This is a genomic window from Rhodococcus sp. MH15, assembly GCF_019266045.1.
Taxonomy (GTDB): Bacteria; Actinomycetota; Actinomycetes; order Mycobacteriales; family Mycobacteriaceae; genus Rhodococcus_F; species Rhodococcus_F qingshengii.
Map to the genome: position 1 here is coordinate 177,845 of NZ_LPNP01000082.1, position 56,800 is coordinate 234,644.

Genomic DNA, 56,800 nt, shown 5'->3' on the forward strand with positions numbered 1-56,800 from the left:
CCAGGAGGACATCGTCGATTCCGTGAGACCGAGGTCATGCAGCTTCTGCGCTCGCTGACCACCGAAGCAGACAACAACTGAGCAACTTCAGCTCACTTCGAAGCACTTTGCGGTACCCGAGAGATCTTGCAGTACCCGACAGATACAGCACTAGCGCACTGAGCCGAAACGCTTGTCCGCACCACTTCTGGTGAAGCGGGGCGGAGACTGAGTAGGCTCGACTTCAGTTCCCTGAGGAGGTGCGCCGTGTTGTATCTGTTGGCGTTGGTGGGTTTGGTGACATTGATCGTTCTGATGTGGAAGGCATTCGGGCCCGATCCGTCGACGCGCACCCCGGTGAGCGGTGTACGCGGGCCGGATGACGATCCCGAATTCCTGTGGAATGTGAACCAGCAAACACGACGCAAGCGCACGGAAGGTCCGGACGTACCGCCGACTGACGCGTCGACGTAGCGTCCGGGCTCGCCCGGCTATCCGATTACCGCCCCGTCAACGCGAACGGGGAGGCCGGAAAGTCCTGCGCAACCACCGCAGCCAACTCCAGCACCGCTTCCCGAGTACCTGGACGCAGCCGGTCCAGATCGATTTCGGCGCCCTCTTCCAAATGCGGATCGAACGGAATCAGTTTCACCGCTCGACAGCGCTGCTCGAAGTGCTCGACGACCCGCGGCAGATCAACCTTGCCCGAGCGAGGCCGTACCGCGTTGATGACAGCTACGGACGTGGCGACCAGCCTGCTGTAACCGTGAGCGTCGAGCCAATCAAGGGTTGCGGAGGCGCTACGTGCACCGTCGACGGAACCGGAACTGACGACGATCAACGAATCTGCACCTTCGAGAATGGCCTGCATCGCCGAGTGCATCAATCCGGTGCCGCAGTCGGTCAGAACTATGCTGTAGAACTTCTCGAGCATGTCGACCGTGCGCGTGTAGTCCCCACCGCTGAAGGCCTCTGAAACTGCTGGATCGCTGTCGGAGGCAAGCACTTCGAGCCGGTGTCGATTTTGCGATGTGTAGCCACGGACGTCGCTGTACTTCTCGATGCTGTTCTCGTCGCGCAGCAGGTTTCGCACTGTTGCCGGAGTTTCGAGCGGGATCTTCTGGCTCAGCGTTCCCCGGTCGGGGTTTGCATCGACAGCGACGACGCGATCGCCGCGGATCGAGCCGAACATCGACCCCAGTGTCGCTGTGGTCGTGGTCTTTCCGACGCCGCCTTTGAGACTGAGCACCGCAACCTTGTAGCAGCCCTGCAGCGGCTGGTTGATCTGGCGCGTCAACTCGACGAGGTGCTGCTCTTTTGCACCGTTTCCGAGGTTCACCGATCGGCCGGACAACGTGTACAGCGCCTTGCGCCAGCCGCCCACCGGGGCAGGCCGGACAGGCCGCTTGACGAGGAGCGCAGCCGAGAGATCTTGCGCAGTCATCGGGAGAGCGGACTCGAAGCGACTGTCCGGAGCCGAGGTGAGTCCGGACTGCGGCATCGGAGCGCGAGTAGGTGGCGCCGTCGGCGGGGCCATCGGCACGGCCTGACCATTCTGGAGGGCGTGGCCGTTCTGCACCGGCGCAGCGCCGGGATGACCGAACTGCCGAATCGCGGGATTGGGCGGATGGACGCCGGGCGAAAAAGGTGCCTGCGGTTGCTGGAGCGGTCTCGCGGATGAATGCGCCGTCGGGCCGGGCTGCAGGTTCTGAACAGGCTGCAGGTTCTGAACAGGCTGCGAATTCTGAACAGGCTGCGGAACGCCAGTTCGTGAATCCGGAAGCGACCCTCCACGATTCGTAGGTTCGTAGGTCTGCATCGGCATCGCAGGCGAGGTCGAGAACTGGCCGTTGATCGGGCCTGGCTGCGCTGCCGGATACTGGATGACCGGAGTCTTGGGACCTGGTACCGGAGCCGCTGGGGTCGTCGTCGGCGGCGGAGCGGCGGGTGCACTGGGCGCCTGGCCGGCGACTTGCTGGAGGGGCCCGGAGTCGACCGGGGCCACGAAGAGACTACGAACGTCGCTGGGAACCGAGTCCGATGACGGCTCGGGCGCGGATGCGCGCGGCTCGCGCCGCGTCGGCTCGGCAGGGCGCACCGGCTCCCACAATCCTGCTCCGGCGTCTTCAATCTTGTCGGCCATCTCGCCGCTCCCCCTCGTCGATCCCACAGCTACCAGACAGCTAGTAATTCGCCAAGCTGCATCGTAACTGTTGCCCGCCCCTGACGTACCTACCGGTAATACCTACAGACCGGTCGGCAGCCACCCACGGTACCTCGAGAGGATCAGGTGAGTCCCGCGTAGGAGTGCAAGCCGGAGACGACCATGTTGATGATGAAGAGATTGAACAGCATCGCAACAAAACCGGCGATGTTGATCCAGGCGGCCTTCGTCTCGCGCCACCCGGACGTTGCCCTCGCATGCAGATAGGCCGCGTAGATCACCCAGGCGATGAAGGACATCGTCTCCTTCGGATCCCAACCCCAGAAGCGTCCCCACGCGGCTTCCGCCCAGATGGCACCGAGGATGACGCCGGCGCCGAACAGCGGAAACGCGATGATCGTGCTCTTGTACGCCAAGCGGTCGAGAGTCTGGGCATCGGGCAGTCGCTCCGCGATCCGGCCACCGATGCTCGTGCCTTCGTCACCGGGCGGGAACTTCAGTCGCAGCAGGAACAGAAGGCTCGCGATACCGCCGATCATGAAGATTCCGGAGCCGACGCTGACGATCGTCACGTGAATCGGAAGCCAGTACGAGCGCAGCGCCGGAACCACGGGAGCCGCGTCGGCGTAGAGGACCGTGCCGGCGAGGAACATCAAGATCAGAACCGGCACCAGCAAGAAGACCCACATCGGACGGTACGCCGGCTTGATCAACAGGACGTGCCCGACCAGCAACGACGCCGCACACGCCATCGCCACGAATTCGTACATGTTGCCGAGCGGGAATCGTTCCGTCGCAAATCCGCGGAGCACGATCGACGCGATGATCAGCACCGTTCCGACGACCAGGACAGCTCGGCCCATTCCGCCGAATCGTTCCGAGAGCGACTTGCTCGGAGTCTCCGCGACCCTGCCAGGCACGGATGCGTCGACACCGCCGGCGGAGACCAGTTCCTTGTCCTGAACCGCCTTTGCTCTGGCCGACGCGTACTGCACGATGAGCAGCACAAACGCCAGCACGAGCACGGTGAAGGCGGACTTGAAGGCCCAGTCGCTGTACTGCGCGAGTGTCTCGTTCGTTGTCATCGGGCGTTCTCCTGCGCGTGCGGTTGGTTCACCGCGGTGGTCGGATTGCTTTTCAGCAAGCGGTCGGCGAGGCGGTCGAACTCGTCGCCCCAGCCTGCGTGGTCGGTGCGGGCAAGCCCACCAAGTTCTACTACAGTACGTCGTTCGTCATCTGGATAGATACGTGCCCAGACGCGGCGACGCTTGATCACGAGCGAGACGAGTAGGCCCGCCATCATGGTCAACGCCGAAACCAACACCCACACCTGAGCGGGATCGTGGGAGACCTGCAGGTTCACGAAGTCGACGGCACCATCGAATCGCACCTGGGTTCCGTCGGCAAGCGTCGCGCTCTCCCCCGGAAACAGATTGACTCGATCCTGCTTGACCAGTCGGCCCTGATTGATCAGTTCGGTGTTGAGTTCGAACAGCGATTGCGGGTTACCGGTATCGAGTCCGGTGTCGCCCTTGTAGATGTCGATGGCGACTGCCGGATCGTTCATCGCCGGGTAACTCGACGACAGCAGGTTGCCGTGGAACAGCGCTGTGGGCGCGAACAATCCTTCGATGGCAATCTGATTCTTCCGACGCTCGTCCGCATCGGGATACATGCCGCCCGGCGGGTCGAAGCGCATCGCGCCACTGCTCAGGAACGTCGTGGCGTCGTCCGGACGCCACTGGAGCGTCTCGGTGCGGGTCTCACCGTTCGGGAACGTGACGGTGAATGTCGGCGCGTATCCGTGTCCCTGCAGGTACACACGATCGCCGGCGATCCGCAGTGGGTGGTTCACCTGGATGGTCGTGTCCCGCCAGGTATCGGACTCGAGGTCGTCGCCTGCCTGGTACGAGATGTCCGAGGTGAACATCTCGGCCTGACCGGTCTCGAGGTAGTCGGCCTGGAAATTCTTCACACGTACACACAGCGGGGTCATGCCGGTGCCGTCGAGGCTCAGACCGGCGACGAAGGAGTCGAACACTGCCGGCGAGGTCGTGCAGAACCCGGGGCCGTCGTTGGCGATGACGATGCGATTGCCCTCGTAGCCGAACAACTTGCCCGCGGCGATCGCGATCAACAATCCGACCAGCGAGAGGTGGAACACGAGGTTGCCGAACTCGCGGAGGTATCCCTTCTCCGCCGAGATGGTGATCTCGCCTTCGCGTCGTGATTTCGAATCGCCGCGACGCGTTTCGACGCGCCACCCGCGCAGTTCTTTCGACACCCGGGCAGCAAGTTCGTCGGGAGTCTCGCCGTCCACGACGCTCTTGGTGTGGTGCGGCAGGCGAGCAAGATTGCGCGGCGCATTCACCGGACGGGTGCGCAGCGCCTTCGCGTGCTCCACGCAACGCGGCAGGATGCAGCCGACCAGCGAGATGAAGAGCAATGCATAGATCGCGGTGAACCAGAAACTGCTGAACACGTCGAACAATTCGAGGCGGTCCATCCACGGACCGAGCGTCGGACGCGCGGCGATGTAGTCGGTGACCTTGCCCTCGTTGAGGGTTCGCTGTGGCAGCAGGGCGCCGGGGATCGCAGCGAGCGCGAGGAGGAACAGCAGTACCAGCGCGGTCCGCATCGAGGTGAGCCCGCGCCAGGTGTTGCGCCCGAGTGCAACGACTCGACCGATCACCGACTGCTTCGGCAGCACGGGTTTCGGGTGGTCGTTATTGTCGTCAGCTGTCATATCGGCAGCGTCACCTCCGAGATAAATGCGTCGCGAACCCAGCCGACGAACTGGTCCCACGCGCCGGTGACGAGGGCGATTCCCACTGCCACCAACATGATTCCGCCGAAAATTTGAATGGTGCGTGCATTACGACGCAACCAGCCGACGCCGGTCAGCGCGCGCGCCGATCCCAGCGCCAAGATGATGAACGGCAGGCCGAGTCCGATGCAGTACGCGACGATCAACGTGACACCACGCGCGGCGGTCATCCCGTCGGTTCCCGCCGCTACGGACATCACGCCTGCCAATGTCGGACCGAGGCACGGCGTCCAGCCCAGAGCGAACACTCCCCCGAGCAGCGGCGCACCCACCAGTGACGACACGCGACGCGGTTCGAAACGAACGTCCTTCTGCAGCGCCGGAATCAGCCCGATGAAGACGAGACCCATTGCGATGGTGACGACACCGCCCACTCGCATCAGGACCTCGCGGTTGACGAGCAGCGTGGAGATCACGCCGAATACCGACGCGGTCGCGAGGACGAACACAACGGTGAAGCCCGCGACGAACAGTCCGGCCGCACCGGCCACCCTCAGTCGACTGCTCCGGGTGATCGTCCGCGTCTTCGCCTCTTCGGCGGTGATCGCGGGAGCGTCGGCACCGACGACGCCGGCCAGGTAGGACAGGTAGCCGGGAACGAGCGGCACGACGCACGGTGAAGCGAACGACACCAGACCGGCGAGCACACAGGCGCCGAGGGCGAGCAGAAGCGGACCGGACGACGCCGCGTTCTGAAACGCTTCGCCCACACCGGCACTCAATGTGTCGCTGCCGGCCAGCAGCGTAGTGGTCGTGGTTGTCATCTTTACTGCGCGTCTTCCTGAGCTACTCGCTGGACGACGGGCAGTAAATCCTCGGCGAGAAGTTCTTGGAGGAACACCGCGGCGACGCGATGCTGGCGGTCCAGGACGATCGTCGTCGGAATGACCGACGTGGGGTAGCCGTCACCGAGGGCGATCAGCGAACGCATCGACGGGTCGTAGATCGACGGGTACGAGACCTTGTTGTCGACCACGAAGTCCTGCGCTTTGTTCTTGGTGTCGTCGCGGACGTTGATGCCGAGGAACTGCACGCCCGAATCCTTGGTCTGCTCGTAGACCTGTTCCAGGTCGTCGGCTTCGGCGCGGCACGGTCCGCACCACTGACCCCAGACGTTGAGAACGACGACCTTGCCCTCGAAGTCCTCGACACCGACCTTCTGACCTTCGTTCATCAGGTCGGGCCCGGAGAGCTTGCCGATGGTGCCTCGGTCGGACGGCGGATCGTAGAAGATCTTGGTTTGTCCGCCCGGTGAGACGAAGTCGAAAGTTCCGCCCTGTGCGACGGCGTCATCGCCGGTCGCGCAGGACGAGAGAAGAAGCATCGCCGACGCAGCGGCTGCGAATGCTGCGGCGATGCGGCGCGAAATCATGCTCCTGTCACTCTCGGGTCGGAGGCGCCGGCAGGTTCGGAGTAGACGATGTCGACCAGGGTGTCGCCTTCGTAGACCAGTGAAGTCAACGAGGCCAGTCCACACTGACGGTGACGGGGATCGTGCCAGAGACGCTCGCCCTGCAGGAATCGACGCAGTGTCCAGACCGGAAGTTGATGGCTGACGACGACGGCTTCGTGTCCGACTGCCGCGACGCGTGCGGCATTGACGGCTGCGAGCATGCGATGCGCGATCTGCAGGTAGGGCTCGCCCCAGGACGGGGTGAACGGGTCACGCAGTTTCCACCAGTGACGCGGACGCGAGAGCGCACCGTCCCCGACGGCAACCTTGAGACCCTCGAACTCGTTGCCTGCCTCGATCAGGTTTTCGTCCGTGACGATGTCGAGCTTGTGTGCCTCGGCGATCGGAGTCGCGGTCTCTTGTGCCCGCTGCAGCGGCGACGCGACCACGTGGGTGATGTCGTGATCGGCGAGCACCGACGCGACCGCACGAGCCTGAGCTTCGCCCGCCACCGACAACCGGAAACCCGGGAGCCGTCCGTAGAGGATCCCGCGCGGGTTGTGTACTTCGCCGTGGCGCAGGACGTGGACGATGGTGCGGGTGGACGTGTGGTCGGGGTGATCGGCGTCGGTCACAGTCGAGGGTCCTCGCTGAAGATGATGGATGTCGGAAGCGTGCGGTGTTCTGGAACTGGAACTGCTCAGGGCTTGACGGCAGCAGCTGCGGCCTTGGCTGCGTGAGGCATGGCGTCGGCGATGATCGAGAAGGCTCGATCGTCGAGGGCTGCGGAGACGAACCACGCTTCGAACGCGCTCGGCGGCGGGTACACGCCGCGGGAGAGCAGTGCGTGGAAGAAGGCGGGGAATCGCCAGGTCTGCGCGGCTTTGGCTTCGTCGTAGTTGGTCACCGTGTTCTCGGTGAAGAACACGCTCACCAAGGTGCCTGCGTACTGCACTCGGTGTTCGACGCCTTCGGCGGTGAGTGCTTGGGTCATGAGGTCGCCGAGGGCGGTCGCGTTCCGGCCGAGCTTGGCGTACACCTCGGCGTCGGCGGCGCGCAGGCTCGCGAGTCCGGCGGCGACGGCTACGGGGTTACCCGAGAGGGTGCCTGCCTGGTAGACGGGACCGTCCGGTGCGAGGTGGCCCATGATGTCGGCGCGGCCGCCGAATGCTGCGGCAGGCAGGCCGCCGCTCATGACCTTGCCGAAGGTGTAGAGGTCGCCTGCGACGTTGTCGATGCCGTACCAACCCGAGGCACTGACGCGGAATCCGGTCATCACCTCGTCCATGATCAGGAGTGCGCCGTGCTCACGGGTGAGACGACGCAGACCCTCGTTGAAACCGGGAAGCGGTGCGACGGCGCCCATGTTTCCGGCGGCAGCTTCGGTGATGACGCACGCGATGGCGCCGGGATTGGCCGCGAAGGCCGCGGCCACCGCGTCGAGATCGTTGTAGCGCACGACGATGGTGTCTTCTGCTTGAGCGCCGGTCACGCCGGGAGAGGTCGGCAGCCCGAACGTCGCGAGGCCGGATCCGGCGTCGGCGAGAAGGGCGTCGACGTGGCCGTGATAGCAACCGGAGAACTTGACGATCTTGGTCCGCCCGGTGAATCCGCGGGCGAGGCGGACTGCGCTCATCGTGGCTTCGGTTCCGGAGTTGACCAGACGAACCTTTTCCACGGGCGCGACGCGGGCGACGATTTCCTCGGCGAGAGCAACTTCGCCTTCGGTCGGCGCACCGAAGGAGAGACCTCCGAGGGCTGCTTCGCGAACTGCTTCGACGACTGCCGGGTGAGCGTGCCCGAGAATCATCGGACCCCAGGACGACACCAGGTCGACGTAGTTGTTTCCGTCGACGTCGGTGAGGGTGTAGCCGGATGCTTCGCGAATGAATCGCGGTGTTCCGCCGACCGAACCGAACGCGCGGACGGGCGAGTTGACGCCACCCGGAATCACGTTGCCGGCACGTTCGAAGAGCCGAGCGGAGTTCGTTGCATGCACGTCGGGATCACCGGAAGACACAGTCACGGCTTCCAGTGTCCCAGTTCTGTCGAATCTGACAACGACAGGGTGTAGGACTTCGGTGCTCGAGGCGAGTTTTCCGGTCGAACCGGGCCCCGCGTGAGACGATTCCGGGCATGAAGCGACTGTTGACGACGCTGATGGTCTCGGCTGCGATTCTTCTCACATCGTGTGGTTCGGACGCTTCGAACGGCGACAAGGCGACAGTTTCGTCGCCGCCGAGCGCCACCGACTCGGCTCGAACCACCGCGGCGACGAGCACCGACCCCGCGTTTCTCGGCGGGTGTTCGGCGGTGTCCGTCTACGTTCAGCAGCGTGTTCAGAGCGGCGACACGTCGACCCAGACGGCGGGCGCCGACTTCCTGAAGATCGTCGAGAACGACCCTTCGTACCAGGCTATGTCCGAGAGCGAGAAGGAACTCTTCCGCCAAGGAATCGAAGCGGGTGCCGCGGGCTCCTGCTGAATGTGAGGTTGGGATCGAACCGGGTTGCCCGCGGTGCGCTACGCGCTATCGTCGGTTCCATGGCCACCACAGCGGACCACCTCAGGACAACACTCGACGGACGCTGGCGGGAGGTGCGTGAGCGCGTTCGCGGCGAATTGAACGACGAACGTTTTGCTCCGCACTACACACCCAACACCGCCATTGCGCGCTCCAAGGCTCTCGAACAGATGCGGGTCCTCGCCGATCTCGGGTACGCCGCAAACGGTTTCGCCGTCTCTCACGGCGGAACGGGCGACGCGGGTGGCGCCGTCACCAGCATCGAGATGCTCGCGATGTCCGACCTCTCACTGATGGTCAAGGCCGGCGTCCAGTGGGGTCTGTTCGGCGGCGCCATCGAAAACCTCGGCACCGAGCGTCACCACCAGGCGTACGTCAAGCCGCTGATCGATCTGGATCTGCTCGGTTGCTTTGCGATGACCGAGACCGGTCACGGCAGCGACGTCCAGGAACTCGAAACCACGGCGACCTACGACGTCGAGACGGGCGAGTTCGTCGTCAACTCCCCCACTCCGTCCTCTCGCAAGGACTACATCGGCGGCGCTGCCCAGCACGCCACCGTCGCAGCGGTGTTCGCACAGCTGATCACCGGAGGCGAAAGTCAGGGCGTCCACTGCTTTGTCGTGCCGATTCGTGACGACGCCGGCAACGACCTCCCCGGCGTCACGACGTCCGACTGCGGGCTCAAGGGTGGACTGCCCGGAGTCGACAACGGCCGCATCGTCTTCGACCAGGTCCGCATCCCGCGTGAGAATCTACTCAACCGTTACGCCGACGTCGCCGAGGACGGCACGTACAGCTCGGCGATCGAGAACCCGAACCGTCGTTTCTTCACGATGGTCGGCACACTGGTTCGTGGACGTGTCACCGTCGGTGGTTCCGCGGCAGCGGCCGCCCGCGTCGGATTGGCCATCGCCGGTCGATACGCCCTGCAGCGCAGGCAGTTCAGTGCTCCGAAGAGTGACGACGAAGTCCTGATCATGGACTACCTCGTCCACCAGAAGCGTCTGCTGCCGTTGATCGCCCGCTCGTACGCTCTGCAGTTCGCACAGAACGAACTCGTAGCCGCGATGCACGACATCCAGAGCAGCGACGACCCGGATCCGCAGGAGCAGCGCGAACTCGAAGGTCGCGCCGCCGGACTCAAGGCCGCCAACACCTGGCATGCCACTCGGGCCATCCAGGAGGCACGCGAAGCCTGCGGCGGCGCAGGCTATCTCGCCGAGAACCGCCTCACCGCACTCAAGGCGGACACCGACGTCTTCACCACGTTCGAGGGTGACAACCACGTTCTGACGCAGTTGGTCGCAAAAGAACTCCTCACCTCCTACGCCGACGAAGTCCGCGGCATGAGCCCGGTCGACTGGATGCGCTTCGCCGCTACGACGGTCTCCGACGTGGTCAAGAAACGCACGGCAGCGCAGCAGATCCTGCAGACGATCGTCGACACTCGCCAGGACAACGAAGAGGACGGCAGCCTCTTCAATCGCGGCACCCAGATGAAGATGTTCGAAGACCGCGAAGAGTACCTACTCGCCACTGCGGCAAGGCGATTGCAGGCAGCGCAGAAGCGCGAGGAGAACCCGTTCGACGCGTTCAACTTCGTGCAGGACCACGTGCTCAAAGCCGCTCAGGCGCACATCGAGCGCGTCATCCTGGAAGCATTCGTCGCCGGCATCGACTCGTGTGAGGACGAGACCGCAAAGGAACTCTTCGGCGAGGTGTGCGATCTCTACGCACTGTCCGTGATCGAAGAGGACAAGGCCTGGTTCATGGAGCACCGGCATCTGTCGGTGGAGCGTTCGAAGGCCGTGACGCGCGGAATCAACGAGCGTTGCCGCACCCTGCGCCCCCACGTCGAGACACTGATCGACGGGTTCGGCATTCCGGACATCCTGCTGGGGTCCGCGATGCTCGACGGACCGGGCACCGACGCGGTACGGCTGAAGTAAAGGGTTCGGGTGGGGTCGGCAATCGCCGGCCCCACCACACTCAGTGCGCTGCTGCCTTTTTCGACTGGCGAGAGGCGAGCAGTCCGGTCAGGCCGAGTGCCGCGACCAGCCAGATCCCCAGAACGAGCAGGTGCGGTCCGGCGCCGTTGCCACTGAAGTAGATGACGGAGCGGATGGGCTCCATGGCTGCCGATCCGAGCCAGAACGAATGGATGTGCTGCCAAAATCCCGGCAGGAACGACACCGGAATGGCACCACCCGAACTCGGGAAGTTGATGAAAACGAGCACCGTCAGCACCGCGAAGATCGCGGCTTGGCCGAGCAGTCGATTGAGCAGAATGCTCACCGCACCGACGGTGAACGTGTAAACCATCGAGATTCCCAGCAGTTGCAGGATCTGGCCGAATGACGCCCCGAAGGCGTGCATGAAGATGCTGGTGATGCCGAAGGCTATGAGCGGGGTGAGTATCGCCGCACCGGCCAGGATCGAATACTGCTCTCGCAACCGCATTCTCGGCGCAACCTGACTGAGCACCGTGATGGTCAGGTAGCCACCGAGGGTGCAGACGATCAGGAAGTAGAAGAGTCCGACAGTCGAGGAGTCGCGCGCCGTGACAGGCGCCGAGTCGATCACCGTGACCTGCTGCCCCGTCTGCTCCGCAACCGAATGCGCCAAGCTGCTCACCACGGAAACCGTCGAGGCGCCCGCGCCGGTGGCGATATGTGCGGTCACGGCGTCACCGATCTCGATGGCGCCGATCGCATCGCGGTTGTCGATCCGAGAGAGTGCGTCGGCGGCGTTGGCTGTGGCAACGATGTCGAACTTGTCACCCGACGAAGCCTGGATTCCGTCGATCAGCGGGGCCGTGACGGACGGCGACCCGACCACCACGATCGGTGCCTGATTCGGCGTCGGCGAATGGAAGGCGCTGACGTAGCACAAGCAGAACATGATGACGAAGAACAACGGAAATGCGAGTCCACTGCCCACCATCTTCCAATTGGTCGGCGGATCGACAACTTCTTCGCTGGGTACTCGGACGTCGGTATCTGTCATATTCCACGCTCTCTTCACTAACCGCATCTAGCTGTCAACACCGTTGACAGACTCAACAGTCAACACCGTTGACACGTTATAGTCAACGCCGTTGACAACGCGGTCGGCGAGCGAGCACAGAGGTCGATGTCGTGACACCCACGAGGCACACGCCAGAGCAGGAGCACCCCTCGACATCCGAGGCGATTCGCGCGGCGGCGTTCCAACTGTTCGGCGAGCACGGGTTCGGCGGCACGTCAGTTCGCGCCATCGCCAAAGTTGCCGGAATCGATCCGGCCCTGGTCATCCGGCATTTCGGGTCCAAAGAAGCACTGTTCCTGGAAACCACGCCGGTTGCGGACTACTTCGAAGGCCAGTTCGACGGCCCACTCGACACCCTCGGTGAGCGAATCGCCGCCTTCGTCCTGGGCAAGGCCGACGCCCGGATGCTGTCGGTGTACACAGCGCTCATGCGAGCATCGGACAGTCCACGCATCCGGGAGCGACTCCGAGACATGACCGGAGTATTCGCCACCAATCTCGCCGCTCGTCTAGACGGCGAAGACGCGTACACCCGCGCACTCCTGGTCTCCGCCCAGGTGTCCGGGCTGTTGAGCGTCCTCAGCGACGAAAGTATCCCCCAGTCCGCAGATCGCGACGAGTTGGCAAAACTCTACGGCCGGGCGATGCAGACGCTGATCGATCAGTACTGAGCGATGACCTCCTCGGCAAACCGCCGAATGGAGTCGAGTCGTCCCTGACGATCACCGGAGTCAACTCCGTAGTAATACCAGGGCAAAACTCTGATTTCCGTGACTCCGAGAGTCTCGAGTTCGCGATATCCGTCCAGATCACGAACATCCGTCGGCGAGACGTTGACGCCGAAAGGAACATCGGCACGACCGTACTCGACCCGCAATTCCGTGAGACGATCGATGGCGCAGGCTAATTCGGCTTTGGTCGTGTTCACCGACATCCAACCGTCGGCCAGCCTGGCTGCACGGCGCAACCCCGGTTCGCTGTGCCCACCGATGTAGATCGGAACCGGAATCTCCGGAGCAGGACTGATCATCAGAGCGTCGAAATCGTAGTGCTTGCCGTGGTATTCGACCCATTCCGGCCCACGTCCCGCACACACCGCCTTGATGATCTCGATGGCTTCGTCGGTACGCGCACCGCGGGTGCGCATCTCGGTACCGGTGAAGGTGAATTCCTCGGGAATCCAGGACAAACCGACGCCGAGAGCGACGCGGTTCCTCGACATCACGGCCATGGTCGCGACCTGCTTGGCCGTCAACAGCGGATCGCGCAGTGGAAGTTTGAACACGTTGGTGTAGAACTGAATTCGCGATGTGACGGCCGCCATCGCCGCCATGGCAATGAACGGATCAGGCATCGGCGTCTCGGGCGCCCACATCCGCTTCCCGTCAGCAGTGTACGGGTACGGCGCCGACACCTGCTCCGGATAGAACACGGAATCCGGCATCGCGATTCCGTCGAACCCCACCTCTTCGGCGACCTGCGCCAACTCGCACAGTTCCAGGGCGTCGATCATCGCACCCGCCAAGGACCACTTCATCGTTCCACCGTTTCGCCGTTGGGCGAGATCCAAGCGCCGCCCAAGAACATGATGTCGGTGATGTTGCGAACGACGCCGTGAACGTTGCCGTCCCATGCGGTCAACACCGACGCCGGCCCCCAGATCACGTAAGGCACAGTCGCGTTGGCGTACTCCTGCACCTTGCTGATCGCCTCACGGACAGCATTGTCCGTTGATGCCGTCTGCACAGCTGTGATCATCGCGTCCATCTCCGGGTCCGCGAAGCCGGACGGGTTGTTCTTCGAATCACTGGCCATACTGTTGTACAAATTGAGGTACGGCGCTTCTTCTCCGACCGGAGCGCCACCTCTGGTCATGTCGAAATCGTGGTCCTTGTATACCCGTCGAACCAGATCGGTCACATCGGTCGCGTAGTCGATGGTGACGTCGAAACCGATCGCGTTCAGCGACGCCTGAACCGTCAGTGCCGTCGCCTGTTGGCTCGGCTCCGAGGTGGTGAGGTAGCGGAGTTTCCCGTCGTACCCGTCGGACTTCGCTTGATCGAGCAGCGCCTTTGCCTTCACCTGATCGAACGGAATGCCTGCTGTGTTGTTGTACCAACGTGACGTCTGCGGGACCAGTTCGGAACTGGCGGTGCCCAATCCGTTGTTCGCCCGGGTATTGACCGCCGCCGGATCCACCCCGTAGGCGATCGCCTGACGGACGCGAACATCAGCCCCGGGCTTGCCCTCACGGTTGTTGATCGTGCCGATCCCGTTCTGTCCGGTCGGACTGAGGTAACCCGAGTATCCGTCGTCGAGAGCTTGTTCGATCACGGCCTCGTCGCGGAGAATGTACGTCATGTCGATCTGGCCGCTCTTCAACGATTCGTACTGAGACTGCGCACCCGACGTGGGAACAAACCGCACTGTGTCCAGTGGAGGTTTACCGCCCTGATAATCCGTGCGTGCGGCGAGTACCAGTTCTTCGTGCGGGGCGAACTTGGCCAAGGTGAACGGACCCGCCCCGATCGGTGTGAACGCTCCCTCCCCGGTTCCTGAAACCGACCCTGCCTCTCCCCCTGAACTTCGCGCAACGATCATTCCGGGCCCGAGCGACAACAGCGCCGGGAATTGACGCCAGGGCCGCTCGAGCACGAATTCGACTGTGGTGGCGTCGGGCGTCTCGATCCGATCCACGATGTTGAGCCAGGTCTGCGATACATCACCCTTGCCTGCCACGAATCGATCGATACTCCACTTCACCGCTTCCGCGTCGAGCGGACTTCCGTCGCTGAAGGTGAGGCCGTCAGCCAAAGTGACGGTGTACGAAGTGAAGTCGCTGTTGTTCGACAGTGTCTTCGCGAGTTGTGGCACGAAGCTCCCGTTTGTGGAGTCGCTGCGTACCAGCGTGTCGTAAATCGCGGCCATTTCGGTTCCGCCGGTCGAACCGGCTGCTTGCGTTCTCGTGGGGTCCAACGAGGAAGGGAACGAATAGGACCCGAAGGTGAGAACACCGCCGTCGATCCGCTCCCCCACATCTGGGGCGCCCACAAAACCAGCTGCGCCACTACTGCTCGATGAAGCCGATCCCGAGTTGTCCCCACTGCTCGACGCGCAGCCGGCCAACATCAATGCACCGGCAAGCCCGAGCGTGACAAAGCGAGGGCCGAACCTAATCTTCCTGGTGTACATACGTTCCCAATCTCCGTCAGCGTGTCAGATCTTGACTACCTTTGACGTCGGGATCGGGTGCGAGTCCGCCTTGATCCAGCGCAGCGCCCATGTCCCCTCGGCATGCGAATCGGTGTCGATCCAGTTGCCATAACCCGGATCCTTCGCCGCCACGACGATTGTCATGGTGCCGTCGTCGTTGAGCTTCGCGGTGTGATTGTTGATGTAGATGTTCGTGCGGTTGTAGTCGAGGGACTCGACCCAGAAGTTCTGCAGCACGAAGTTGAAGTACTCGCAGTTCGGAACCTCGGTCTCGATGACCCACGCCTCGTCCTCGGCGAGCTTCCAGTAACCGTGGAAGTAGAAGATCGTCGGATCGCCGCCGGCATCCTGGAAGTAGTCCTGTCCCCAGTCGAAAATCTCGTTGGTGTGCGGCTGGAATTTGCGCGACCATTCCAGGAAGGTCTCCGCCATCCCCTTCACGATCCCGACGGACTTGGTGAGGCGCTCGCCGATCTCTTCCGGACTCAACGGGACGAACTCCCCGTCCGGGTTCAGGCATTCGATGGTCAGATCACCGATGACCTCGTTGCGCCGATCCTTGTGAGTTTGCCGAACGGAGATGAGGTTGCTGTCGGGCGCCAAAGGCAGCCAAGCGCCCTCATCGGGCTTGACGACGCTCGCGATGAACTCGAAACGGCCGTTCTCGTCGACCTCGAGGTCTTGGATATGCAGATCGCCGGTCTGCAGCATGGTGCCGTCGATGTGGTACCGATTTACGCGCGAGCCGAAGGTGATCAGCGGGACGGTGCCTCGGGTGCCGATGATCCGGTAGTTGTACTTACCGGAAATGTTGGCGCGCATGTAGACGTTGTCCGGGTTGTCGGCACCGATCTTCGTCATCATGTTCGGGTTCGGAGCCGACGAGAACTGCGGCCACCGCGGATCGGTGTACTCGACACAGTTGATCGTGCCGTACCGAAGCAACCGACTCAGGTAGCGGACGCCCTCGGCTTGAGTCAGCGGATCCTGAGGGACGATCTCGTCTTCCAGGACCTTTCCGACCTCGAGCAGATCTGCGCAGAACTTTTCCCAAACAGCATTCATGTGAATCTCCTTGTTTCGGTTGGGGCTTCGCCCTGTGCGCCTTTTTGGTAGTCGGCACTACCAAAAAGGCGCACAGGGCCGGAGGCCTTCAGGGTGTGGTGGCGAACTTCGCTTCGACGTCGGCAGCGCTCACGCCGAAATCCTCGAGCGAATAGCGATGCGACGGACGACGGTGCTCGGCAAGGCTGGCCTGATGCGACGCCTCCACCGCGGCGCGGGCGTCGTCTGTGAAGGGCAGGGCGAACTGTGCATAGATCTTCTCGACGGTGCCGACCGCACCGGCGATGAAGTCCTTGTAGTCGACGTCGATGAACTGATCGGGGTTGTAACGGCTACGGGCATTGTTGAAGTTCGCGTTCCCTCGCGCCCACAGGTCCAGTTGCGTGCGCCCGATGGCGGGACGGTCGAATGCCTTCGACATGTCGTGTCCGCCCTGCTCTACGAGGCTGAAGGTGGACGCCATCGATGTCAACGGGTCTCGGAAGGTCCGAACGAACAGTGCATCCGGATAGACCGACATGATCTCGTCGATCGCGAAGACATGGCTCGGGCTTTTGAGCACCCACCGTCTGTCCTGGTCGTGCAGCCCGATCAACTGCAGGTTCTTCTTGTGCCGCGCATATGTTTCGGTCCAGTCCTGCTCCGCCAGCCACCGGGTGTAACTCGGCACGTACGCCACCGTCTCGAACGCGGTCGAGAGCATCGTCTGCTGCAGCAGCCGCCAGCATTCCTCGACCTCCTCCGCCCCCATGAAATGAACCTTCATCAGGTCTGCCTCGTTACGCTGGCGAGCACGGTAGAAGGCGTCGGAGCGAACGTAATCTTCGTTCTCCGACCACATGTCGCGCTCGGGGCGCGGCTGCGGCGTCTCGGCGAGCCACATCTCGGCGCCCTGATGCGCTGGGTCGGCACCGAGCAAACGGTGCAGCGCGGTGCTGCCGGTGCGGGTCAACCCGACCACGAAGATCGGGCGTTCGATCGGAACATTTACGTGCTCTGGATATTTCGCGAATCCGGCCTCACTGGTCAGGCGACCCGCGAGCGCTCCGACGATCATCTTGCGAGCGATCACCTTGCCGTGAGGAGTGAGGTCGGCCTCGTTCTGGAACGACTCGAGGAGAACTCGAAGTCCTTCGAGATAGCTTTCGCTGCCGAAGTTTTCGTACCCGGCCGCCTCGCGCGCAGCCTGGTGCAGGTCATCGATGGAACCGATGCCGTCGTAATCCTGTGTCATGGCTAGTCCTTGTATGAGTTGATCAGTGGTGCGTGTGACCGCAGTTGACGTCGAGACATTGCCCTGTGATGGCCCTCGCTGAATCGGACAGGAGGAAGACGACAGCGTTTGCGATGTCATCTGGCTCCGGCAATCGGCGCAGATCGGCGCCCGCTGCGATCTCGTCGTAGATCATCTTGGGGTCGACTCCTGCCGCCGCCGCCTTCTTCTCGAACATGTTCTTGACCGAGTCCGCCCAGATATAGCCGGGAGCAACCGAATTGACTCGAACGCCCTTGGGACCGAGATCGATCGACAAACTGCGTGCCATTGCCAGGAGCCCGGATTTCATGATGCGGTAGGCCCCGAACCCGGGAAGCTGGTTGCGCAACACCATGGACGTGACCATCACGACGGACCCGTGCGACTCGATCAATGCCGGAGCAAATTCTCTGGTGACGTTCAACGCCGCGAGCAAGTTGATGTCGATGCCCGACTGGATGGACACCACGTCGGCGTCCAGGAGCGGGACCTGCGCGGGTTGAACAAATGCGTTGTTCACCAAGCAATGCACCGCACCGAACTCAGCGACAGTTGTCTCCGCCAACGAAGCGATCGAATCGACGTCGGTGAGGTTCGTCGGGACGGCCAACGCGATTCCGCCGCGGTCTCGAATCTCCCTTGCCACCGATTCCAAGCGCTCGGGTGTGCGGGCAGCCAGAACAACCTTCGCTCCGGCCGCCGCACTCTGCAGCGCAATCGAACGACCCAGCGCCGGGCCCACTCCCGAGACGACGACAACCTTGCCTGCCAGCAGGCCCTGATGGGTCAGCACAGCGCCTGCGGATCGAGAACAACACTCAGGGAGATGATCTTGCCGTTCTCGTCGAACTCGAACACATCGGTGGCAGCGAAGTCAGGGATACCGGCGCGCTGCACCCGAAGCTGCATGGCTGCGTACTTTCCCGTCACCGAAATCGGACCGAGCAGGCTGACTGTGAAATCGACCTGCGCGTTCGCGGTATCGAATTCGCGAATCTCGTCGATTCCGCGGTAGGTCTGGACCCCCAGCGGTTCGTGTTGAACTGCGTCGGGCGCAAACAGCGCAACCAGTCCGTCGACGTCGTGACTTCCGAGACACTTGACGTAATCTTCTACGGCAGAAACTATTTCAGCCCTGTCAGGCATGGATGCTCCTCGTGTTCAGGCGGATCAAGAAATGGTTCCGCGGGCGCGGAGATGGTCGACGATCGCGATCGCAGCGTCCTCGGTCGTCGTGACACTGGTGTCGATGTGAATGTCAGGGTTCTGCGGCGGTTCGTACGGCGAATCGATTCCGGTGAAGTTCACCAACTCGCCCCGTCGAGCCTTCTTGTACAGACCCTTGGGATCTCGCTCCTCTGCGACGGCAAGAGCGGTGTCGACGAAGATTTCGACGAACTGTTCGTCGCCGATCAATTCACGCGCGGCATGACGCTCGGCCTCGAACGGTGAAATGAAGGACGCGAGCACGATCAGACCGGCGTCCGCCATCAGTCGGGTGACCTCGGTGACGCGACGGATGTTCTCGACGCGGTCGGCTTCGGTGAATCCGAGGTCTCGATTCAGCCCGTGACGCACGTTGTCTCCGTCGAGGAGGTAGGTGTGCGCGCCGAGTGCGTGCAGTTGACGCTCGACATCGTTCGCGATGGTCGACTTTCCCGAACCGGAGAGACCGGTGAACCACAGAACTGCGGGTTGGTGTCCCTTGAGCCTGGTGTGCGCGGCCTCGTCGACGTCGACGGATTGCCAGTGAATGTTGTCCGATCGACGCAGCGAGTGCGTGATCATGCCCGCACCGACAGTGCCGTTGGTAAGGCGGTCGATGAGGATGAAGCTACCGGTGTCACGGTTGCCGACGTACGGGTCGAACGGGACCGGCCGATCGAAACTGAGGTTGCACACACCGATTTCGTTGAGCGCGAGAGTAGTCGTTGCGGTCTTCTCGAGAGTGTTGACGTTGATCTTGTGTTTCGGTTTGGTGATGCGCGCAGTGACTGTCACGGTACCGATCTGGCACAGGAACGGCCGTTCGGGCAGCATGGGAGCCTCACCCATCCAGACGATGCAGGCCTCGAACTGATCGGCTACGGCCGGCGGATTGTCGCCGATGGACAGCACATCACCGCGACTGATGTCGATCTCGTCGGCGAGCGTGATGGTGACCGAGCGACCCGCACCGGCAACGTCGAGGTCGCCACCCATGGTCACGATGCGCTCGACTGTGGACGTCTTTCCACTGGGGAGCACGCGGATGGGATCTCCGGGAGATACGGTGCCGGAAACGATCTGGCCGGAGAATCCGCGGAAGTCGAGGTCCGGCCGGTTGACCCACTGCACCGGCATCCGGAACGGAGCCGCGGCGGCAGCATCGTCGATGTCCACGCTTTCGAGATGCTCGATCAGGCTTGGTCCGGAGTACCACGGGGTATTCGCACTGCGCTCGGTGAGATTGTCACCCATGTATGCCGACATCGGGATGGCGACGAACCCGTCCAGACCGATCTCGTGAGCGAACTCTGCATAGTCCGCGGTAATGGCATCGAAGACCTCTTGCGAGTAGTCGACGAGGTCGAGTTTGTTCACGGCAAGCACCACGTGCTTGATCCCCAGCAGCGACACCAGATACGAGTGCCGGCGGGTCTGGGTCAGTATCCCCTTGCGGGAATCGACAAGGATCACAGCAAGATCGGCGGTCGACGCGCCCGTCACCATGTTTCGGGTGTACTGCTCGTGCCCCGGAGTATCGGCGACGACGAACTTGCGTCGCTCGGTCGTGAAGTAGCGATAGGCGACGTCGATCGTGATGCCCTGCTCACGTTCGGCGGCGAGACCGTCGACCAGGAGCGCGAAATCGAGCCCCTCCCCCTGGGTTCCGCTCTTGCGCGAATCGGCTTCGAGCGCCGTCAACTGGTCGTCGAAGACGAGTTTCGATTCGTAGAGCAGACGGCCGATCAAGGTGCTCTTGCCGTCGTCGACGCTGCCGCACGTGATGAATCGCAGCATGCTCTTGTTTGCATGACGTTCGAGGTACGCCTCGATGTCGTCAGCGATCAGATCCGAGGAAACAGTCATCAGAAGTACCCCTCTTGCTTCTTCTTTTCCATCGACGCGCTGGAGTCGTGGTCGATGACCCGTCCCTGGCGTTCGGAAGTGGTGGTGAGCAACATTTCCGAGATGATCTCGGTCAGGCTCGTTGCGGTCGATTCGACGGCTCCGGTCAGCGGGTAGCAGCCGAGGGTGCGGAAACGAACGCTCTTGAGTTCCGGGGTCTCTCCCGGCAGTAACGGCATCCGGTCGTCGTCGACCATGATCAGCGCACCGTCCCGCTCTACGACGGGCCGCTTGTCGGCGAAATACAGCGGAACGATCGGAATCTCTTCCTGGCGTATGTATTCCCACACATCCAGCTCGGTCCAGTTCGAGAGCGGGAAGACGCGCAGGCTCTCGCCCGGCGCTTTGCGGACGTTGTACATCCGCCACAGTTCCGGTCGCTGCCGCTTGGGATCCCAACGGTGCGCAGCTGATCGGATCGAGAAGATGCGTTCCTTGGCGCGGGATTTTTCTTCGTCACGGCGGGCGCCGCCGAATGCAGCGTCGAACTTGTAGTGATCGAGGGCTTGTTTGAGGCCTTCGGTCTTCCACATGTCGGTATGGACAGCGCTGCCGTGAGTGAACGGGTTGATCCCCTGCTTCACGCAGTCCGGGTTGGTGTGGACGATCAGATCGAGATCGCCTGCAGCGGCGGTACTGTCACGAAGTTTGTACATTTCACGGAACTTCCACGTGGTATCGACGTGCAGAAGCGGAAACGGCAGCTTCGACGGATAGAAGGCCTTGCGCGCCAGATGCAGCATCACGGCGGAGTCCTTGCCCACCGAGTACAACATCACCGGGTTCTCGCTCTGGGCAACAGCTTCACGCATGATGTGAATGCTCTCGGCTTCGAGTCGTTCGAGGTGCGTCAGTGTCGCGGTCATCGGCCCAATTCCTCCAGTGCTTTCGGGGCGAGTTCGGGTCGGCAGATCAGCAGATCCGGCAACCACGGGTTTTCCTGGTTGTAGCGCAGTTCGCTGCCATCGATACGCGAAACATGCAGTCCCGCAGCATGTGCGACAGCAACGGGCGCCGCCGAATCCCACTCGTACTGTCCGCCCGCATGTGCGTAGATGTCTGCCTCACCCGAGACGACCGCCATTGCTTTGGCTCCGGCGGATCCCATTTCGATCAACTCCGCGCCCATCGAGTCGGCCATGCGCATGACCGGTTCCGGACGACGCGTCCGCGATACGACGACTCGAACCGGCGTCGCGGCATCCCGTTCGGTCCGATCATCGCTGCTCGAATAGGTGACGCCAAGGGCAGGCATTGCGACCGCACCGGTTGTGAGGACACCGTTTTCGGTCAGCGCAACATGAACGGCCCAGTCCGATCGTCCGGCCTCGCCGTACTCACGGGTGCCGTCGAGAGGGTCGACGATCCACACCCGATCCGCAGCCAGCCTCGCGAGGTCGTCAGCCCCTTCCTCCGACAGCACTGCATCCGCAGGAAAGCGTCGGGCAAGTTCGGCGACGATGAATTCATGACTGAGCCGATCGGCCGCGTTCTTGAAAGTCGCGACATCACCGTCGTTTTCGCCGAGGGATTTCCGATGGTCGAGCAGAAGTTCTCCAGCCGTAGCGGCGATGTCGATCGCCGCGCGTTCATCGTTAGTGCGTGTCATAGGTACTCCACAACTGTGTAGACCTCCCGATCGATACGGGAAGAAAGGTCAGGCCGACCGCAGAGTGTCCAGCACTTTGCACTGGCCTCGATGTGGTCTGCGCCATACCGTAACACCAGAATGAACGATGTTCATTCTATTTCGAACAATGTTCATTCTATGATCTGAGTCACATCGAATTCTGGGCGGCGTTCGACAACGAACAGTGTTCGATGTGAATTGAGGATGCCGACCACCGCGACTACGGTGATCAAATGAGCAGTACCAGCAGCAAGTCGATCTACGGCGACGCCGAAGTGCGTCGACGCCGAACTCTCGACGCGGCGATCTCGCTTCTGGACGAAGGAGGCTACTCCGCGCTCACGATCCGCGCTGTCGCCAAACGAGCCGGCACCAGTACTGGCCTGATCTACCAGTACTTCGTCGACAAGCAGGACATCTTCGCCGCCCTCCTCAGCGAAAGTCAGCTGGAAATGGCGGACTTCGTGAACTCGCTCCCCCGCGAGCAGGGACTGAGCGCCTTACTCGAGTCCATGATTTCCGAGTTTGCTCGGCACTGGGCACGGGTGGGTCGACTCACCACCACTTGGCGCGACATCGAAGGCATGGCCGGGTCCGACCGAGAAAGCATGCGGGAACTTCACGCATCCGTAGCGGTCTACAACTCGGCATTGATTCGAGCGCTCACCGAATCTGCTGCAGCCGAAGGGAGCCGGTTGATCGACGACCCCGCGTTGATCCATCTCGTGCTCTCCGGACTCAAAGGCCTGTCGGACACCATCGTCATCAACATCGCCAAAGAAGTCACACCCGAGTACTTCGTGAGCTTCTCCGCCCGGGCGCTCGCGCGGTCCATCACGGAGTGACGGACCGACACCTTACGAACGAACGAGGCGAGCGATGGCCGCCTGAGCTTCCTTGATCTTGACGTCCGCTTCCGGACCACCCTGCTTGGCAGCTTCGACGACGCAACCCGCAAGGTGGGCGTCGAGAAGCTTCAGGGACACGGACTGCAACGCGCTCGTCGCGGCGGATACCTGGGTGAGCACGTCGATGCAGTACCGGTCGTCTGCGACCATGCGTGAAATTCCGGCTACCTGACCTTCGATACGACGAAGGCGCTTGAGCAGATCGTCCTGCTCGGGGCTGTAACTACTCATACCGCAACTATACCCCCTACCCGTATGAGGGCTACTGCGATGCGACGAAGCCCACCCGGACGCGGCGCACGACATCGATGGCCATCAGCCCCGCAACCAGAATCGACAACCCGGCGCCCGAGATCCAGAGACCGTCGTAGTGCGTGCTCTCGAACGGTGGAGCGCCCTCCAGTATCGGTCCGAAGTCGGACGTCGTCGTACCCGCTCGCCAGCACACGACCGCCAGAATCGTTGCGGCGACGATACCGAGTACACCGATCCACGTCTTCACGTCGACACGCGGGGATGGCTGTGGCTCAGTCATCGGCAGACCCGTCCGGTTCGACACCAACCACAACGACCTGACTCAACGCCTCGCGCAGTGCCTGATCGTCCTTTGCCCACGCCCGCACCAATCCCCCGGTGGTCAAACGTAAGCCGATACCGTGCCGACGCCTGGGCACTCCGGACAGCTCACCGAGCGCGCGTGCCGTTTCCCACGGTTCCATTTCGTCCTCGTAGGCAGCGTCGTCGGACTCCGGGAACACCTCGGCGATCTCGGTGATCGGCACCTCTTCGGTTCCCTGACGCAACGTGGTCGCGGTCAGAAGTACGCTCGCGTGCCGCCGTGCTGCGATCACCTGCACGTAGACCAATCCGGTGAGGATCACGGCGAACATCGCCAGACCGAACCAATGCACCACCGGGCCCGTGAACAGTTCGATGACCAAGGCGATCAGGCAGAAGATCGGACCGAACGCGATGGCCCACCACCGAGAACCCGGTTCGTAGTACAGAACGTCCGGGCCGATTTCCGGCGCGCGATCAGCCACGGGCAAACCAACTTCGGGTGGTGTCGCGGTAGATCGCGACGCAGGCACAGATCAGCATGACGGGAACAACCAGCGCGAGCACGGTACTGATCCCGGCGACGACCAGCGCGATCTGCAGCACCGCGAACACTCCGGACACGATCACCAGGATCCGTCGGCACAGCGCCCGTCCGGCGCGAGTGGGACCGGCGAGGCCGCCGATCGCGAGGCCGGTCAACAGCAGAACCAGCCCTGACACCCGCACGAAGGTGACGTAGATGTCGATGTTTCCGGCCGAAACGCCTTGATCGGTGAACTGCTCACGCAACGAATACGAAGCGCTGGTGACATTGATCAGGCCGAAGAGTATGAGCAGGAACGCGCTGGCGATCCACAGCCAGAATGCTGCCTCGACAGCCGTCGGGCGCCTGACCTTCGTAGAGATACTCACGGGTTCAAGTGTGCGCTATCCGCTGACGATGCCCGGAATCATGAGCATCAGGAGTGTCACCAGAACAGAGGCTCCGAGGATCGCGAACAAGATCACTTCGGTGCGTGAACCACGTTGGCGCAGTGGCGCGTCGTGGGTGCTTTCCGTACGCAGGGCTTCCTGAGAACTCATCGCGTCCGACCTCTCCCCTACTACTTCAGTGACCCGTTTCACAGTACCCCGAGCTACCTACCGGTTCCCCGCCGGGGGGAAACGAAGAAAGTACGGATTGGACTCTTTTCGGTGCATCATCACGATCGCCCCGACAGCAGCAACTGCCTGCAGGATTTCCGCTCCGCCGAACAGCAGAGTGGCCGCGCCGCCGTCTCCGCCGAGCCCGAAGATCACCGGGATCGCGGAGACCAGCATGAAGACGCCACAGAACGTCAGCAACATTCGAGCCCAGTTCCTGCCGCGACTCATCGCGCGCACGAACAGAAGGAACACGGCGGTGACGATCACGACCAAAACCGCAGAGAATACGATGACCAGTGGGAACATGCCCTCCACGTCGGAACGCGTCAGACCGGCGTCGACAGCTGCCTGATTTCTGAGCATCTCGTCGACGAACATCGACTTCTGCCCGAGCAGCATCCAGATCATCGCGCCGCCCTGGACCAACCCCAGCGCCGTCACAGCCCACCACAACTGAATCGCAGTCACGACGTCCGTCGGCGGCTCGGGTTTCGGCGCAGGTCCCGGGTATCCGTTGTAACCGGGGCCGTATCCCGGGATCTGACCCGTCGGCATCGGTCCGAGTTCGCGGTACGGCTGATTCTCGAACGGCTGGTTCTCGTAGGGAGGTTCCCGGCGGGGCGGTTCCTGGCGCGACGGCGGCCACTGCTCGGTCATGACACCAGCGTATCGGTCGATACCGGCGCAGCCACCATGCGTGACTCCGTCACAGCCATCCGGCAACTTCCGACGCCCAGTACGTGAGGACCACGTCGGCACCGGCGCGGCGAATGCTGATGAGCGATTCGAGAATCGCCGCGTCCCGATCGATCCACCCGTTCTGCGCGGCCGCGGTGATCATCGAGTACTCCCCCGAGATCTGGTACGCAGCGACCGGAACCGGGGACCGGTCGGCGGTCTCACGCAGAATGTCCAGGTAGGACATTGCAGGCTTGACCATCACCATGTCGGCGCCCTCGGCGACGTCGAGGTCTACCTCGCGCATCGACTCGCGGCGATTGGCGCCGTCCTGCTGATACGTACGACGGTCGCCTTGCAGTGAGGATCCGACGGCTTCACGGAACGGCCCGTAGAACGCTGACGCATATTTCGCGGCATAGGCGAGCTGACCGACATCGACATACCCCGAAGCATCGAGTGCACCGCGGATCGCAGCCACCTGACCGTCCATCATGCCGCTGGGACCGAGCAGGTGCGCACCCGATTCAGCTTGTGCGAGAGCCATTTCGACGTATCGGATCAAGGTCGCGTCGTTGTCGACAGCGCCGCCGGCAGTCAACACGCCGCAATGGCCGTGATCGGTGAACTCGTCGAGGCAGGTATCGGCCATGATGACCGTCGAATCGCCGAGTTCGTCTGCCAGAGCGCGCAATCCGACGTTGAGGATTCCGTCGGGATCGGAGGCACCGGACCCCTGGGGATCCTTGTCCTCCGCCTTCGGGACACCGAACAGCATCAGGCCACCGACGCCGGCTTCCACCGCTTCCACCGCTGCGGACCGCAGCGAATCGAGAGTGTGCTGGAAAACGCCTGGCATGGAACTGATCTCACGCGGTGCGTCGATGCCGTCGGCGACGAACATCGGCAAAACGAGGTGCCGGGGTTCGAGCGAGGTCTCTGCCACGAGTCGCCGGAGCGCAGGAGTGCGCCGGAGCCGGCGAGGGCGATGAGTGGGAAACACGAGAAGTAGCCCTCCTTCGTCGGAACCTGTGAGTGGTTGAGGAGTCCACAGACTCCTCAACCGCTCACGGGTGCGCTAGCGCCTTCGAGACTTCTTGCGCGGGGGCGGCAAAGCACCTTCGGCGCGCAGACGAGCAGCATGCTCGGCGAGAGCCTCCACCAGCGGTCCCACCTGCGAGGTCTCGGGCTGCACGTCGACGCGCAGACCGAACTCGATAGCGGTTTCGGCCGTCTTCGGGCCGATGCACGCGACCAACGTGCGGGCGTGCGGCTTGCCGGCGATGCCGACGAGGTTGCGCACGGTCGAGGACGAGGTGAAGCAGACGGCGTCGAATCCACCGGTCTTGATCATCTCGCGGGTCTCGGCCGGCGGCGGCGCTGCCCGGACGGTGCGGTAGGCGGTGACGTCGTCGATCTCCCAACCGCGTTCGCGCAGGCCCTCTGCGAGGGTTTCGGTCGCAATGTCCGCCCGCGGCAACAGAACCCGGTTGACCGGATCGAAAACGTCGTCGTACGGGGCGAATTCGGCCAACAGGCCTTCGCTGGACTGCTCACCGGTCGGGATCAGCTCGGGGTTGATGCCGAACGAGCGCACCTTGGCTGCGGTTGCTTCACCGATGCAGGCGATCTTCACACCGGAGAAGGCGCGAGCGTCGAGGCCGAACTCTTCGAACTTCTCCCACACTGCGCGAACAGCATTGGTGGAAGTGAAGACGACCCACTGGTAGCGACCGTCGACGAGTCCCTTGACCGAACGCTCCATCTGAGCCGGGCTGCGAGGCGGCTCGACGGCGATGGTCGGAACCTCGATCGGGATCGCTCCGTGAGTGACCAGACGGTCGCTCATCTCGCCGGCCTGATCCTTGGTGCGCGGCACGAGGACGGTCCAGCCGTACAGAGCGCGCGATTCCCACCACGACATCTTGTTGCGCTGCGCGACAACCTTGCCGACGGTGACGATGAGCGAGCCCACCAGTTCGGATCCGGCTTCGTTGAGCGTCGCGAGAGTTGCCTCGACGGTTCGCTGCTGACGAGTGGTACCGCGGACGGTGATCGCAGCAGGCGTCTGCGGGGCCAAGCCGTTCTCGACCAGCGCGCTGGCGGTCTCGGCGAGATGTCCGGACGTCGCGTGCAGGACAAGCGGTCCCGGTGCAGCGGCCAGAGCAGCCCAGTCGACTTCACCGCGAACGTCGGCCTCGGTGTGACCCGAGCCGAGCGCCATGCCGGCGTAGCTCGGCACAGCCGAACCGGAAGGCAGACCCGGGAGAACCTCGAACTGAACCTGCGTACGGGCGACTGCGGTGACCTCTGCGATCACGGAATCCGTGGTCAGCGGGTCGCCGGAGACCAGACGCACGACGTCGTGGCCGTTCTTGGCCTCGTGCACCAATGTCTTTGCAACCTCGGCAGGCTCGCCGAGTGCCGGACGCACGTCCGCGATCAGCTCGCCGGTCTCCTCGTCGCGGCCCATGTCGATGCCGACGAGTGCGACGACGCCCTTGTCGACATCCGGATCGGTGAATGCCATTGCGGCGCCGGTGAGGACGTCACGTGCGCGAACGGTGAGCAGGGCGGGGTCGCCCGGTCCCGATCCCACGAACAGGATCCGTCCGGGAGTGTTCTTTCGGACTCGGGTCATCGGTGATTCTCCAGTGCGCTGTATCGAAATGGGAACTTGGTGCAAGTGCAAAGTGGGGCGTCAAACATCGGCTGCCTCGCCTGTAGTCACGTTCATCAACTCTCGGGCGCCGAGTTCGAGTAACTCGCGCGCTACCGCTCGGCCGAGTTCCTCGGCCTTGTCCGGCGCACCCACTGCGCCGGTACGGATGACGTCCGAACCGTCGATGGCGGCTGCGCAGCCGCGTACCGACAGTTCGTCGAAGATTCTGCCGTCGTCGTCGAGGGATTCGACGATCTCCGCGATCGCTCCCACCGGAGCGGTGCAGCCGGCTTCCAACTCGGCGAGCAGGGCGCGCTCGGCAGTAACTGCCGCCCGGGTACCCGCGTCGTCGTGCTCGGCTAGGATCGCCGCCAATTCCACATTGGCAGAAAGGCATTCGACGGCCAGAGCACCCTGCGCCGGAGCGGGGAGCATCTGCACGGGCTCGATGTTCTCGGTGATGAGATCGAGCAGACCGATACGAGACAGGCCGGCGCGAGCGAGGATCACGGCGTCGAGTTCACCGGATTCGACCTTGCCGAGACGGCGCTGCAGGTTGCCCCGCAACGGCACGATGTCGAGGCCGAGACCGAGTGCCTTCAGCTGCGAAACACGGCGCGGCGCCGAGGTTCCCACCTTGGAACCGGCCGGAAGCTCCCCGAGGACCAGACCGTCACGGGCGACCAGCGCGTCACGCGGATCTTCGCGTGGCGGAATCGCCGCGATGACGAAACGCGGGTCCTGCGCGGTCGGTAAGTCCTTGTAGGAATGCACCGCAACGTCGACGCGGTTGTCCAGCAAAGCTTCTCGAAGCTCTGCCGTGAACACTCCGACGCCGATCTTCTGGACGGGATCGGTGGACTGGTCGCCCTTGGTCTTGATGATGACCAACTCGGCGGGATGTCCGGCCGCAATGAGGGCATCGCGCACGGTACCGGCTTGCGTGGTCGCGAGAAGACTTCCGCGAGTGCCGATCCGCAGCGGGCTCCCCGATCGAGGGGTGGTGACGCTCATGCCTGCAGGTCCCTTCCAGTGCGGTCGCCGTCCACCAGATCGGTGGGTGTGGCCACGGCCGCGGGAGATCCGGGGCTGAGTTCGAAGAGTTCGCGCAGCGCTGCTGCGTAGGAGTCGCCGCCGGGGGCCGACGCCAGTTGCTTGACGCGCACGGTCGGGGCGTGGAGCAGCTTGTCCACGACGCGTCGCACGGTGCGCGCAACCTCGTCGCGCTGCGGATCGTCCAGGCCGGGCAGACGCGAATCGAGTCGCATCAGTTCGGCTTCGACGACGTCGGCGGCGCGCTGACGCAAAGCCGTCACGGTCGGAGTGACCTCCGCGAGGCGCTGTCCGGCAAGGTAGGTCGCAAGCTCGCCGGCGACGATGGTGCGTGCGGCATCTGCGTCAGAGGCGGCGGCGCCTGCCGCTGGATCACGCTGCAGCGTCTCCATGTCGAGAACGGTCACACCCGGCAGGCCGGCGACGGCGGGATCGATGTCGCGCGGCAGCCCGAGGTCGCAGATGACGAGGTGCTTGGTGTTGTCGCGATCGGGCTCGGCGAGTGCGCGGTGCACATCCGCCAGGGTGACCACTGCCCCGACCGCGCCGGTACAGGTGACCATGACATCTGCCTGCGCCATCGCGGCCGAAAGCTGATCGAAGGCAACACCGTCGGCGTCGACGCCGTTGGAGCGTGCCGTCTCTGCCAGGTGCTCGGCGCGTTCCTGTGTCCGGTTGACGACGACGATGCGTGCGATTCCGGCGCGGGTGAGATGCGCAACCGACAGACCGCCCATCGAGCCTGCACCGACAACCACGGCAGTGCGGCCGACCAGGCCGCCCTCACCGATGATGCCCGCTGCACGATCGAGAGCCACCGACACGACTGATGCTCCGGCGGAGTCGATTCCGGTTTCGGAATGCACTCGCTTGCCGACGCGCAGTGCCTGCTGAGCCAGTTCGTGGACGACGCGTCCGGCGGCCTGCTGCGCATCCGAAGATGCGTAGGCCGAACGGATCTGGCCGAGGATCTGCTGTTCGCCGATCACCATGGAATCGAGGCCGCTGGCCACCGCGAAGAGGTGCTCGACGGCTGCTTCGCTGTAGCGGACGTACGCGTGAGCGTGCAGCGCTGTCAGGTCGAGACCCGAATGGTCGGCCAGGATTTCACCGACCTCGGTGAGTGCACCGTGGAACGCGTCCACCACCGCGTAGACCTCCACCCGGTTACAGGTGGAGACGATCATCGCTTCGGAGATGTGCGAAGACGCCAGAAGCTTGTCGATCAGCTTCGGACGATCGGTGTCGGTGACAGCTACTCGCTCGAGCACCGGGACGGGCGCGGTTCGATGCGAGACCCCGACAAGCAGAACACTCACGGCGCGATCACTGATCCGTTTCTTGTCGAACCTGCTCCGACCGGAGCGGGTGAACTGGTGGATGGGACTGACGAAGCGGATGCGGCGTGAGCCACTCGTACTCGCGGCGCGCTGGATGCCTGATCGGCATTGCGCGCACTGTTGAAGGAGAGAACCTGCATCTCGACGGCTAGATCTACACGTCGCAGTTCCACGTGATCGGGAACGTCGAGGGCGATCGGCGAAAAACTCATGATGCAGCGCAGCCCGGCGCTGACGAACTGGTCGCACACGCCCTGAGCTGCCTCGTCCGGTGTGGAGATGACGCCGATGGTCGCATTCAGTTCACGGCAGGCGACGGTCAGTTCCTCGGTGCTGCGCACGACGAGATCCCCGACTCTGCTTCCGATTCGATCTGCATCACTGTCGAAGAGTCCGACCATCTCGAAACCGCGGCGGCTGAATCCGCCGTAGCCGACCAGCGCCTTGCCGAGGTTTCCGACTCCGACGAGAACGACCTTGTGCCCACGATCGAGTCCGAGTGCACGCTCGATGCGGATGCGGAGCCTGTTGACGTCGTACCCGACGCCACGGACACCGTTGGGTCCGAGGAACGACAGATCCTTACGCAACTTCGCTGATCCGACACCTGACGCCTGCGCGAGTTCCTCGCTCGAGACGATGGAGGTACCCCGGTCGGACATCACTCCGAGGACCCGCAGGTATGCGGCCAAGCGCGTCACCGTAGCCTGGGGGATGACGCGATCCTGAGCGATCGGGTCGGTAACCGAGGCGCTGGAAGCGTCGGTGACGGAAGAGCCCGCAGCGCCGGTGACGCGCTGAGCCACAGGCTCATGCGTCTGGTGCGGTTCGGTCACGTCGCTGGCTCCTCGTCCGGTCGACACGACTGTCGACCTCCACGATGCTCCGGGGGAATGTTCACACCACGGTAACCGCTTGTGAACCCATGCACAAAGTTGCTCGAGACGGGTTCGATGTGCCGTTCACCTGCAAAGCGGCTCCGCGGACAACTTTGAGGGTTGCCTTACTTGCGTAAATCGTCACGAAGGCGCTCCTCGTCGACTTCCCAGTAACCGTGCTCGCGTCCGTCGAGAAGAATGACGGGCAATCTGTCTCCGTACTCCGCTCTCAGCTCTGGATCCGTCGCGGCAGCTTCGTCCACGTCGATGCACGTCAATTCCAGCTCGAACTCGGAACAGACCCGTCGCAGGACCTCCGCCGCGCCGACGCAGGACGCGCATCCTGCGCGTGTCAACAGGGTCACTTCATGCGTAGCTGCAGTCATCGACGCATACCTTTCTTCTACGGGGACGCCATCTACTTGATCGGTCGAGTGTGCCTCCGGAGCCCCACTCGGTGCCAAATCGGCGGAGAGGAACGTCACACACCACAGGGAAGGTCACCATCCAACCCATCGGGCCTCATCGCGGAGGATAGGCTGACTCGAAGAGTTCTCTGCTCGAGAATGCAACACGGGAGGTGCGGGTGCCTGCGCGATCACTACCGAACGGCTCCGGATTCGGATCAGGGCTTGCCGGGGTCATTCTCCCCGGACGTCGCCACGTGAAGAATCCGCTGGGCCCGAGTGAGTCGGAAGTTCGAGCCAATCTCGCCGGCGAGGCGAGCGCTGACGCAGCTCTGGCATTGCACGAAGCTGCCAACCCCACAGAACCGGAAACCGGCGAAGAGCCCCCGGCCGTTCCGCGCGACCTCACGGCCGCCGCATTCTTCGACGTCGACAACACCATGGTGCAGGGTGCGTCGATCATCCACTTCGCCCGTGGTCTCGCTGCACGAAAGTATCTCAAGACCTCGGATCTGGTGGATTTCGCGTGGAAGCAGATCAAGTTCCGAGTCACCGGCCGAGAAAGTAGCGACGACGTCGCCGAAGGCCGCGAGAAAGCACTGTCCTTCGTGGCCGGTCGATCCACCGCCGAACTCGCCCGCCTCGGCGAGGAGATCTACGACGAGGTCATCGCCGACAAGATCTGGCCAGGCACGAGGGCGTTGGCCCAGATGCACCTCGACGCCGGACAACAGGTGTGGTTGGTGACGGCAACTCCGGTCGAACTGGCTCAGGTCATCGCCGAGAAACTGGGATTGACCGGCGCCTTGGGCACTGTCGCCGAGAGTGAGGACGGCGTCTTCACCGGCCGACTCGTCGGCGACATCCTGCACGGCATGGGCAAGGCGCACGCCGTACGGACGTTGGCGGTGCGTGAAGGACTCAATCTCAAGCGCTGTTCCGCCTACTCCGACAGCCACAACGACGTTCCGATGCTCTCGTTGGTGGGGACACCGGTGGCGATCAATCCCGACGCAGATCTTCGTGAACTCGCGAAGAACCGCGGGTGGGAAGTTCGCGATTTCCGCACCGGACGAAAGGCCGCCAAGATCGGCGTACCGACGGCGCTGGTGCTCGGAGCGGTCGGCGGGGCGCTCGCGGCAATTCTCGCCAGGCGCAAAGAACAGAACGTCTGAGCGGGTTCGGTCCGGATCGAGCAGCGATCCGGACCGAACTCAGCCGAGAAAGACGTTGCGACGCTTGGCCAACAGTCGATACAGCGTCTGCTGAATGGTTTCCCGGACGTGGTCCGTGACCTCGAACAGGACCATCGGATCGTCGGCGGCACCGCTCTCGAAGGTGTCGGTGACGATGGGCTTTCCGAACTCGATGTACCACTTCGACGGCAACGGAACCAGGCCGAGCGGCCCGAAGTGTGGAAACAGCGGTGTCACCGGGAAATACGGAAGACCGAGAACGCGTGCGAGTGTGGTGAGATCACCGATTTTGGGATAGATCTCCTCCGAACCCACGATCGAGCACGGAATGATCGGAACACCGGTTCGCATTGCGGCCGACACGAAGCCACCGCGCCCGAACCGCTGCAACTTGTACCGCTCACTGAACGGTTTCCCGATGCCCTTGAATCCTTCCGGGAACACGGCCGCGACTTCACCGTCGTTGAGCAGACGCTCGGCGTCGGGGTTGCAGGCCAACGTATGACCGGCTTTGCGCGCCAGTCCACCCACCACTGGCATCTCGAATGCCATGTCCGCAGCCAACATTCGCAGTGGACGATGCGCTGGATGGTGATCGTGCACGGCAACCGACGTCATCAGTCCGTCGATCGGGATCACACCGGCGTGGTTGGCGACCACAAGCGCTCCCCCGGTGAGGGGAATGTTCTCGATCCCACTGACCTCGACGCGAAACCACTTCTCGAACAACGGGCGCAACATCGGCATGACGACGTTGTCCGCGAAATGCGGGTCGAATCCGAACTCGTCGACCTCGTAGTCGCCCGACACCCGACGTCGGAAGAATTCTGCTGCCGAGGCGATCTGGTCGACGATCGCCGACCTGGCCGAATCGACGAACGTGCTCTCACCGCCGTGGTCGGCCGCCGAGGACACTCCGGACGGATGCCGACGTTCACTTTGTTCACGGATGTCACGCTCCGCACCGGTGACGGACTCACGCGAACGGGAAGTTGCCGACTTTCCGGTGTGAGTTGCGCTGGGCCGCAGGGGAATTACCTTCGCCACGTCAGTCACCCCTTCACCGCACTTCGTCCCGACAGCGGCATGTGCATCACGTCTGCACTTGTTGCCGCCGCGGCGGTGTCACCGCCGAGGATGGTGGTCAACGCATTCTCCGCCCGATCGATCCACTCGGACTTGATGATCCGGCGCGTCTGCATCGCACGCATGAAATCGTCGAGTGCTTGCATGGTGGTCCATCGCGGCTCGAACCCCAGCTCGCTGCGCATGCGAGTGGTGTCGAGTCCGCAGCCGAACCGGAAGTACTCGAGTTGCTCGTCGGTGTACAGCCTCATGGACGACCCCACCAACGCGCTCCCGACGCTGCGGAACAGAGCGAGCGGCATGGGAACTTCCACCCTGCCTGCCCGGCGGATCGCCTGCGACATCATGACCACTCCGTCGCCGGCGATGTTGTACGTACCCGAAGCGTGTCCGATGGTCGCCTTCTCCAGCGCCGCGAGGGCATCCTCGACGTGGAGCAATTGCAGGCGCGCGTTGCGCCCGACGATGGTGGGCACGAGTGGGGCGGTGACGTAGTGCCCGACGGTTGCAGTCAGCTGAGGTCCGATCAACGGCGCCAACCGCAGAATCCCGACCGAGATGTCCGGGCGCCGACGCCCCATCCCGCGGAGGTATCCCTCGATCTCGAGGCTGTCGCGGGCATATCCGCCCGGCGGCCGGCGGCGCGCACTCATTTCTTCGGTGAACTGAGCGGGATCCTTGGCACTGCACCCGTAGACGACCGAAGCCGAGCGCAGGACCACCTTGCGAACCGTCGGAGCTTTCTGGCAGACCGCGAACAGTTGCATGGCGCCGATGACGTTCATGTCCTTCATCGCGGCGCGGCTGCCGGCTTTGGGGGCTTTCTGAAGCGTCGACGCGTGCACGACGGTGTCGACCTCGGCGTTTCGGATCACTTTGCCGATCAGCGGATTGCGGATGTCTGCTCGCACGAATTCCGCGCGGCCCATTCTGCGCATCATGTCCTTGCTCGGACTGACGGCGTCGACGGCGATGACACGCTCGATCGACGGATTCTGCGCAAGCCTGGTCACCAGGTAGCCGCCGAGAAATCTGCTCGCCCCGGTCACCAGTACGACGCGAGGCGTCGTGCCCCCTGAAGTGTTGTCACCTTCAACCACCAAGTACCCCCATATCCAGTAGAAACGCGCTCTGCCGAAGCGTCCCTCCCGCGATTTTCCCCCATTTTACGGGCAGAGGGGGTCCCGCGCTGACTACCCAAATTTCGGCCATTCAAGACAAACCGCCCAGCCAATGAGACGTGGCACACATCGCTTCCCCCCGAATATGCTGATGCCCGCCACCCCGGAAGGGGTGGCGGGCATCAACAGGTACTGCTTATTTACCGAGTTTCCTGCGCTGTACTCGGGTACGACGAAGCAACTTGCGGTGCTTCTTCTTCGACATGCGCTTGCGACGCTTCTTGATCACTGAACCCATAGCGGGTGTCCCTCACGTTCTTCTCTAGCGTTCCTGCGCACGCCGGTCACGTACGCCTGCGCCAAGCAATTGGCGCCTGGCCCTCGTTTTAACTAGCTCAGCGCCTTACGACACCAGCTTGCTGGTACGACAGTGACTCATCGTACCGGTGTGGAGTCACTCGGCATAAACCGAGCCTCCGGCACAGCAACCGCTGTGCCCGCGACTCGGCTCACGCCGAGGTCATCCTCTTCGAACCGGCTGGTCAGCCGGCATCGAAGTACGAGGTTTCGAGGTAATCGTGTACTGCCTTCGCATGTACACGGAACGAACGGCCCACTCGTACAGCAGGCAATTCGCCACTGTGTACCAACCGGTACACAGTCATTTTCGACACCCTCATCAAAGTTGCTACCTCAGCAACAGTGAGGAATTGCGTGCCGGCCACTGCCGGCTTTCCGTCGTGGGACGAACCCATGGACGGCTTGTTTGCAGACACCATTAATCCACATACCTCCAGCACGACTCGCGCCGCCGGCTTCCCCTCCGGCGGAACAGACACGTACGTACTAAGTCGAGCTTAGCTGTACTGGTGGGGTTAAAGCGACGGGTGTGGCTAAACGGACGACTAATCCGCAGCTGCACCCATCGCGGCCGAGCGCGACTTGGCGGCATCCAAGGCATCGAAGAACGCCGTCCGCAGGCCGCCCGCTTCGAGCTGACGCAGTGCCGCAGCCGTCGTTCCGCCCGGTGACGTCACCGCGGCGCGAAGATCCGTCGCGCTGTCGCCGGTGCGATCGAGCATCGCTGCGGAACCGACCATCGTCTGCACCACCAATTCGGTAGCGACCGGGCGCGTCAGGCCGAGACCGACTCCCGCGTCGATCATCGCTTCGGCGACCAGAAAGAAGTAGGCCGGGCCGGAACCGGAGACAGCCGTGACCGCGTCGATCTGCGATTCGGGAACCGTGACCACCTTGCCGACGCTGCCGAGGATGCCGCGTACGAGCTCGAGATGCTCGGCCTTGACGTGCCGTCCGGGCGAGAGCACGCTCACGCCCTCCCCGACCAACATGGGGGTGTTCGGCATGACGCGGATGACCGGGAACCCTGCGGGCAGACGCGTTTCGAAGAATCCCGTGGGGATTCCCGCCGCAAGGGAAACGATCAATTGTTCGAGGTCGCCGTCCAGATCGACCTTCGTCAACGCCGTGAGCGCTGACTCGACGTCGTTCGGCTTCACCGCGATGACGATGACGTCCGCACCCTCGGCGGCATCGGCGACCGTGCTGACGCGGATGGAGTATTCGGCGATCAATTCGTCTGCGCGAGGCTGATATTGCTCGGCGACGACCAGATCCTTGATGGCGTGGCCGGCCTGCAACAGCCCGGAGATCAGCGCCTCGCCGATCTTGCCGCCACCGATAATCGCAATTCTTGTCATGGCGAACAGCCTGCCACGACCGCAGCGATCGACCCTAGCGGGGCATCATCGCCAATTGACGACTCTGGACGACGACTGCGCCCGTCGAATCGAGAACAGCATGATCCTCTTCGAACCACGTGCTGCCCAGAACATCCGAGCTCGCCCGCACGCGAAGCCATCCCGGCGTCGGCAGTCGGCGCAGGTACGTCGTCAACTGCACGGTCGGCGCCCACCCGAACAGGCCGCGGTTCATCGTCACCGGCGCGCTGATGTCACCCGCCATGATCGCGAACAGCACAGCGGTGTCGAGGTCGTTTTCGTCCTCGGGTCGAGGACGGACCCACATCCTGACCTCGGCCTCGCCTTGGCTGCCGGTCAGGAAGTGCGCCGAGGTGGTGTCGATTCGCATGTCGCAACCCTGACCGACATGCACGACCTGCGCCATCGGGTGATCGCCGATGACTGCCACCGCACTCTCCGGCGGTTCCGGTGACATGTCGTCGATCGACGAGGCCGTGACGAAGGTGGGGTCGCCGTCATCGGGGAATCCGAGCGTGACCGCCGCGCGAACAGCGCTGCGGCCCGCCTGGCTCAACTCGACGTCGAACAACGCGACCTGGCGCCCCTGCTTTCGGACGATCACCTCCAGTTCGACTTCACCCGGATCTGGGGCCGACAGATAGTTGGCGCTCACCGCGAGTGGCTGCATCTTCAGAAGCGAGTCGTTCTCACCTGCGCCGTCTCGCAGACATCGACGCGCGGCAGCGGCGCACACAGCCATCATGGAGCCGCCGTGCACTTTCGGCCCGATGGTCCAGATCGAATCGATCGTTGCGGTGTATCGCCCGTCGCCGAGCGAGGTGAGGCGATTGAGATCTTGAAAGGGACTGGTGCTCATCGATTTTCCTGTTCGGTGCTTTCTCGGTGTTGCGGGAAATGTCGTGCGGCCAAATCTTGGTGCGCCAGGCGTCGCAAAGCTGTCAGGACGGGTTCGTACATGGCGGTTCCGAGGACCGCATAGCGAATGCCGTCCTCGGTCGAACTGGTAGGCATCAGCTCGATTTCCACTTCGGCAATCCCTCGGATGTGGTCGCCGTAGGCGCGCAGGCGCTCGTCCGAGAGACTCAGTCCTGCATCCTCGAGGCCGATCAGTGCCCGCTCGAGGTGCGCGACCGCCACGTACCTCGGCTCGAAAACCTGACCGAGAAACTCCAGAACCTTGCGAGCTCTGGGGAACTCTGGATCCGGTTCAGGTTCGACGTACGGGGGTAGTTGCGCGATTGCGCGGCCGAAAGTCTCGAATTCGGATCGCTCGTCAGTGTCCACCAGTTCGAGCACCGCGCGAATCCGTGGAATCGCGAGTCCCGCCCCGGCCAGGGCCCTGATCAACGCGAGTCGCCGGACGTGCTGTTCGCCGTACCTCGCTCCCGTTGCGCTGGTCGGCTCACCCGGCATCAGCAGACCTTCACGGAGGTAGTACTTGATAGTGGCCAGTGCAACGCCGGACTGTGCGGCCAGTTCGGAAACCTTCACCGCTCCTCCGTCCAACTCGCTCGACCGTTTACTGGATAGTGATGCTATCCAATGGTGGCCGAGCATCGGTAAGGAGGACACGCCTTGCGCTAGGGTTGAACCTTCTTTAGTCACACCACCAGAAATTTCCGAACGGAGCGAACAGGCGGAATGACGGATTTGCAGTCGGAGGCTCAGCCCGACGAACAGTGGCGCATCGTGGAACCACTGACGCTGACTCCCCTGCTCACCGCCGCACTCGAGGTGTTCCACGAACTCGGTTACCACGGAGCGTCGGTTCGTGACATCGCAAAACGTGCCGGTGTCACCGTGCCGACGCTGTATTACCACCACGGCAACAAACAGGGCATCCTCGTCGCGCTGATGGAACCGGGCATCGAGAACGTCACCGCACGCGCGAGCGCTGCGGTCGACGCTGCCGGACCGTCGCCGACGGCACAGTTCGGCAATCTCGTCGAGGCGTGTGTTCTGCACATGACCAGTCGCTCCGACATAGCCTTCCTCGATTCCGAACTGCGATACCTCGAGGACGCGGAACGAAAGAGCTACGCCGCCAAGCGAAAGAAGCTCGAGAACCTACTCGTCGACGTACTGACGGCAGGCGTCGAGAGCGGTGAGTTCACGGTCCCGGACATCACCGGAACGGGCCGTGCACTACTGGGAATGTGTCAGTCCGTCGTCCTCTGGTATCGACTCGACGGACCGCAGACTCCGCGCGAAGTCAGTGTTCTCTACCGCGAGATAGCCCTGAAAGCCGTCGGCGTCACTTCTTGAGCACTGAACTTCCCGGCATGTCCGATTAGCCCTTAACTGACGAACGTCACACCTGTCGGCTGACACCGAAACCGGGACGCGCCCACGGTCGCGGGTCCACACTTAGAAGCAGAGATGCGCGGGGTGGATCCGCAGACCGAGGGAGTTCTTGACGTATGGCCAACAGCAATCCATTTGTTCCTCCTAGCGCGGTCGACGTCGACCTTTCCGCGGTCGCCTGGGGGGCGAACCGCACGATGTCCGACTTCGAGACTGGAATGTGGCGGATGGAAGAGGCGCAGCCGCAACTGCGCTCACCGATCGTTGCGGTAGAGGTACTCGATCGTGCCCCGGACTGGGATCGACTTCTCGACGCAGTCGAGTGGGCATCGCACGTGGTTCCGCGTATTCGTATGCGAGCAGTGGAACCGGCAATGCAGCTGGGCAATCCGGTGTGGTCCGTCGATCCCGAGTTCGACATCGGCTACCACCTACGACGCGTCCGCCTACCTGCACCGGCGGACTTCGATCACGCACTGCGCATGTGTCGTCACCTTGCGACGGAACCTTTCGACAAGGCTCGACCGCCGTGGAGCGCGCTGCTCATCGAAGGTCTCGACGACGGTCGCGCCGTGTTCGTGGTCAAGACTCACCACTCCATCACCGACGGCATGGGCGGCATCCAGATGATGACGCTCCTGCACAGCAGACGCCCGGACCCCACTCCGAACAAGCCCGACCGCACACCGCCTGCTCCTGAGCATCTGTCATCGGTGGGCGCCTTCGGCGAGGAGGTCGTCAGCGAGATCCGGCGTGCGCCCTCGCGTATCGCCAAGCTGGTCCGCGGTGCCACCAATGTTGCGACCACGGCGATCTCGAGTCCGATCACGACGGCTTCCGAGGTCCTCGGTTACGCCAATTCACTCCGCAAGATCGTCACTCCCCCAGCTCGTTCCGGTTCCCCTCTGCTCCACGATCGTGGTCTCGGACGGTGGTTCGGAACTCTCGAAGTGGGTGTTCCCGAGCTCAAGGCCGGAGCAAAAGCTGCCGGCGGCTCACTCAACGACGCTTACGTCGCCGCATTGCTCGGCGGCTTCCATCGCTACCACGAAGCCTTCGGACAATCCGTCGAGAGCATCCCGATGGGTATGCCGATCAGCATGCGCACGGGCGCGGATGCCAACGGCGGCAACCGGTTTGCAGCCGTTCGCTTCAACGGCCCGGTCGCCGAAACGGATCCGGCCAAACGCATCAGGCAGGTGCGAGAGATCGTTCTGAGTCTGCGTGAGGAACCGGCGTTGGACGCTATCGACGTCGCCGCCCCGATCCTCGCTCGCCTGCCGAACTATCTACTCGCGAACTGGTATCTGTCCCAGTCGACGGGTCTGGACCTGCAGGCCAGCAACGTCGCCGGCGTACCGGTACCGGTCTATCTCGCCGGAGCGAAGATCGAGCGGATGTTCCCGTTCGGCCCGGCGCCCGGTTGCGCGGCAATGGCGACACTGGTCTCCCACGTCGGGGTGTGCTGTATCGGAATCAATCTCGACACCGCTGCGATCACAAAACCCGCGCTGCTGATGCAGTGCTTGCAGGAGAGCCTGGACGAGATCGTCGCTCTCGGAGTCACAACGGAAGGTGCGTGAGTCATGAGCGAGAACACGACCAACCCGCGCGTGTACCTCACCGAAACCATGACAGAGGCCGAAGCCGGCGTGCTGCGAAAGTGGCTTGCCGACAAGGCAACCGAATCCGAAACACGGCCGGTCACCGTCAACATCACCGACAAGACCCTGGCCGAACTGGCGGCGCGGACCGACGACCCGATGCTCGCGCCGCTTCGCGTGGTGTGGATCCCGGACACCCATACCAAGCACAACGTCGCGGTGCGACTACGTGATGCGCTGGCACCACGCGATCCTCTCCACCCCGGACGCGGTGCACAACGCAGAACCCTGCGCACCGACCCCTCTCGGTGCCAGGTCATCGAAGGTGAACCCGCACCACTGAGCGATCTCGAGCGTCGCCTCGAAAAGAGCGGTGGCGGTTCGCTACCGGAGTTCATCCGACGGCAGGCCGCTCTGGCACTCGAACGCGCCGAATTGGGCCTACTGGGTGGCCAGTACAAGGTGTCACGGTTCGTCGTCGACGAGATCACCGACACCCGCCGATTCGCCACCGAGGTCATGGCTTTGGCCGACCGGTTGAACATCGCCGTCGCCGAAGTCGATCGCCGCGCACGTGAAGCTCTCGAAGAAATGGTTGCCACCCAGAGTCGCCAAGCCATCGCGGTGTGGGATCGCCTGGGCCGCTACTTCGCTCGCGCCTACAAGCTGGACGTGGACACGAGCCGCTTCGAGGAACTCCGTGAGCTGAACAAGGAACACTCACTGGTCTTCCTCCCCAGTCACCGTTCGTACCTCGATCCCCTCGTCCTGCGTCCGGCGTTGATCGCGAACGGCTTGCCGCTCAATCACGTCATGGGCGGCCTCAACATCAGTTTCTGGCCCATGGGCTCGATCCTCAAGCGCAGCGGCACCGTCTTCATTCGTCGAAGCATCGGCAACGACGAGGTCTACAAATGGTCGATGCACGAGTACATGCGCTATCTGCTGACCAAGCGCTTCAATCTGGAGTGGTACATCGAAGGTGGACGCGGACGTACCGGGAAACTACGCCCGCCGCGCTTCGGTCTCCTGACCTACCTGACCAAGGCATTTCAGGTCAGCGGAGCGTCCGACGTGTACCTCGTCCCGGTTGCGCTGAGCTACGACCAACTCTACGAGGTCGGGGCCATGGCTGCCGAGGCGCTCGGCGCCGAGAAGACACCGGAAGGCCTGCGCTGGATGGTGGGTTACGTACGCGCCCAGGGAAAACGCAACGGTGTCGCGCACGTGACCATCGGCCGGCCGCTCTCACTCGCGGACGCACTCAGCCAGGAAACCGATCAGCGCCTTGCCATTCAGAAGGCCGGCATCGAGGTGTGTCACCGCATCAACGAGGTCACCCCGGTGACCGTGTCTTCACTGGCGATGTTGGCGTTCCTCGGAATCGAAGACCGGGCGTTGACAGTTCGTGAACTCACCGCGATTCTCACGCCGCTGTTCGGCTACATCACCGCGCGAAATCTTCCGATCGCCGGCGACGTCGAACTGTCCGATCCGCGTGTCATCGAGAAGGCATTGCAGACACACGTCGATTCCGGGGTGCTCGAGCGCTTCGATCGGGGCGGCGAGCAGGTCTTCTACCTCGGCAAGGACCAGCATCTTGTCGCTGCCTTCTACCGCAACAACACGATTCACTTTCTTGTCGTGCGTGCCATCACCGAACTCGTACTTCAGGCAGCCGTCGAAGAGCGGTTCGAGGACCCCATCGGGGACGGGTGGGCAGAGGCCAAGCGCATCCGAGATTTGTTGAAATTCGAGTTCTTCTTCAGTGACCGGGACACGTTCGAGCAGGAGATGCGGACCGAGCTGACGCTGATCGACCCCGAGTGGGAAACCGTCATGGCCGACGACAAACGAACCGAGCACATGATCGAGACGGTTCGCCCGTACCTCGCGCACCGCGTGCTCCAACCGTTCCTCGAGGCGTACCAGGTTGTCGCCGATCAGCTTGTGCTCGCGCCGATTTCGACATCGTTCGACGAAAAGTCGTTCATCAGCAACTGCATCGACGTCGCACATCAGCGTCGACTGCGGCAGCAGATCGCCAGCAACGAATCCGTCTCCGGTGAGTTGTTCGCCACCGCACTGAATTTGGCGCGCAACCGTAACTTGATCGAAGTCGACGACGACGGAGTCCGGGCCCGGCGCCTGGCATTCGCTGCCGAGATCAAGGTTCAGGTCGAGCGCCTGCGTCACCTTCGCGCACTCGCGCATGCACGACTCGATCAGGTGGCGATGCCGGTACCGGACGCCGCTGCGGTAGTGACCATTCCAGAAGCAAACCGAGCGCCCGCCGCGAACGAGGAAGTAGGACTGTGACCGGACTCGAGCGTCTGCACTCCGCCATCGAAGCCGCCCCGCCCGGGCCCGGAACGATCGCCGCCTTCGACCTCGACGGCACCTTGATCAGCGGGTACTCGGCCAGCGTTGTGTACCGAGACCGCCTGCGACGCTTGGATATCAGCGTCGGCGAACTCTTGCGCACCACCGGTGCCGCGATCGACACCCAATTCCGCGGCGCTGACGTCGGAGCACTGATGGACATCGGCGTTCGAGCCTTGGGCGGCCGTACCGTCGAGGAACTGAACGACTGGGGCCGACGGCTGTTCAAGCAGGAGATCGCCGCGATGATCTACCCGGAAGCCCGCGGGCTACTGGCGGCACACCGGCGAGCCGGCCACACGATCGTGATGGCTACGTCGGCGACTCCGTTCCAGGCCAAGTACGTCGCCGAAGATCTCGACATCGAAGACGTGCTGTGCACCGAGCCCGAAGTCGTCGACGGCATGCTCACCGGCGAACTGTCTTCGCCCGCACTGTGGGGGCCGGCCAAGGCCAATGCCCTTGCAGGCTATGCCGAGAAGATGGGCGCCGATCTGAAGAACGCGTTTGCGTACTCCAACGGTGTCGAAGACGTCTTCATGCTCGAGGCCGTCGGGCGACCTGTCGCGTTGAATCCCGATCGTGGTCTGGCCAAGATCGCGTTGCGCAATCACTGGCCTTCGGTCAGCCTGCGTAAACCGCAGCGAGGCGCAACACCGATCTCCACGATCCGAACGGCGACTGCCATGGGCGCGCTTGCTGCCACCGCCGCCCTCGGTGCGTCGGCAGGCATTGTCACCGGGAACCGTCAACTGGGTGCGAACCTGGTCGGCACGTACGGCCCCGACATCTCGCTCTCACTGCTGGGCATCGACGTCGAGATCGACGGCGAGCACAACGTGTGGGATCACCGCCCGGCGGTGTTCATGTTCAACCATCAGAGTTCCCTGGACATGTTGGTCCTGGGCACCGTGATCAAGCGTGACGTGACCGGCGTCGCGAAGAAGGAAGCGGCAAGCGATCCGCGGTTCATGCCCGTCGGTGCACTGCTCGACGTCGCCTACATCGACCGCACCGACACCACGAAGGCGAAGGCTGCACTGCAACCGGCAGTCGACAAGCTGAGGAATGGTGTCTCGATAGTCATAGCTCCGGAGGGCACCCGTTCTCCGACGCCACGTCTGGGCCCTTTCAAGAAGGGTGGATTCCACTTGGCGATCCAAGCCGGTGTGCCGATCGTGCCCGTGGTGATTCACAACGCGGGTGAACGGATGTGGCGCAATTCGCTTGTCGCCCATCCAGGCCCGGTCTATGTCTCGGTGCTCGATCCCATCTCGACCGAAGGCTGGGAGACCAAAGACCTCGACGCACACGTCGAGAAGGTGCGCGCGCAGTTCGAAGCTGCGCTACTTGCCGGCCACCGCTGAGCGTGCCAGGTGCTCGCGTGCAAACGCGAGCGCCTGCGCCAGCATCGACGACCGCTCCCGCCGGGTGCGCGCGTTCTGTGTGTTGATCTCGATGACTGCCTGGCCGCTGAATTCGCTCGCAGCCAATTGCTGACACAACTCCGCGCACGGCTGTGAGCCATGCCCCGGAATCAGGTGCTCGTCCATCGACGCCCCGCGACCGTCGGCCAGGTGCAGGTGCTCGAGCCCCTTGCCCATACGGAAGGCCAACTTCAGGGCATCCATGCCCGCCGTCGCGGTGTGCGACAGGTCGAGTGTGTAGTGAGCATGATCGGAATCGGTCGGGTCGTACGACGGACTGAACGCGGACAACGCTGCCCCTGGACCGCCACGTTTACGCAGACGCTCCGCGGACTTGTCCTTGCCGCCGAAGAAGCTGTCGGCGCGCATGGGGAACATGTTCTCCACCGCCACAACGACGCTGCTCTTCGATTCGAGTTCGACAACCTGTTCCGCGAAGCCTTCGGCGTACTTGCGCTGCCACCGGAACGGCGGGTGGACGACCACCGTCGTCGCTCCCAAGGTTTCGGCGGTGCGCACCGAACGCTCGAGCTTCTCGACCGGATCGGAACCCCACACGCGCTGCGAAATCAGCAGACACGGCGCATGCACCGCCTGCACCGGAATGGCGTACTTGCGAACGAGGGCGGCAACAGCACCGATGTCCTGACTCACGGATTCGGCCCACACCATCAGTTCGACGCCGTCGTATCCGAGATCAGCGGCGTAGCGAAATGCCGCTTCCGTGTTCTCCGGATACACCGAAGCCGTCGACAGGCCGACGGCTATCGGCCGACGAACCATGCGCTGCGATCCCCCGATCATCGTCCGATCAACCCGAGGTCAACAAGAACGCCAGTGGACCGAGCGTCACGATCATGCCGACGACCACCGCGATCACGAAACTCGTGATGTCGTCCGTCTTCCGCAGAACCCGCACGACAGCAACCAGGCCGACGATCACGATCAGCGCGAGCACCAACGCCACCCACGGCAGCATGTCCCACAGCTTCTCGAAGCCCTTGAACATCGCGCCGCCGACGATCAGTGCAACAACCACCTGACCGGCAAGCACTGCCCATTCACGGATCGAGTTACGCTCGCCTGCCTCTTCCGCTGCCGGTTCGGCTTCGACATCGGACTCCGCGGCGGCACTGGACTTTTTTGCACCGTCATCGACAGCCGGCGCCTTGACCAGATCGACAACAGCGGTCGATTCGGCCTCGCCGGCATCCGCGTCTGCGATCTTGTCGATCAGTTCGGTGCTCTCTTCCGGCGCGGCCGGAGCAGGAGCAGTCGGTGCAGGTGCCTTCACGACGGGAGTGGGGACACGCGGCGGCAGGATCGGCGGACGCAACGACGGCGACTGCGTTGCGGCGCGCTCCTGACGCATCAGGTCGCCCGCCAGGGTCTGACCCGACAGCAGGGCTGGTTCCTGCGTTACCTGCGTCGGTGACGAGGAGTTGAGCGGTGCCCGGCTCACCCACTGCCCGGGCGAGGACTTCGAGGTCTGTCCCGGCGAAGGTGTGGAAGTCGGCTTCGGAGTGGTGACCGGCGGCGCAGCAACCGGCTTCGACTCACCCTTGGGTGCCTGCGGCTCGTCATCGTCATCGTCGTCGTCGAACGAGACGGCGAAGGCTGCGGTGCGATCGGCGGGAACCTTCGGTGCCGGTTCGGCTGACTTGGCGGTTTCCGCGACAGCCTCGGCCGGCGCTGAAGGTGCAGAGTTTTCCGGCGCAGCGGCTTCGGGCTGGGCTGCTGGTTCGTCGGACTCGGGCTCGGCGGCCGCGCGCGATCCCGACTGGCGAACGATCGGGATCTCACCCGTCAGTTCGGCGACGGAGATGCCACCGGCTACGCCGCGCCGGCGTCGTCCACCTCGGGATTCGACGCTCTGACCGTTCCGCTTGAGCAGTTCCGCTACGGAAATCTGCTGACTGTCCTCGGTCATCAAGCACTCACCACCAATTCACCGCCCATTTCTGTGTCGAGCTTTCGCAGAATCAGACCCTCACGCAGTGCCCAGGGACAAATTTCCAGTTCGTCCACTCCGAGCGCCCGCATGGTTGCCTCTGCGATGAGCGCGCCGGCCACAATCTGCTGTGACCGATCCGAGCTCACTCCTTCCAATTCTGCACGGTCCGCCGCCGTCATCCTGGATATGAAGGCTATGAGTTGCCTGAGTCCGCTGGAAGTCAGGGTCCGTTTTGCCCGGGGGCCTGCGGCAGAAGGGGCCGCGCCGGTGAGCCGAGCCAACGATCGGAAGGTCTTCGAAGTCCCGACCGTGCGGTCCCAGTCGCCGGCGGCGCGCAGTTCCTTGGCTGGTCCGACCAACTCCGCGTCCAGCCAGTCGCGCAACACAGCGACCCGGCGCTTGCCCGGCGGATCGGCCTGTAGCCAGTCGCGCGTCAACCGTCCGGCACCGAGTTGCAGTGAGAAGGCGACGTCCGGATCCTCGTCACCACCTGCGGTGAGTTCGAGCGAGCCGCCGCCGATGTCCAGGTTCAGGATGCGTCCGGCGCTCCAGCCGTACCAGCGGCGCACGGCCAGAAAGGTCAAGCGGGCTTCGTCGACCCCGGACAGAACCTCGAGGTTGACTCCGGTCTCGGCGCGGACGCGGGCGAGTACGGCTTCGGAATTGTTGGCGTCACGGACCGCGGAAGTGGCAAAAGCCATCATTTCCTCGCACCCGGACGTCTTGGCGATACCGGCGAATTCGGAAACCGTCGAGACCAACCGATCGGCTCCTGACGTGGTGATATCGCCGCGGTCGTCGGTGTTCTCTGCCAGCCTCAACGTGGACTTGGTCGAGCTCATGGGTGTTGGGTGGCCGCCCCGATGGGCGTCCACAACCAATAGATGGACGGTATTGCTTCCGACGTCGAGTACCCCTAGTCGCACATCGCCACGTTACTGGGTCTACGGTCGGCCCTTGTGACAGCAGGTAACCCAGACCGGTCCCACAAGATGACTCCGAGCCCCGAGGTCGATCTCGATTTCCCGCGCGAATGGGTCGAATTTGTCGATCCGGATAACTCCGAACACCTCATTTCCGCTGATATGACGTGGTTGCTCTCGCATTGGACCTGCGTGTTCGGCACGCCGGCGTGTCAGGGCATCATCGGAGACCGCCCGGACGACGGTTGCTGCTCGCACGGCGCTTTCCTCTCCGATCAGGAAGATCAGGACAAGCTCGATGCGTCAGTGAAAATGCTCACAGCCGAAGACTGGCAGTTCATGGAAAAGGGTCTCGGCAAGAAGGGCTACGTCGAAGAAGACGACCTCGAGGACGAGCCCGCGCTGCGCACCCGCCGCTACAAAGGAGCGTGCATCTTCCTCAACCGGCCGGGTTTTGCCGGAGGCGAGGGCTGCGCTCTGCATTCCATGGCGCTCAAGAAGGGCATCGAGCCGCTCGAGGTGAAACCGGACGTGTGCTGGCAGCTACCGATCCGCCGCACCCAGGACTGGGTCGACCGGCCGGACGGCGTCCAGATCCTCAAGACCACGATCACCGAGTACGACCGCCGCGGCTGGGGTGAGGGCGGCGACGACCTCGCCTGGTACTGCTCCGGCTCCCCCGACGCTCATGTCGGGGAGCGGCAGGTCTGGCAGTCCTACGGGCCCGAGTTGACGGAACTTCTCGGAAAGCGCGCGTACGACGAGCTGGCTCGCCTCTGCAGGCGTCGCGCGGGCCTCGGCCTCATCGCAGTCCATCCGGCGACCACGATCGCTCAGAACAAAGCTCAGGGCTGACTCCGCCTGAACAAAAAGAATTCAGCCGCTCACACGATCGTGTGAGCGGCTGAATTCTTCTCGACATTTCTTCTCGACGAGGTTCGATCACGCTTCGAGCTTGTAACCCAATCCACGGACCGTGACCAGATGTTCCGGCTTGGCCGGATCCGATTCGATCTTCGAACGCAACCGCTTCACGTGTACGTCAAGGGTTTTGGTGTCACCGACGTAGTCGGCGCCCCAGACGCGGTCGATCAACTGTCCGCGGGTCAGCACCCGACCGGAGTTGCGGAGCAGGTACTCGAGGAGATCGAACTCCTTGAGCGGCAACGTCACCGGGTTACCCGCGACCTGCACGACGTGGCGCTCGACGTCCATCCGTACCGGTCCGGCCTCGAGCACCCCGTTGTCGGAGGCGAGGTCCGCCTCGTTCTCCACCCCGCGGCGCAGCACCGCACGGATGCGAGCGATCAGCTCACGCGCCGAATACGGTTTGGTCACATAGTCGTCCGCACCGAGTTCCAGTCCGACGACCTTGTCGATCTCACTGTCACGCGCCGTCACCATGATGACGGGGACGCCGGAGCGCGACCGCAGCGCCTTGCAGACGTCCGTGCCACTCATGCCGGGCAGCATGAGGTCGAGCAGGACGATGTCCGCTCCGGAGCGATCGAATTCCGCCAACGCCGACGGTCCGTCGTTGACGATGGTGGTCTCGAAGCCTTCCTTGCGGAGCAGGAACGCCAGCGGGTCCGCCAAGGACTCCTCGTCCTCCACGATCAGCACACTCGTCATCGTTTGGCCTCCATGCCGTTTTCTCTACTGCCTTGTTCTCGTCTGCCGATCCGCGTGGAACCGGCGGTTCCCGCGTTGTCAGAGTCGATGTCGTCGTCCGACTCCACGTGTGCCGGTATCTGCAACGTGAAGGTAGACCCTGTACCCGGTTTGCTCCACAGTTCGATGGAGCCGTTGTGATTGGCCGCGACGTGTTTGACGATCGCCAGCCCCAGACCGGTTCCACCGGTCTGCCGTGACCGCGCCTTGTCCACGCGGAAGAATCTCTCGAACACTCGCTCCTGGTCCGCTTTCGCGATGCCTTCTCCTCGGTCGGTGACTGCGATCGCGACATTGTCGCCGCGTACCGACCGACTGACGGAAACCGGAGAACCCTTGGGCGAGTATGCAATAGCGTTCTCGATGAGGTTGGACAATGCCGTGACGAGGAGAGTCTGATCCCCGAGTACTTCCAGCCCACTCGGATGGTCGGTGGTGACCGTGATCCCGGCGGCCTCGGCCGACAGATTCGACCTCGACAGTGCTTCGGACACCACGGTGTCGACGTCGACCACGTCGAGATCCGGCAGCTTCTCGGCACCTTGCAGACGCGAGAGTGCGATCAACTCGGTGACCATCTTGCCCAGACGAATCGACTCACCGAGCACCCGTTCGCCGAAGTGGCGCACCGATTCCGGGTCGTCAGCGGACTCGAGCAGCGCCTCCGCGAGCAGGCTCATCGCACCGACCGGCGTCTTGAGTTCGTGGCTGACGTTCGCGACGAAATCGCGTCGGGTCGCCTCCATGCGGACCTGCTCGGAATCGTCGTCGGCGAACAGGACCACGAAGTTGCGATCGTCCTTGCTGAGCAACCGGGCCGTGCCACGTACCGCGATCTTGTCGCGGCCCCGCTGAGCGGTCTGCGCCGTCAGATCGACCTCGACGGGTTGACCCGTCCGCAGAACTTCCTGAGCAGCCCGCCAAGCTCGCTCGTCGACCAGACGATTCTTGACGAGACCGAGTTCCTCGGCGCGAGGATTGAAGAGCACGACGTCGTGAAAACCGTCGACGACGGCGATACCGCTTTCCGAAGCCAACACGATGAGGTCGAGAACCTGGGACATCGTGAGCCCGGTCTGTTCGTCCGAGCGCTGACTCTGGCGCGACGACAGCCTGGGTACCAGCACCCCGCCGACGAGGTAGCCGACCAAGCCGGCGACCACGACCAGCAGCACTGCAATCACGACACTCACGGCGCAATCGTACGTTCGCGCGAAGAGTCGGTTACGGCGGGTTCGGACGTTCCCACCCGTGTAATCCGCCAGGTGGACGGCGTTGGTTCGTCGTTCATCTGCTGTTGGCCGAGGCCCCCCGAAATCACTGTTCGGGGGGCCTCGACGCACATCATCGGGTTGCTACTTTCCGCCCTGATTCGCCACCGCGGCGGCGCCGGCAGCTGCGGCCTCCGGATCCAGGTAGGTGCCGCCGGGATTGAGCGGCTTCAGGTTCTCGTCGAGGTCGTAACGCAGCGGGATTCCGGTCGGGATGTTCAGGCCCGCGATGTCCTCGTCCGAGATGCCGTCGAGGTGCTTGACCAACGCACGCAGCGAGTTGCCGTGCGCGGTGACCAGCACGTTCCGACCGGCGAGCAGCTCCTGGGAGATGGTGTCCTCCCAGTACGGGATCAGACGCTTGACGACGTCGAGCAGGCACTCGGTCAAGGGAACCTCGTCGAGGTTCGCGTACCGGGGATCGGTGTCCTGGCTGTACTCGCTGCCGGCTTCGATGGCGGGCGGCGGGGTGTCGTAGCTACGACGCCAGAGCATGAACTGCTCGTTTCCGTACTCTTCCTTGGTCTGCGCCTTGTTCTTGCCCTGCAGAGCGCCGTAGTGACGCTCGTTGAGACGCCAGTCGCGCACTACCGGGATCCAGTGGCGATCGGCGGCGTCGAGCGCGAGGTTGGCTGTGCTGATCGCGCGGCGCAGCAGAGACGTGTAGAGAACGTCGGGCAACAGGTTGTGCTCGGCGAGCAGTTCGCCGGCGCGCTTGCCCTCGGCCATGCCCTTGTCTGTCAGGTGTACGTCCACCCAGCCGGTGAACAGATTGAGTGCATTCCATTCGCTCTCGCCGTGGCGGAGCAGGACCAGGGTTCCGATACTCATGGCGTTCATCCTGGCACGAGTACCGGAACCCTTCTTGATCAACCCTGTCCGGAAATCAGCTCGGGGCAACTTCCGCAGTTCGCAGATCCTTGCGGAGGATCTTTCCGGCCGCGGATTTCGGCACGGTGCTGATGAACGAAACCTGGCGGACCTTCTTGTGCGGCGAGACGCGCTCGGCGACGAAGGTGATCACGTCGGCTTCGGTCAACTCGGCGCCGTCCTGGAGCACCACGAATGCCTTCGGAACCTCTTCGCCCTCGGCGTCGAGCACGCCGATCACTGCGGCGTCGGCGATCTGCGGGTGGGTCAGCAGCAAGGCCTCGAGTTCCGCCGGGGGAACCTGGTAGCCCTTGTACTTGATCAGTTCCTTGAGGCGGTCGACGATCTTGACGACGCCGTCGCCGTCGACGGTCGCGATGTCACCGGTGTGCAGGTAACCGTCGTCGTCGAGGGTGTCCTTGGTGGCCTGGTCGTTGCCGAGGTAGCCGAGCATGATGTTCGGGCCCTTGCACCACAGTTCGCCGGGCTCGCTGACGCCGTCCGAGCCGAGAGGCGGGTACGCGACCTCTTCGCCCGTTCCGGGGTCGACGAGCTTGCATTCCATGTTGGCGATGGTCGGACCGCAGGTGTCGAGCGCGATGTCGTCGCGGTCGAACGGGATCGCGTGCGAGACCGGGCTCATCTCGGACATGCCGTAGCCCTGGCGGACGTGGCAGTTCAACCGGTCGGCGACGGCCTTGCCGAGCGCCGCGTCGAGCGGGGCCGCACCGGAGAAGATGGTGTGCACGCTCGAGAGGTCGTACTGATCGACGAGCGGATGCTTGGCCAGCGCGACGGCAACGGGCGGTGCGACGAAGATGTACGTCGACTTCTGCTCGGCGACGATCCGCAGGAACTCGACGAGATCGAACTTCGGCATCGTGATGAGGCTCGCGCGGCGATAGAGCGCAGCGTTGAGCAGGACCGTCATGCCGTAGATGTGGAAGAACGGCAGGACCGCGAGAATCTTGTCGTCGGTCTCGATGCCCATCCGCGGAATGATCTGGCAGACGTTGGCTACGAGGTTCCGATGGGTGAGCATGACCCCCTTGGGTCGGCCGGTGGTGCCCGAGGAGTACGGCAGCACCGCGAGTTGGGTGGCCGGATCGAAGGAGACCTCGGGCGCCGCTGCACCCTCGCCGAGCAGATCACGCAGCGAGAGGTGGCCTTCGGCACCGTCGAGCACGAACACGTTCTCGGCCGGGATACCGACCAGGTCAGCAGCGGCCTTTGCCTGCGGCAGGAGCGGCGAGACGGTGAAGAGGAACTTGGCCTTGGAATCGGTGAGCTGCTTGGCGATGTCCTCGGCGGTGTAGAGCGCGTTGATCGTGGTCGCGACGCCACCGGCACGAAGGATGCCGTGGAAGACGGAACCGAAGGCCGGGACGTTGGGCGAATGCAGCCCGACCACGTCGCCGACGGCGAGTCCGCGCGCTGCGAGAGCGCCTGCAACGCCGTTGATCTGTGCGATCAGCGAAGCGTATGTGGTGACTGCGCCCGAACTGCCCTCGACGAAGGCCGTCTTGTCGAGGTCTGCGGGGTCGGTGTTTCCGAACAGGAAGTCGTAGACGCTGAGGTTGGGGATTTCAACGTCGGGGAACGGACTCTTGAAGCTCACTGTGCTCCTCGAAAAGTTGCGCGGCGGGGTGGTGTGACCAACTTACTGTGACTCACGGGAACAGTATTATTCCGTGACGACAGTCACAAGTAAAGGCCACTTTACGTGACACATCCGCGATGTGTCTCACCCCGCTCGATCAGCTCTGCGCGGGCTCTTCCTCGATGAGGTGCTTGAACGGTTCGAGATTCGCCAGCGACTCACCTCGCGACACCCGCCACGCCCACTCACGCTTGATGGACGAGGAGAAGCCGAGTTCGAGGATGACGTTGAAATCGCCGTCGGCGGCTTCGAGAACCTGACCGAGCACTCGGTCGAGTTCATCGCCGGTCACGGCATGCTCTGCGATCTTGCCGACGAGGTAAATGTCCCCGACCTTGTCGAGTGTGTACGCCACCCCGTACAGACGACGGTTGCGCTTGAGCAGGAATTTGTAGACGCCTTCGAAGTTCTCGTCCACCTTGCGGCACACGAAGGCCTCGACCCGCACACCGTGATTGCCGACGGTGAGCAGAGTCGACGTCTTGAGTTTGTGTTCACCGGGAAGTTCGACGATGAAATGCGCGTCGTCTTTTCTGGTGAAGTCGAGTTCGCGCTCGGTGAGGGCCTGCTCGATGGTGTCCGAAATGCTGCTCATGTACGCACTCCCCCGGTCCGGCGCAGACGCCACAGACCCCGCGCACGGCGGGGCGAGAAGTCGCTGGGACCGGTTCCGTTGTTGTAGTTGACTGCGGCTTTGCGATAGCTCTCGAGCAAACCGTCCGCGGTGTGTTCCCACGAGAAATTTTCGGCGTGGCGCGGTGCCTGCGCGGCGAGTTCGGCCAAGCGCGTCGGTGCTGTCACCAAGGATTCGAGGGCGCCGGCCCAATCTTCGGTGCGGTGTCCTTGAACCAGCAGGCCGGTCTCACCGTTGCGTACGGCTACTCCCAGTCCGCCGACGTCGGCGGCGATCACGGGAGTTCCGCAGGCTTGAGCTTCGATGGCGACCAACCCGAAGGACTCCGAATAGCTCGGCACCGCAACCAGATCCGAGGCACGGTAGACATCGGCGAGACGCTCAGGAGCCTGCGGCGGCAAGAACGTCACCTGCGCTGTGATGCCGAGTGAGCGTGCCAGTTCGATCAGCACGTCCGGCCGCGCGAGGCCAGTTCCCGACGGCCCGCCGACGACGAGGATGCGCAACGGCAACTCGGGGCGACGGCTGATCACTTCGGCGGCAGCACGCAGCAGAACGTCCGGTGCTTTCAGAGGTTGGATCCGGCCGACGAAAGTCACGACGACCTCGCCCGGGTCCAACCCCAACGACGCGCGGGCGGAATCGCGATCGCCCGGTCGGTAGCGGGTGAGATCGGCGCCGGGAGCCACGACGTCGATACGCGTGGGATCTGCGCCGTACAACTCGTGCAGCGCCTTGGCTTCGTCGGTGGTGTTGGCGACCAGTCGATCGGACTCGGCGACTACTTGCTGCTCGCCGATCTGACGTGCTGCCGGCTCCGGGGTGTCTCCCTCGGCAAGCGAAAGATTCTTCACCGCCGCGAGGGTGTGGGCGGTGTGTACGAGGGGCACGCCCCAGCGGTCGCGGGCGAGCCAGCCGACCTGCCCGGACAACCAGTAGTGCGAGTGGATCAGGCTGTAGTACCCGGGCTCGTGTCGCGCTTCCTCCCGTAGAACTCCTGCGACGAAGGCACACAGTTGAGTCGGCAGATCCGCCTTGTCCAGCCCTTCGAAGGGACCAGCAGCAATGTTCCGAACCCGCACTCCGGGAGCGGCGTCCACCACGGGTGCGTCGGCCGAGGACGTCGCGCGGGTGAATATCTCCACCTCGACGCCACGTTTGGCGAGCTGAATGGCGGATTGCAGAACGTAGACGTTCATCCCACCCGCGTCACCGGTGCCGGGTTGCGCCAATGGCGAGGTGTGGACCGAGAGAACGGCCACCCGGCGAGGGCGCGAAATGTGCATGGGCGTCACGACTCCATACTGCCCCCTCACCGGGCGCGAACTCTAACCGAGGCTCGAGATGAACATTCGCACTTCGGACACGAATCGTGTCGGATCCTCCACGAACGGGCCGTGATTGCAGCCTTCCCAGTACGACGCCTGGGACTTGGGAATCAGTTCCTCGGCGTGCTTACCTGCACTCACGTCGACGACGGAGTCGTCGGTTCCGTGCAGAACGAGGACCGGGATGTCCAGATTGCGAAGCAACTCGTCGTGACCGACAGCACGGTTGAACAATGCTGCGCGCACCCGCGGACGCGTCGAGAGGCTGTACCCGAACAAGGCCTGCGACGCTGCACCCTTGCCCTCGGGTGGGCCGGTGAGAGCATTGCCGAAAGCGCCGAGTGCACGGATCGCCTCGCGGGGATCTTCGGACATCGCGCCGGGAACTGCGCTACGCATCGCCGAGCCGACCTTGCCACCTTTTTCGCCGCGCCCGATGCTGGTGATCGCCCCGACCAGAACCGCGCCCGCCACCGCGCCGGTGCCGTGCGCTGCCAGGTAATCGCAGATCACCAGACCGCCGTACGACCAGCCGAGCAGGATCGCGTTCTCGGTGACGCCTTCGGCCGCAAGAACAGCCGCGACGTCGCCGGCCCAGTTCGCGGAATCGTCGTATCCGGATTCGGGCGCATCGGAGTAACCGTGGCCGCGCAGATCGACGGCGATCAGCCGATAGTCCGCGGCCAGGTCCGCGAGGACCTGCTCGCCCCAGCACTGCGAGGACTGAGCCCAGCCGTGCAGCAACACCAGCGGGGTCCCCGCCGAATTTCCGGTTACTCGATAGACGATGGACGTGCCGTCGACGCTGACGGCTTCACGAATAGACATGCCGTCACGATAGAGGCTGCGACTGCGGCGCCGACGGCGAGCATGTAGGCCGACGGGACGCCGTAGCGATCGATCAGCTGTCCGGCCAGCGCAGACCCGAGCGCCACGCCGACGCCGAGGCCGGTAACCGTCAGGGTCATTCCCTCGGTGAGCTTTTCCGGCGGGACGATCTGTTCGACCAGGGCTGTCGCGATGATGAGCGTCGGTGCGATGGTCGCGCCCGCCAGCACGTAGGCACCCGCAAGTGCGGCCACGTTTCCGACCAACAGAAGCGGGACGCTGAGAACGGCGACCGCCGAGGACGCGATCATCAACTGCCCGCGCAGCGATCGCGCCGGGTGCATCGACCCGAAGATCAGTCCCGCGATTCCCGAACCGCCGGCGAACAGCGCGAGGACCAGCGTCGCGGATCCCGGCGAATTCTGTTCCTTGGTGAACGCGATGGCGCCGACGTCGATGACGCCGAAGATCGTTCCGAGCATCACCATGATGACGATGACGATCCACATCACGTGGTTACCGAGAACCGATCGTCCGCGGCCGGGTCGACGCGGATGCACCTTCGGTTCGGTTCCGCGCTGTATGACCAGCAGCAGGGTTCCGGTGACCAGCAGGATCAACCCTGCCAGTGGTCCAGCCTCGGGGAAGAGCCCGATGCTCAGACCTACCGATATGACCGGGCCCGCCACGAAGCAGAGCTCGTCCACCACCGATTCGAAGGCGAAGGCGGTGCGCAGCTGAGGTTTTCCGACATAGATCGCCACCCACCTGGCGCGAATCATCGCGCCGATCGTCGGAGTGGCGCCGCCGGGGACGACCAGAACGAACAGCAGCCAGTCGGGAGCTTCCATCCGGACTGCGAGCAGGAGCGCCCCGATCGCGGTGACGCTCACGGCTGCGGCAATCGGCAGGACCGCTCGCTGTCCGAAGCGGTCGACCGCACGCGAGACCGCGGGCGCGATGATCGCCGACG

59 protein-coding genes (2 of these 59 cut by a window edge) are annotated in these 56,800 nt (G+C 63.4%); 12 read left to right on the forward strand and 47 right to left on the reverse strand.

Features of this window, described 5'->3' with window-relative positions; genetic code table 11:
- Nucleotides 1-81, forward strand: the final stretch of a protein-coding gene (locus ATN37_RS30945; RefSeq protein ID WP_003942029.1) for a BldC family transcriptional regulator. Its footprint begins 132 nt before the window's first position; 81 of the gene's 213 nt are visible here — the last part of the coding sequence; its start codon lies off the left edge, out of view; its stop codon occupies nt 79-81.
- A 165-nt stretch (nt 82-246) separates the two neighbouring features.
- Nucleotides 247-453, forward strand: coding sequence for a hypothetical protein (locus ATN37_RS30950; protein WP_003941996.1), 207 nt, complete (start codon nt 247-249; stop codon nt 451-453).
- 25 nt (nt 454-478) lie between these two features.
- Here ATN37_RS30950 and ATN37_RS30955 read toward each other — a convergent pair whose 3' ends face one another.
- The 7 genes from ATN37_RS30955 to hemL all read right to left on the reverse strand — a co-directional run bounded on the left by ATN37_RS30955 (nt 479) and on the right by hemL (nt 8,389).
- Complete coding sequence (locus ATN37_RS30955; protein ID WP_218696063.1) at nt 479-2,122, reverse strand: AAA family ATPase; 1,644 nt, start codon at nt 2,120-2,122, stop codon at nt 479-481.
- A gap of 143 nt (nt 2,123-2,265) precedes the next feature.
- A complete protein-coding gene (gene ccsB / locus ATN37_RS30960; protein WP_003941951.1) occupies nt 2,266-3,228 on the reverse strand; it encodes a c-type cytochrome biogenesis protein CcsB in 963 nt (320 codons plus the stop codon).
- Nucleotides 3,225-4,889, reverse strand: coding sequence for a cytochrome c biogenesis protein ResB (locus ATN37_RS30965; RefSeq protein WP_003942064.1), 1,665 nt, complete (start codon nt 4,887-4,889; stop codon nt 3,225-3,227). Before ATN37_RS30965 ends, ccsB begins: the two co-directional genes overlap by 4 nt.
- On the reverse strand, nt 4,886-5,734 hold the full coding sequence (locus ATN37_RS30970) for a cytochrome c biogenesis CcdA family protein (RefSeq protein WP_007735278.1): 849 nt from the start codon (nt 5,732-5,734) through the stop codon (nt 4,886-4,888). The genes ATN37_RS30965 and ATN37_RS30970 overlap by 4 nt, the downstream gene beginning before the upstream one ends.
- A 2-nt stretch (nt 5,735-5,736) precedes the next feature.
- Nucleotides 5,737-6,342: a TlpA disulfide reductase family protein gene (locus tag ATN37_RS30975; RefSeq protein WP_007735280.1), complete on the reverse strand. Its 606-nt coding sequence runs from the start codon at nt 6,340-6,342 to the stop codon at nt 5,737-5,739.
- Nucleotides 6,339-6,998 carry a histidine phosphatase family protein gene (locus ATN37_RS30980; protein WP_003941868.1) on the reverse strand — a complete coding sequence of 220 codons (660 nt, stop codon included), beginning with the start codon at nt 6,996-6,998 and terminating at the stop codon, nt 6,339-6,341. The genes ATN37_RS30975 and ATN37_RS30980 overlap by 4 nt, the downstream gene beginning before the upstream one ends.
- Before the next feature lie 65 nt (nt 6,999-7,063).
- Nucleotides 7,064-8,389, reverse strand: coding sequence for a glutamate-1-semialdehyde 2,1-aminomutase (gene hemL / locus ATN37_RS30985; protein WP_037129903.1), 1,326 nt, complete (start codon nt 8,387-8,389; stop codon nt 7,064-7,066).
- Nucleotides 8,390-8,499: 110 nt separating this feature from the next.
- Between hemL and ATN37_RS30990 the strand changes: the two genes are divergently transcribed.
- Nucleotides 8,500-8,847: a hypothetical protein gene (locus ATN37_RS30990; protein ID WP_218696064.1), complete on the forward strand. Its 348-nt coding sequence runs from the start codon at nt 8,500-8,502 to the stop codon at nt 8,845-8,847.
- A gap of 59 nt (nt 8,848-8,906) precedes the next feature.
- Nucleotides 8,907-10,838 carry an acyl-CoA dehydrogenase gene (locus tag ATN37_RS30995; RefSeq protein WP_024487810.1) on the forward strand — a complete coding sequence of 644 codons (1,932 nt, stop codon included), beginning with the start codon at nt 8,907-8,909 and terminating at the stop codon, nt 10,836-10,838.
- Nucleotides 10,839-10,878: 40 nt separating this feature from the next.
- Here the strand turns inward: ATN37_RS30995 and ATN37_RS31000 are convergent, their stop codons facing one another.
- On the reverse strand, nt 10,879-11,895 hold the full coding sequence (locus ATN37_RS31000) for an ABC transporter permease (protein WP_007735285.1): 1,017 nt from the start codon (nt 11,893-11,895) through the stop codon (nt 10,879-10,881).
- 131 nt (nt 11,896-12,026) lie between these two features.
- On the opposite strand from ATN37_RS31000, the gene ATN37_RS31005 reads away from it, so the two are divergent.
- The gene (locus tag ATN37_RS31005) at nt 12,027-12,587 is read left to right on the forward strand and encodes a TetR family transcriptional regulator (protein WP_007735287.1); all 561 of its coding nucleotides are present in this window, start codon (nt 12,027-12,029) and stop codon (nt 12,585-12,587) included.
- Here the strand turns inward: ATN37_RS31005 and ATN37_RS31010 are convergent.
- The 9 genes from ATN37_RS31010 to ATN37_RS31050 all read right to left on the reverse strand — a co-directional run bounded on the left by ATN37_RS31010 (nt 12,578) and on the right by ATN37_RS31050 (nt 22,169).
- A complete protein-coding gene (locus ATN37_RS31010; protein ID WP_063314769.1) occupies nt 12,578-13,453 on the reverse strand; it encodes a TIGR03619 family F420-dependent LLM class oxidoreductase in 876 nt (291 codons plus the stop codon). The genes ATN37_RS31005 and ATN37_RS31010 overlap by 10 nt on opposite strands.
- Nucleotides 13,450-15,108, reverse strand: a complete 1,659-nt coding sequence (locus tag ATN37_RS31015) for an ABC transporter substrate-binding protein (protein ID WP_218696065.1) — start codon at nt 15,106-15,108, stop codon at nt 13,450-13,452. Before ATN37_RS31015 ends, ATN37_RS31010 begins: the two co-directional genes overlap by 4 nt.
- Nucleotides 15,109-15,132: 24 nt before the next feature.
- Complete coding sequence (locus ATN37_RS31020; protein WP_209448472.1) at nt 15,133-16,194, reverse strand: DUF1214 domain-containing protein; 1,062 nt, start codon at nt 16,192-16,194, stop codon at nt 15,133-15,135.
- Between the two features lie 88 nt (nt 16,195-16,282).
- Entirely contained in the window at nt 16,283-17,428 is a 1,146-nt protein-coding gene (locus tag ATN37_RS31025; protein ID WP_218696066.1) for a sulfotransferase, read from the reverse strand.
- A 22-nt stretch (nt 17,429-17,450) separates the two neighbouring features.
- Nucleotides 17,451-18,242: an SDR family oxidoreductase gene (locus tag ATN37_RS31030; protein ID WP_054187831.1), complete on the reverse strand. Its 792-nt coding sequence runs from the start codon at nt 18,240-18,242 to the stop codon at nt 17,451-17,453.
- Nucleotides 18,236-18,595, reverse strand: coding sequence for a nuclear transport factor 2 family protein (locus ATN37_RS31035; protein WP_003942015.1), 360 nt, complete (start codon nt 18,593-18,595; stop codon nt 18,236-18,238). Before ATN37_RS31035 ends, ATN37_RS31030 begins: the two co-directional genes overlap by 7 nt.
- 24 nt (nt 18,596-18,619) lie before the next feature.
- On the reverse strand, nt 18,620-20,521 hold the full coding sequence (cysN, locus tag ATN37_RS31040; RefSeq protein WP_007735300.1) for a sulfate adenylyltransferase subunit CysN: 1,902 nt from the start codon (nt 20,519-20,521) through the stop codon (nt 18,620-18,622).
- Nucleotides 20,521-21,426 (reverse strand): sulfate adenylyltransferase subunit CysD, encoded by a 906-nt coding sequence (gene cysD, locus ATN37_RS31045; RefSeq protein ID WP_042453017.1) that lies wholly within the window; start codon nt 21,424-21,426, stop codon nt 20,521-20,523. The genes cysN and cysD overlap by 1 nt, the downstream gene beginning before the upstream one ends.
- Nucleotides 21,423-22,169, reverse strand: coding sequence for a 3'(2'),5'-bisphosphate nucleotidase CysQ (locus ATN37_RS31050; protein ID WP_218696067.1), 747 nt, complete (start codon nt 22,167-22,169; stop codon nt 21,423-21,425). The genes cysD and ATN37_RS31050 overlap by 4 nt, the downstream gene beginning before the upstream one ends.
- Before the next feature lie 254 nt (nt 22,170-22,423).
- Between ATN37_RS31050 and ATN37_RS31055 the strand changes: the two genes are divergently transcribed.
- Nucleotides 22,424-23,035, forward strand: coding sequence for a TetR/AcrR family transcriptional regulator (locus ATN37_RS31055; RefSeq protein WP_003942004.1), 612 nt, complete (start codon nt 22,424-22,426; stop codon nt 23,033-23,035).
- Nucleotides 23,036-23,047: 12 nt separating this feature from the next.
- Here ATN37_RS31055 and ATN37_RS31060 read toward each other — a convergent pair whose 3' ends face one another.
- The 12 genes from ATN37_RS31060 to ATN37_RS31115 all read right to left on the reverse strand — a co-directional run bounded on the left by ATN37_RS31060 (nt 23,048) and on the right by ATN37_RS31115 (nt 31,802).
- Nucleotides 23,048-23,329, reverse strand: coding sequence for a metal-sensitive transcriptional regulator (locus ATN37_RS31060; protein ID WP_003942012.1), 282 nt, complete (start codon nt 23,327-23,329; stop codon nt 23,048-23,050).
- Nucleotides 23,330-23,360: 31 nt separating this feature from the next.
- Nucleotides 23,361-23,633, reverse strand: a complete 273-nt coding sequence (locus ATN37_RS31065; protein WP_007735305.1) for a hypothetical protein — start codon at nt 23,631-23,633, stop codon at nt 23,361-23,363.
- Nucleotides 23,626-24,141, reverse strand: a complete 516-nt coding sequence (locus tag ATN37_RS31070) for a hypothetical protein (RefSeq protein ID WP_003941872.1) — start codon at nt 24,139-24,141, stop codon at nt 23,626-23,628. The genes ATN37_RS31065 and ATN37_RS31070 overlap by 8 nt, the downstream gene beginning before the upstream one ends.
- A complete protein-coding gene (locus ATN37_RS31075) occupies nt 24,134-24,571 on the reverse strand; it encodes a hypothetical protein (protein ID WP_003942066.1) in 438 nt (145 codons plus the stop codon). Before ATN37_RS31075 ends, ATN37_RS31070 begins: the two co-directional genes overlap by 8 nt.
- 15 nt (nt 24,572-24,586) lie before the next feature.
- Nucleotides 24,587-24,742, reverse strand: coding sequence for a hypothetical protein (locus tag ATN37_RS31080; RefSeq protein WP_003941930.1), 156 nt, complete (start codon nt 24,740-24,742; stop codon nt 24,587-24,589).
- A 57-nt stretch (nt 24,743-24,799) separates the two neighbouring features.
- The gene (locus tag ATN37_RS31085) at nt 24,800-25,462 is read right to left on the reverse strand and encodes a hypothetical protein (protein WP_007735307.1); all 663 of its coding nucleotides are present in this window, start codon (nt 25,460-25,462) and stop codon (nt 24,800-24,802) included.
- 49 nt (nt 25,463-25,511) lie between these two features.
- Nucleotides 25,512-26,486, reverse strand: coding sequence for a porphobilinogen synthase (gene hemB / locus ATN37_RS31090; RefSeq protein WP_007735309.1), 975 nt, complete (start codon nt 26,484-26,486; stop codon nt 25,512-25,514).
- Between the two features lie 75 nt (nt 26,487-26,561).
- Nucleotides 26,562-28,124 carry a bifunctional uroporphyrinogen-III C-methyltransferase/uroporphyrinogen-III synthase gene (locus tag ATN37_RS31095; RefSeq protein ID WP_003941969.1) on the reverse strand — a complete coding sequence of 521 codons (1,563 nt, stop codon included), beginning with the start codon at nt 28,122-28,124 and terminating at the stop codon, nt 26,562-26,564.
- Nucleotides 28,125-28,184: 60 nt separating this feature from the next.
- Nucleotides 28,185-29,159: a hydroxymethylbilane synthase gene (gene hemC / locus ATN37_RS31100; RefSeq protein ID WP_007735311.1), complete on the reverse strand. Its 975-nt coding sequence runs from the start codon at nt 29,157-29,159 to the stop codon at nt 28,185-28,187.
- Nucleotides 29,156-30,517: a glutamyl-tRNA reductase gene (locus tag ATN37_RS31105; RefSeq protein ID WP_003941867.1), complete on the reverse strand. Its 1,362-nt coding sequence runs from the start codon at nt 30,515-30,517 to the stop codon at nt 29,156-29,158. Before ATN37_RS31105 ends, hemC begins: the two co-directional genes overlap by 4 nt.
- A complete protein-coding gene (locus tag ATN37_RS31110) occupies nt 30,514-31,401 on the reverse strand; it encodes a redox-sensing transcriptional repressor Rex (protein WP_007735314.1) in 888 nt (295 codons plus the stop codon). Before ATN37_RS31110 ends, ATN37_RS31105 begins: the two co-directional genes overlap by 4 nt.
- 140 nt (nt 31,402-31,541) lie before the next feature.
- Nucleotides 31,542-31,802, reverse strand: coding sequence for a glutaredoxin family protein (locus tag ATN37_RS31115; RefSeq protein ID WP_003941953.1), 261 nt, complete (start codon nt 31,800-31,802; stop codon nt 31,542-31,544).
- A gap of 200 nt (nt 31,803-32,002) precedes the next feature.
- Here ATN37_RS31115 and ATN37_RS31120 point away from each other — a divergent pair, with 200 nt between their 5' ends.
- Complete coding sequence (locus ATN37_RS31120; protein WP_003941873.1) at nt 32,003-32,998, forward strand: HAD family phosphatase; 996 nt, start codon at nt 32,003-32,005, stop codon at nt 32,996-32,998.
- Nucleotides 32,999-33,037: 39 nt separating this feature from the next.
- On the opposite strand, the gene ATN37_RS31125 is transcribed toward ATN37_RS31120, so the two are convergent.
- The 7 genes from ATN37_RS31125 to ATN37_RS31155 all read right to left on the reverse strand — a co-directional run bounded on the left by ATN37_RS31125 (nt 33,038) and on the right by ATN37_RS31155 (nt 38,462).
- The gene (locus ATN37_RS31125; RefSeq protein WP_042923247.1) at nt 33,038-34,075 is read right to left on the reverse strand and encodes a lysophospholipid acyltransferase family protein; all 1,038 of its coding nucleotides are present in this window, start codon (nt 34,073-34,075) and stop codon (nt 33,038-33,040) included.
- Nucleotides 34,072-35,205, reverse strand: coding sequence for an NAD-dependent epimerase/dehydratase family protein (locus ATN37_RS31130; RefSeq protein ID WP_003941967.1), 1,134 nt, complete (start codon nt 35,203-35,205; stop codon nt 34,072-34,074). Before ATN37_RS31130 ends, ATN37_RS31125 begins: the two co-directional genes overlap by 4 nt.
- Before the next feature lie 217 nt (nt 35,206-35,422).
- Nucleotides 35,423-35,524, reverse strand: coding sequence for a 30S ribosomal protein bS22 (locus ATN37_RS31135; protein WP_003402602.1), 102 nt, complete (start codon nt 35,522-35,524; stop codon nt 35,423-35,425).
- 244 nt (nt 35,525-35,768) lie between these two features.
- Nucleotides 35,769-36,005, reverse strand: coding sequence for a helix-turn-helix domain-containing protein (locus ATN37_RS31140; protein WP_003941845.1), 237 nt, complete (start codon nt 36,003-36,005; stop codon nt 35,769-35,771).
- Nucleotides 36,006-36,131: 126 nt separating this feature from the next.
- Entirely contained in the window at nt 36,132-36,947 is an 816-nt protein-coding gene (gene proC, locus ATN37_RS31145; protein WP_003941923.1) for a pyrroline-5-carboxylate reductase, read from the reverse strand.
- 34 nt (nt 36,948-36,981) lie between these two features.
- A complete protein-coding gene (locus ATN37_RS31150) occupies nt 36,982-37,827 on the reverse strand; it encodes a thioesterase family protein (RefSeq protein WP_042923249.1) in 846 nt (281 codons plus the stop codon).
- Complete coding sequence (locus ATN37_RS31155; RefSeq protein WP_042453006.1) at nt 37,824-38,462, reverse strand: MerR family transcriptional regulator; 639 nt, start codon at nt 38,460-38,462, stop codon at nt 37,824-37,826. Before ATN37_RS31155 ends, ATN37_RS31150 begins: the two co-directional genes overlap by 4 nt.
- Nucleotides 38,463-38,612: 150 nt before the next feature.
- Here ATN37_RS31155 and ATN37_RS31160 point away from each other — a divergent pair, with 150 nt between their 5' ends.
- The 4 genes from ATN37_RS31160 to ATN37_RS31175 all read left to right on the forward strand — a co-directional run bounded on the left by ATN37_RS31160 (nt 38,613) and on the right by ATN37_RS31175 (nt 44,628).
- Nucleotides 38,613-39,236, forward strand: a complete 624-nt coding sequence (locus ATN37_RS31160) for a TetR/AcrR family transcriptional regulator (protein WP_003942051.1) — start codon at nt 38,613-38,615, stop codon at nt 39,234-39,236.
- A gap of 155 nt (nt 39,237-39,391) precedes the next feature.
- Complete coding sequence (locus ATN37_RS31165; RefSeq protein ID WP_003941881.1) at nt 39,392-40,858, forward strand: wax ester/triacylglycerol synthase domain-containing protein; 1,467 nt, start codon at nt 39,392-39,394, stop codon at nt 40,856-40,858.
- 3 nt (nt 40,859-40,861) lie between these two features.
- Nucleotides 40,862-43,198 (forward strand): glycerol-3-phosphate 1-O-acyltransferase, encoded by a 2,337-nt coding sequence (locus tag ATN37_RS31170; RefSeq protein ID WP_218696068.1) that lies wholly within the window; start codon nt 40,862-40,864, stop codon nt 43,196-43,198.
- Complete coding sequence (locus ATN37_RS31175) at nt 43,195-44,628, forward strand: HAD-IB family hydrolase (RefSeq protein ID WP_218696069.1); 1,434 nt, start codon at nt 43,195-43,197, stop codon at nt 44,626-44,628. Before ATN37_RS31170 ends, ATN37_RS31175 begins: the two co-directional genes overlap by 4 nt.
- Here the strand turns inward: ATN37_RS31175 and ATN37_RS31180 are convergent.
- From ATN37_RS31180 to ATN37_RS31190, 3 genes are read right to left on the reverse strand one after another with little or no spacing between them, the layout of a single operon-like run.
- Nucleotides 44,608-45,492, reverse strand: coding sequence for a sugar phosphate isomerase/epimerase (locus ATN37_RS31180; protein ID WP_218696070.1), 885 nt, complete (start codon nt 45,490-45,492; stop codon nt 44,608-44,610). The genes ATN37_RS31175 and ATN37_RS31180 overlap by 21 nt on opposite strands.
- A gap of 7 nt (nt 45,493-45,499) precedes the next feature.
- Nucleotides 45,500-46,618: a hypothetical protein gene (locus tag ATN37_RS31185; protein ID WP_218696071.1), complete on the reverse strand. Its 1,119-nt coding sequence runs from the start codon at nt 46,616-46,618 to the stop codon at nt 45,500-45,502.
- Nucleotides 46,618-47,568, reverse strand: a complete 951-nt coding sequence (locus tag ATN37_RS31190) for a Ppx/GppA phosphatase family protein (RefSeq protein ID WP_003941975.1) — start codon at nt 47,566-47,568, stop codon at nt 46,618-46,620. The genes ATN37_RS31185 and ATN37_RS31190 overlap by 1 nt, the downstream gene beginning before the upstream one ends.
- A 66-nt stretch (nt 47,569-47,634) precedes the next feature.
- On the opposite strand from ATN37_RS31190, the gene ATN37_RS31195 reads away from it, so the two are divergent.
- Nucleotides 47,635-48,420 (forward strand): hypothetical protein, encoded by a 786-nt coding sequence (locus ATN37_RS31195; protein WP_003941928.1) that lies wholly within the window; start codon nt 47,635-47,637, stop codon nt 48,418-48,420.
- A gap of 87 nt (nt 48,421-48,507) precedes the next feature.
- On the opposite strand, the gene ATN37_RS31200 is transcribed toward ATN37_RS31195, so the two are convergent.
- The 8 genes from ATN37_RS31200 to ATN37_RS31235 form a co-directional block, all read right to left on the reverse strand.
- On the reverse strand, nt 48,508-49,197 hold the full coding sequence (locus ATN37_RS31200) for a response regulator transcription factor (RefSeq protein ID WP_003942020.1): 690 nt from the start codon (nt 49,195-49,197) through the stop codon (nt 48,508-48,510).
- Nucleotides 49,194-50,429, reverse strand: coding sequence for a cell wall metabolism sensor histidine kinase WalK (locus ATN37_RS31205; RefSeq protein WP_058038156.1), 1,236 nt, complete (start codon nt 50,427-50,429; stop codon nt 49,194-49,196). The genes ATN37_RS31200 and ATN37_RS31205 overlap by 4 nt, the downstream gene beginning before the upstream one ends.
- 162 nt (nt 50,430-50,591) lie before the next feature.
- Complete coding sequence (locus tag ATN37_RS31210) at nt 50,592-51,347, reverse strand: phosphoglyceromutase (RefSeq protein ID WP_003941992.1); 756 nt, start codon at nt 51,345-51,347, stop codon at nt 50,592-50,594.
- 46 nt (nt 51,348-51,393) lie between these two features.
- Nucleotides 51,394-52,995, reverse strand: coding sequence for an AMP-binding protein (locus ATN37_RS31215; RefSeq protein WP_058038157.1), 1,602 nt, complete (start codon nt 52,993-52,995; stop codon nt 51,394-51,396).
- A 139-nt stretch (nt 52,996-53,134) separates the two neighbouring features.
- A complete protein-coding gene (locus tag ATN37_RS31220; protein WP_047268888.1) occupies nt 53,135-53,632 on the reverse strand; it encodes a YbjN domain-containing protein in 498 nt (165 codons plus the stop codon).
- Nucleotides 53,629-54,957, reverse strand: coding sequence for a D-inositol-3-phosphate glycosyltransferase (gene mshA / locus ATN37_RS31225; RefSeq protein ID WP_003941843.1), 1,329 nt, complete (start codon nt 54,955-54,957; stop codon nt 53,629-53,631). The genes ATN37_RS31220 and mshA overlap by 4 nt, the downstream gene beginning before the upstream one ends.
- Nucleotides 54,958-54,999: 42 nt before the next feature.
- Nucleotides 55,000-55,827: an alpha/beta fold hydrolase gene (locus ATN37_RS31230; protein WP_256933583.1), complete on the reverse strand. Its 828-nt coding sequence runs from the start codon at nt 55,825-55,827 to the stop codon at nt 55,000-55,002.
- Nucleotides 55,773-56,800 carry the 3' portion of an MFS transporter gene (locus tag ATN37_RS31235; protein WP_003942019.1) on the reverse strand. Its footprint extends 199 nt past the window's final position, so only the last 1,028 of its 1,227 coding nucleotides appear in the window; its start codon lies beyond the right edge, outside the window — the gene reads right to left on this strand; it ends in the stop codon at nt 55,773-55,775. Before ATN37_RS31235 ends, ATN37_RS31230 begins: the two co-directional genes overlap by 55 nt.

Excerpts from the sequence above, each read along its gene's own strand:
- ATN37_RS30955 (WP_218696063.1), bottom strand. The coding sequence starts at position 2,122 with ATGGCCGACAAGATTGAAGACGCCGGAGCAGGATTGTGGGAGCCGGTG.
- ccsB (WP_003941951.1), bottom strand. The coding sequence starts at position 3,228 with ATGACAACGAACGAGACACTCGCGCAGTACAGCGACTGGGCCTTCAAG.
- ATN37_RS30965 (WP_003942064.1), bottom strand. The coding sequence starts at position 4,889 with ATGACAGCTGACGACAATAACGACCACCCGAAACCCGTGCTGCCGAAG.
- ATN37_RS30970 (WP_007735278.1), bottom strand. The coding sequence starts at position 5,734 with ATGACAACCACGACCACTACGCTGCTGGCCGGCAGCGACACATTGAGT.
- ATN37_RS30975 (WP_007735280.1), bottom strand. The coding sequence starts at position 6,342 with ATGATTTCGCGCCGCATCGCCGCAGCATTCGCAGCCGCTGCGTCGGCG.
- ATN37_RS30990 (WP_218696064.1), top strand. The coding sequence starts at position 8,500 with ATGAAGCGACTGTTGACGACGCTGATGGTCTCGGCTGCGATTCTTCTC.
- ATN37_RS30995 (WP_024487810.1), top strand. The coding sequence starts at position 8,907 with ATGGCCACCACAGCGGACCACCTCAGGACAACACTCGACGGACGCTGG.
- ATN37_RS31000 (WP_007735285.1), bottom strand. The coding sequence starts at position 11,895 with ATGACAGATACCGACGTCCGAGTACCCAGCGAAGAAGTTGTCGATCCG.
- ATN37_RS31010 (WP_063314769.1), bottom strand. The coding sequence starts at position 13,453 with ATGAAGTGGTCCTTGGCGGGTGCGATGATCGACGCCCTGGAACTGTGC.
- ATN37_RS31015 (WP_218696065.1), bottom strand. The coding sequence starts at position 15,108 with ATGTACACCAGGAAGATTAGGTTCGGCCCTCGCTTTGTCACGCTCGGG.
- ATN37_RS31020 (WP_209448472.1), bottom strand. The coding sequence starts at position 16,194 with ATGAATGCTGTTTGGGAAAAGTTCTGCGCAGATCTGCTCGAGGTCGGA.
- ATN37_RS31025 (WP_218696066.1), bottom strand. The coding sequence starts at position 17,428 with ATGACACAGGATTACGACGGCATCGGTTCCATCGATGACCTGCACCAG.
- ATN37_RS31035 (WP_003942015.1), bottom strand. The coding sequence starts at position 18,595 with ATGCCTGACAGGGCTGAAATAGTTTCTGCCGTAGAAGATTACGTCAAG.
- cysN (WP_007735300.1), bottom strand. The coding sequence starts at position 20,521 with ATGACTGTTTCCTCGGATCTGATCGCTGACGACATCGAGGCGTACCTC.
- cysD (WP_042453017.1), bottom strand. The coding sequence starts at position 21,426 with ATGACCGCGACACTGACGCACCTCGAACGACTCGAAGCCGAGAGCATT.
- ATN37_RS31050 (WP_218696067.1), bottom strand. The coding sequence starts at position 22,169 with ATGACACGCACTAACGATGAACGCGCGGCGATCGACATCGCCGCTACG.
- ATN37_RS31055 (WP_003942004.1), top strand. The coding sequence starts at position 22,424 with ATGAGCAGTACCAGCAGCAAGTCGATCTACGGCGACGCCGAAGTGCGT.
- ATN37_RS31060 (WP_003942012.1), bottom strand. The coding sequence starts at position 23,329 with ATGAGTAGTTACAGCCCCGAGCAGGACGATCTGCTCAAGCGCCTTCGT.
- ATN37_RS31065 (WP_007735305.1), bottom strand. The coding sequence starts at position 23,633 with ATGACTGAGCCACAGCCATCCCCGCGTGTCGACGTGAAGACGTGGATC.
- ATN37_RS31080 (WP_003941930.1), bottom strand. The coding sequence starts at position 24,742 with ATGAGTTCTCAGGAAGCCCTGCGTACGGAAAGCACCCACGACGCGCCA.
- ATN37_RS31085 (WP_007735307.1), bottom strand. The coding sequence starts at position 25,462 with ATGACCGAGCAGTGGCCGCCGTCGCGCCAGGAACCGCCCCGCCGGGAA.
- ATN37_RS31095 (WP_003941969.1), bottom strand. The coding sequence starts at position 28,124 with ATGACCCGAGTCCGAAAGAACACTCCCGGACGGATCCTGTTCGTGGGA.
- hemC (WP_007735311.1), bottom strand. The coding sequence starts at position 29,159 with ATGAGCGTCACCACCCCTCGATCGGGGAGCCCGCTGCGGATCGGCACT.
- ATN37_RS31115 (WP_003941953.1), bottom strand. The coding sequence starts at position 31,802 with ATGACTGCAGCTACGCATGAAGTGACCCTGTTGACACGCGCAGGATGC.
- ATN37_RS31135 (WP_003402602.1), bottom strand. The coding sequence starts at position 35,524 with ATGGGTTCAGTGATCAAGAAGCGTCGCAAGCGCATGTCGAAGAAGAAG.
- ATN37_RS31140 (WP_003941845.1), bottom strand. The coding sequence starts at position 36,005 with ATGGTGTCTGCAAACAAGCCGTCCATGGGTTCGTCCCACGACGGAAAG.
- proC (WP_003941923.1), bottom strand. The coding sequence starts at position 36,947 with ATGACAAGAATTGCGATTATCGGTGGCGGCAAGATCGGCGAGGCGCTG.
- ATN37_RS31150 (WP_042923249.1), bottom strand. The coding sequence starts at position 37,827 with ATGAGCACCAGTCCCTTTCAAGATCTCAATCGCCTCACCTCGCTCGGC.
- ATN37_RS31160 (WP_003942051.1), top strand. The coding sequence starts at position 38,613 with ATGACGGATTTGCAGTCGGAGGCTCAGCCCGACGAACAGTGGCGCATC.
- ATN37_RS31165 (WP_003941881.1), top strand. The coding sequence starts at position 39,392 with ATGGCCAACAGCAATCCATTTGTTCCTCCTAGCGCGGTCGACGTCGAC.
- ATN37_RS31170 (WP_218696068.1), top strand. The coding sequence starts at position 40,862 with ATGAGCGAGAACACGACCAACCCGCGCGTGTACCTCACCGAAACCATG.
- ATN37_RS31180 (WP_218696070.1), bottom strand. The coding sequence starts at position 45,492 with ATGATCGGGGGATCGCAGCGCATGGTTCGTCGGCCGATAGCCGTCGGC.
- ATN37_RS31185 (WP_218696071.1), bottom strand. The coding sequence starts at position 46,618 with ATGACCGAGGACAGTCAGCAGATTTCCGTAGCGGAACTGCTCAAGCGG.
- ATN37_RS31195 (WP_003941928.1), top strand. The coding sequence starts at position 47,635 with ATGACTCCGAGCCCCGAGGTCGATCTCGATTTCCCGCGCGAATGGGTC.
- ATN37_RS31200 (WP_003942020.1), bottom strand. The coding sequence starts at position 49,197 with ATGACGAGTGTGCTGATCGTGGAGGACGAGGAGTCCTTGGCGGACCCG.
- ATN37_RS31210 (WP_003941992.1), bottom strand. The coding sequence starts at position 51,347 with ATGAACGCCATGAGTATCGGAACCCTGGTCCTGCTCCGCCACGGCGAG.
- ATN37_RS31220 (WP_047268888.1), bottom strand. The coding sequence starts at position 53,632 with ATGAGCAGCATTTCGGACACCATCGAGCAGGCCCTCACCGAGCGCGAA.
- mshA (WP_003941843.1), bottom strand. The coding sequence starts at position 54,957 with ATGCACATTTCGCGCCCTCGCCGGGTGGCCGTTCTCTCGGTCCACACC.
- ATN37_RS31230 (WP_256933583.1), bottom strand. The coding sequence starts at position 55,827 with ATGTCTATTCGTGAAGCCGTCAGCGTCGACGGCACGTCCATCGTCTAT.